Origin of the sequence: Embleya sp. NPDC059213 (assembly GCF_042754445.1) — a bacterium.
GTDB lineage: Bacteria > Actinomycetota > Actinomycetes > Streptomycetales > Streptomycetaceae > Embleya.
In genome coordinates this window covers 1-57,077 of sequence record NZ_JBHZAV010000012.1, presented here as the reverse complement: position 1 = coordinate 57,077, position 57,077 = coordinate 1, and the positions used below count along the sequence as shown (strand labels likewise).

At 70.3% G+C, this 57,077-nt stretch carries 49 protein-coding genes and 5 pseudogenes; 31 read left to right on the top strand and 23 right to left on the bottom strand.

Annotated features, from left to right (window positions below):
- The first annotated feature begins 543 nt into the window (after positions 1-543).
- From ACFXMF_RS07330 to ACFXMF_RS07320, 3 genes are read left to right on the top strand one after another with little or no spacing between them, the layout of a single operon-like run.
- On the top strand, positions 544-732 hold the full coding sequence (locus tag ACFXMF_RS07330) for a hypothetical protein (protein WP_379991359.1): 189 nt from the start codon (positions 544-546) through the stop codon (positions 730-732).
- A complete protein-coding gene (locus tag ACFXMF_RS07325) occupies positions 729-1,829 on the top strand; it encodes an RNA polymerase sigma factor (RefSeq protein WP_360315015.1) in 1,101 nt (366 codons plus the stop codon). Before ACFXMF_RS07330 ends, ACFXMF_RS07325 begins: the two co-directional genes overlap by 4 nt.
- A complete protein-coding gene (locus tag ACFXMF_RS07320) occupies positions 1,826-2,509 on the top strand; it encodes a hypothetical protein (protein WP_360315013.1) in 684 nt (227 codons plus the stop codon). Before ACFXMF_RS07325 ends, ACFXMF_RS07320 begins: the two co-directional genes overlap by 4 nt.
- A gap of 308 nt (positions 2,510-2,817) precedes the next feature.
- On the opposite strand, the gene ACFXMF_RS07315 is transcribed toward ACFXMF_RS07320, so the two are convergent.
- Entirely contained in the window at positions 2,818-3,111 is a 294-nt protein-coding gene (locus ACFXMF_RS07315) for a hypothetical protein (RefSeq protein ID WP_360315011.1), read from the bottom strand.
- 422 nt (positions 3,112-3,533) lie between these two features.
- Here ACFXMF_RS07315 and ACFXMF_RS07310 point away from each other — a divergent pair, with 422 nt between their 5' ends.
- From ACFXMF_RS07310 to ACFXMF_RS07295, 4 genes are all read left to right on the top strand, one after another.
- Positions 3,534-3,872, top strand: a complete 339-nt coding sequence (locus tag ACFXMF_RS07310; protein WP_360315009.1) for a hypothetical protein — start codon at positions 3,534-3,536, stop codon at positions 3,870-3,872.
- Positions 3,873-4,194: 322 nt separating this feature from the next.
- A complete protein-coding gene (locus tag ACFXMF_RS07305; protein WP_360315007.1) occupies positions 4,195-4,323 on the top strand; it encodes a BTAD domain-containing putative transcriptional regulator in 129 nt (42 codons plus the stop codon).
- A gap of 308 nt (positions 4,324-4,631) precedes the next feature.
- The gene (locus tag ACFXMF_RS07300) at positions 4,632-4,964 is read left to right on the top strand and encodes a winged helix-turn-helix domain-containing protein (RefSeq protein ID WP_360315005.1); all 333 of its coding nucleotides are present in this window, start codon (positions 4,632-4,634) and stop codon (positions 4,962-4,964) included.
- A complete protein-coding gene (locus tag ACFXMF_RS07295) occupies positions 4,961-5,251 on the top strand; it encodes a hypothetical protein (RefSeq protein WP_360315003.1) in 291 nt (96 codons plus the stop codon). Before ACFXMF_RS07300 ends, ACFXMF_RS07295 begins: the two co-directional genes overlap by 4 nt.
- A 424-nt stretch (positions 5,252-5,675) precedes the next feature.
- Here the strand turns inward: ACFXMF_RS07295 and ACFXMF_RS07290 are convergent, their stop codons facing one another.
- A complete protein-coding gene (locus ACFXMF_RS07290; protein WP_360315001.1) occupies positions 5,676-6,116 on the bottom strand; it encodes a hypothetical protein in 441 nt (146 codons plus the stop codon).
- A 1,287-nt stretch (positions 6,117-7,403) separates the two neighbouring features.
- Between ACFXMF_RS07290 and ACFXMF_RS07285 the strand changes: the two genes are divergently transcribed.
- Complete coding sequence (locus ACFXMF_RS07285) at positions 7,404-8,243, top strand: helix-turn-helix domain-containing protein (RefSeq protein WP_379990156.1); 840 nt, start codon at positions 7,404-7,406, stop codon at positions 8,241-8,243.
- A gap of 66 nt (positions 8,244-8,309) precedes the next feature.
- Positions 8,310-8,891, top strand: a complete 582-nt coding sequence (locus tag ACFXMF_RS07280; RefSeq protein ID WP_379990157.1) for a dihydrofolate reductase family protein — start codon at positions 8,310-8,312, stop codon at positions 8,889-8,891.
- 693 nt (positions 8,892-9,584) lie between these two features.
- Here the strand turns inward: ACFXMF_RS07280 and ACFXMF_RS07275 are convergent.
- The gene (locus ACFXMF_RS07275; RefSeq protein WP_379990158.1) at positions 9,585-10,091 is read right to left on the bottom strand and encodes a hypothetical protein; all 507 of its coding nucleotides are present in this window, start codon (positions 10,089-10,091) and stop codon (positions 9,585-9,587) included.
- A gap of 347 nt (positions 10,092-10,438) precedes the next feature.
- Complete coding sequence (locus tag ACFXMF_RS07270) at positions 10,439-10,627, bottom strand: hypothetical protein (protein ID WP_379990159.1); 189 nt, start codon at positions 10,625-10,627, stop codon at positions 10,439-10,441.
- An 803-nt stretch (positions 10,628-11,430) separates the two neighbouring features.
- Between ACFXMF_RS07270 and ACFXMF_RS07265 the strand changes: the two genes are divergently transcribed.
- Entirely contained in the window at positions 11,431-11,838 is a 408-nt protein-coding gene (locus ACFXMF_RS07265) for a hypothetical protein (protein WP_379990160.1), read from the top strand.
- Positions 11,839-12,649: 811 nt separating this feature from the next.
- On the opposite strand, the gene ACFXMF_RS07260 is transcribed toward ACFXMF_RS07265, so the two are convergent.
- Positions 12,650-13,387, bottom strand: coding sequence for a TetR/AcrR family transcriptional regulator (locus tag ACFXMF_RS07260; protein ID WP_379990162.1), 738 nt, complete (start codon positions 13,385-13,387; stop codon positions 12,650-12,652).
- A gap of 169 nt (positions 13,388-13,556) precedes the next feature.
- On the opposite strand from ACFXMF_RS07260, the pseudogene ACFXMF_RS07255 reads away from it, so the two are divergent.
- From ACFXMF_RS07255 to ACFXMF_RS07245, 3 genes and pseudogenes are all read left to right on the top strand, one after another.
- Positions 13,557-13,808 (top strand): annotated as a pseudogene (locus ACFXMF_RS07255) (SDR family NAD(P)-dependent oxidoreductase); the annotation flags it as partial.
- 29 nt (positions 13,809-13,837) lie between these two features.
- A complete protein-coding gene (locus tag ACFXMF_RS07250; protein WP_379990171.1) occupies positions 13,838-14,356 on the top strand; it encodes an SDR family oxidoreductase in 519 nt (172 codons plus the stop codon).
- Positions 14,357-14,548: 192 nt separating this feature from the next.
- Positions 14,549-15,973, top strand: a complete 1,425-nt coding sequence (locus ACFXMF_RS07245) for an MFS transporter (protein ID WP_379990163.1) — start codon at positions 14,549-14,551, stop codon at positions 15,971-15,973.
- Between the two features lie 575 nt (positions 15,974-16,548).
- Here ACFXMF_RS07245 and ACFXMF_RS07240 read toward each other — a convergent pair.
- A complete protein-coding gene (locus ACFXMF_RS07240) occupies positions 16,549-16,752 on the bottom strand; it encodes a hypothetical protein (RefSeq protein WP_379990164.1) in 204 nt (67 codons plus the stop codon).
- A 1,617-nt stretch (positions 16,753-18,369) separates the two neighbouring features.
- Between ACFXMF_RS07240 and ACFXMF_RS07235 the strand changes: the two genes are divergently transcribed.
- The gene (locus ACFXMF_RS07235; protein ID WP_379990165.1) at positions 18,370-18,819 is read left to right on the top strand and encodes a hypothetical protein; all 450 of its coding nucleotides are present in this window, start codon (positions 18,370-18,372) and stop codon (positions 18,817-18,819) included.
- A gap of 846 nt (positions 18,820-19,665) precedes the next feature.
- Here the strand turns inward: ACFXMF_RS07235 and ACFXMF_RS07230 are convergent.
- Positions 19,666-22,116 (bottom strand): helix-turn-helix domain-containing protein, encoded by a 2,451-nt coding sequence (locus tag ACFXMF_RS07230; protein WP_379990166.1) that lies wholly within the window; start codon positions 22,114-22,116, stop codon positions 19,666-19,668.
- Positions 22,117-22,427: 311 nt separating this feature from the next.
- On the opposite strand from ACFXMF_RS07230, the gene ACFXMF_RS07225 reads away from it, so the two are divergent.
- The 7 genes and pseudogenes from ACFXMF_RS07225 to ACFXMF_RS07195 form a co-directional block, all read left to right on the top strand.
- Positions 22,428-22,652: a hypothetical protein gene (locus ACFXMF_RS07225; protein WP_360314976.1), complete on the top strand. Its 225-nt coding sequence runs from the start codon at positions 22,428-22,430 to the stop codon at positions 22,650-22,652.
- A gap of 260 nt (positions 22,653-22,912) precedes the next feature.
- Positions 22,913-24,019 carry a serine hydrolase domain-containing protein gene (locus ACFXMF_RS07220; protein ID WP_379990168.1) on the top strand — a complete coding sequence of 369 codons (1,107 nt, stop codon included), beginning with the start codon at positions 22,913-22,915 and terminating at the stop codon, positions 24,017-24,019.
- 170 nt (positions 24,020-24,189) lie between these two features.
- A complete protein-coding gene (locus tag ACFXMF_RS07215; protein WP_360314972.1) occupies positions 24,190-25,155 on the top strand; it encodes an alpha/beta hydrolase-fold protein in 966 nt (321 codons plus the stop codon).
- 66 nt (positions 25,156-25,221) lie between these two features.
- On the top strand, positions 25,222-26,457 hold the full coding sequence (locus tag ACFXMF_RS07210; protein WP_380017664.1) for a transferase: 1,236 nt from the start codon (positions 25,222-25,224) through the stop codon (positions 26,455-26,457).
- Between the two features lie 68 nt (positions 26,458-26,525).
- Complete coding sequence (locus ACFXMF_RS07205) at positions 26,526-27,206, top strand: DUF4328 domain-containing protein (protein ID WP_379989073.1); 681 nt, start codon at positions 26,526-26,528, stop codon at positions 27,204-27,206.
- 463 nt (positions 27,207-27,669) lie between these two features.
- The gene (locus tag ACFXMF_RS07200) at positions 27,670-28,170 is read left to right on the top strand and encodes a hypothetical protein (RefSeq protein WP_379989074.1); all 501 of its coding nucleotides are present in this window, start codon (positions 27,670-27,672) and stop codon (positions 28,168-28,170) included.
- 187 nt (positions 28,171-28,357) lie between these two features.
- Positions 28,358-28,712 (top strand): annotated as a pseudogene (locus tag ACFXMF_RS07195) (IS5/IS1182 family transposase); the annotation flags it as partial.
- Between the two features lie 14 nt (positions 28,713-28,726).
- On the opposite strand, the gene ACFXMF_RS07190 reads toward ACFXMF_RS07195, so the two are convergent.
- Together ACFXMF_RS07190 and ACFXMF_RS07185 are read right to left on the bottom strand one after the other, a co-directional pair.
- Positions 28,727-29,434 carry a hypothetical protein gene (locus ACFXMF_RS07190; RefSeq protein ID WP_379989075.1) on the bottom strand — a complete coding sequence of 236 codons (708 nt, stop codon included), beginning with the start codon at positions 29,432-29,434 and terminating at the stop codon, positions 28,727-28,729.
- A 300-nt stretch (positions 29,435-29,734) separates the two neighbouring features.
- Positions 29,735-29,926, bottom strand: coding sequence for a hypothetical protein (locus tag ACFXMF_RS07185; protein ID WP_360314960.1), 192 nt, complete (start codon positions 29,924-29,926; stop codon positions 29,735-29,737).
- A gap of 1,214 nt (positions 29,927-31,140) precedes the next feature.
- On the opposite strand from ACFXMF_RS07185, the gene ACFXMF_RS07180 reads away from it, so the two are divergent.
- The 3 genes from ACFXMF_RS07180 (at position 31,141) to ACFXMF_RS07170 (ending at position 34,133) form a co-directional block, all read left to right on the top strand.
- Complete coding sequence (locus ACFXMF_RS07180; RefSeq protein WP_379989077.1) at positions 31,141-31,578, top strand: hypothetical protein; 438 nt, start codon at positions 31,141-31,143, stop codon at positions 31,576-31,578.
- 375 nt (positions 31,579-31,953) lie between these two features.
- On the top strand, positions 31,954-32,349 hold the full coding sequence (locus ACFXMF_RS07175) for a hypothetical protein (protein ID WP_360314956.1): 396 nt from the start codon (positions 31,954-31,956) through the stop codon (positions 32,347-32,349).
- Positions 32,350-32,495: 146 nt separating this feature from the next.
- Positions 32,496-34,133 (top strand): MFS transporter, encoded by a 1,638-nt coding sequence (locus tag ACFXMF_RS07170; protein ID WP_379989079.1) that lies wholly within the window; start codon positions 32,496-32,498, stop codon positions 34,131-34,133.
- 226 nt (positions 34,134-34,359) lie between these two features.
- Here ACFXMF_RS07170 and ACFXMF_RS07165 read toward each other — a convergent pair whose 3' ends face one another.
- From ACFXMF_RS07165 to ACFXMF_RS07155, 3 genes are all read right to left on the bottom strand, one after another.
- Positions 34,360-34,953, bottom strand: a complete 594-nt coding sequence (locus tag ACFXMF_RS07165; protein ID WP_379989080.1) for a hypothetical protein — start codon at positions 34,951-34,953, stop codon at positions 34,360-34,362.
- A 680-nt stretch (positions 34,954-35,633) separates the two neighbouring features.
- Entirely contained in the window at positions 35,634-36,140 is a 507-nt protein-coding gene (locus ACFXMF_RS07160) for a DinB family protein (RefSeq protein WP_360314948.1), read from the bottom strand.
- Positions 36,141-36,737: 597 nt separating this feature from the next.
- Positions 36,738-37,331, bottom strand: coding sequence for a hypothetical protein (locus ACFXMF_RS07155; protein WP_379989081.1), 594 nt, complete (start codon positions 37,329-37,331; stop codon positions 36,738-36,740).
- Between ACFXMF_RS07155 and ACFXMF_RS07150 the strand changes: the two genes are divergently transcribed.
- Positions 37,303-37,653 carry a hypothetical protein gene (locus ACFXMF_RS07150; RefSeq protein WP_379989082.1) on the top strand — a complete coding sequence of 117 codons (351 nt, stop codon included), beginning with the start codon at positions 37,303-37,305 and terminating at the stop codon, positions 37,651-37,653. The genes ACFXMF_RS07155 and ACFXMF_RS07150 overlap by 29 nt on opposite strands.
- A 1,097-nt stretch (positions 37,654-38,750) precedes the next feature.
- Here ACFXMF_RS07150 and ACFXMF_RS07145 read toward each other — a convergent pair.
- Positions 38,751-39,482, bottom strand: a complete 732-nt coding sequence (locus tag ACFXMF_RS07145; RefSeq protein ID WP_380020557.1) for a Helicase associated domain protein — start codon at positions 39,480-39,482, stop codon at positions 38,751-38,753.
- A 386-nt stretch (positions 39,483-39,868) separates the two neighbouring features.
- Here ACFXMF_RS07145 and ACFXMF_RS07140 point away from each other — a divergent pair, with 386 nt between their 5' ends.
- Positions 39,869-40,852, top strand: a complete 984-nt coding sequence (locus tag ACFXMF_RS07140; protein ID WP_360314942.1) for an alpha/beta hydrolase — start codon at positions 39,869-39,871, stop codon at positions 40,850-40,852.
- A gap of 573 nt (positions 40,853-41,425) precedes the next feature.
- Here ACFXMF_RS07140 and ACFXMF_RS07135 read toward each other — a convergent pair.
- Positions 41,426-41,671 (bottom strand): annotated as a pseudogene (locus tag ACFXMF_RS07135) (IS3 family transposase); the annotation flags it as partial.
- 114 nt (positions 41,672-41,785) lie between these two features.
- Positions 41,786-42,937 carry an IS30 family transposase gene (locus ACFXMF_RS07130; protein ID WP_379989085.1) on the bottom strand — a complete coding sequence of 384 codons (1,152 nt, stop codon included), beginning with the start codon at positions 42,935-42,937 and terminating at the stop codon, positions 41,786-41,788.
- Positions 42,938-43,071: 134 nt separating this feature from the next.
- Here ACFXMF_RS07130 and ACFXMF_RS07125 point away from each other — a divergent pair.
- Positions 43,072-43,290, top strand: a pseudogene (locus ACFXMF_RS07125) (IS3 family transposase); the annotation flags it as partial.
- A gap of 37 nt (positions 43,291-43,327) precedes the next feature.
- The gene (locus ACFXMF_RS07120) at positions 43,328-43,678 is read left to right on the top strand and encodes a DDE-type integrase/transposase/recombinase (RefSeq protein ID WP_379989086.1); all 351 of its coding nucleotides are present in this window, start codon (positions 43,328-43,330) and stop codon (positions 43,676-43,678) included.
- On the opposite strand, the gene ACFXMF_RS07115 is transcribed toward ACFXMF_RS07120, so the two are convergent.
- Positions 43,623-45,023 carry an IS30 family transposase gene (locus tag ACFXMF_RS07115; protein ID WP_379989087.1) on the bottom strand — a complete coding sequence of 467 codons (1,401 nt, stop codon included), beginning with the start codon at positions 45,021-45,023 and terminating at the stop codon, positions 43,623-43,625. The genes ACFXMF_RS07120 and ACFXMF_RS07115 overlap by 56 nt on opposite strands.
- Between ACFXMF_RS07115 and ACFXMF_RS07110 the strand changes: the two genes are divergently transcribed.
- A complete protein-coding gene (locus ACFXMF_RS07110) occupies positions 45,022-45,342 on the top strand; it encodes an integrase core domain-containing protein (RefSeq protein WP_379989088.1) in 321 nt (106 codons plus the stop codon). The genes ACFXMF_RS07115 and ACFXMF_RS07110 overlap by 2 nt on opposite strands.
- Before the next feature lie 483 nt (positions 45,343-45,825).
- Here ACFXMF_RS07110 and ACFXMF_RS07105 read toward each other — a convergent pair.
- Both ACFXMF_RS07105 and ACFXMF_RS07100 read right to left on the bottom strand, forming a co-directional pair.
- Positions 45,826-47,062: pseudogene (locus ACFXMF_RS07105) on the bottom strand (ISL3 family transposase); the annotation flags it as partial.
- Positions 47,063-47,526: 464 nt separating this feature from the next.
- The gene (locus ACFXMF_RS07100) at positions 47,527-48,480 is read right to left on the bottom strand and encodes a helix-turn-helix domain-containing protein (RefSeq protein ID WP_379989090.1); all 954 of its coding nucleotides are present in this window, start codon (positions 48,478-48,480) and stop codon (positions 47,527-47,529) included.
- A gap of 145 nt (positions 48,481-48,625) precedes the next feature.
- On the opposite strand from ACFXMF_RS07100, the gene ACFXMF_RS07095 reads away from it, so the two are divergent.
- On the top strand, positions 48,626-50,269 hold the full coding sequence (locus ACFXMF_RS07095; RefSeq protein WP_379989091.1) for an MFS transporter: 1,644 nt from the start codon (positions 48,626-48,628) through the stop codon (positions 50,267-50,269).
- A gap of 397 nt (positions 50,270-50,666) precedes the next feature.
- Here the strand turns inward: ACFXMF_RS07095 and ACFXMF_RS07090 are convergent, their stop codons facing one another.
- Positions 50,667-50,798, bottom strand: coding sequence for a hypothetical protein (locus tag ACFXMF_RS07090; RefSeq protein WP_379989092.1), 132 nt, complete (start codon positions 50,796-50,798; stop codon positions 50,667-50,669).
- Positions 50,799-51,188: 390 nt separating this feature from the next.
- Between ACFXMF_RS07090 and ACFXMF_RS07085 the strand changes: the two genes are divergently transcribed.
- Entirely contained in the window at positions 51,189-51,359 is a 171-nt protein-coding gene (locus tag ACFXMF_RS07085) for a hypothetical protein (protein WP_379989093.1), read from the top strand.
- A 1,224-nt stretch (positions 51,360-52,583) separates the two neighbouring features.
- On the opposite strand, the gene ACFXMF_RS07080 is transcribed toward ACFXMF_RS07085, so the two are convergent.
- The 4 genes from ACFXMF_RS07080 to ACFXMF_RS07065 all read right to left on the bottom strand — a co-directional run bounded on the left by ACFXMF_RS07080 (position 52,584) and on the right by ACFXMF_RS07065 (position 56,755).
- The gene (locus ACFXMF_RS07080; protein WP_379989094.1) at positions 52,584-52,847 is read right to left on the bottom strand and encodes a hypothetical protein; all 264 of its coding nucleotides are present in this window, start codon (positions 52,845-52,847) and stop codon (positions 52,584-52,586) included.
- Between the two features lie 48 nt (positions 52,848-52,895).
- The gene (locus ACFXMF_RS07075) at positions 52,896-53,474 is read right to left on the bottom strand and encodes a PASTA domain-containing protein (RefSeq protein ID WP_379989096.1); all 579 of its coding nucleotides are present in this window, start codon (positions 53,472-53,474) and stop codon (positions 52,896-52,898) included.
- Complete coding sequence (locus ACFXMF_RS07070) at positions 53,471-54,019, bottom strand: SigE family RNA polymerase sigma factor (protein WP_379989097.1); 549 nt, start codon at positions 54,017-54,019, stop codon at positions 53,471-53,473. The genes ACFXMF_RS07075 and ACFXMF_RS07070 overlap by 4 nt, the downstream gene beginning before the upstream one ends.
- A gap of 1,134 nt (positions 54,020-55,153) precedes the next feature.
- On the bottom strand, positions 55,154-56,755 hold the full coding sequence (locus ACFXMF_RS07065; protein ID WP_379989098.1) for an ISL3 family transposase: 1,602 nt from the start codon (positions 56,753-56,755) through the stop codon (positions 55,154-55,156).
- Between the last annotated feature and the right edge of the window lie 322 nt (positions 56,756-57,077).

The window sequence follows — 57,077 nt, the reverse complement described above, 5'->3', positions numbered from 1 at the left end:
GGCTGCCGTTCTCGCGGTCCTCGCGGCCATGAACTCTCCTACCTCAGTGAAATGTTCGCTTCAGGTAGCTATGCAATTGTTGTTCTGATATCTGCCGAGGCGTGGCTAAATCATGTCATGAACGCGCCGTTGGAACGTCGGATCCACGTCGCGAATACGCCCGTCCGAAGGATGCAGGACGTCGATTTGCCGCGATCCGAGCACCCTCGGGGCACCCTTCCGAGGACGCGCGGGCGTCCCGTCGCGGTCCTCTTGGCGTCCTGTGGCGGCAGCTCACGCATCACTCGGATGTGTGATTGATGCGATAGGTACGTTTGAGCGAAGCTGGACTGCAACCTCGACACTCGGCCGAACCCCCACCGGAGCCCCCTCCGACGCGCCGGGGTCCGAGCACTTTCCCAAAGATCTTGAAACCCGGAGTGGACGCAACGCGCCGCGCAAACGGGATAACGACGAAGGCATTTCACGCCTCCTGCGCGCCCCGGGCGTACGCCCGGTTTATCCGTAGGTCGCGTGCATCAACCGTTCGGAAGGATCGCCCCCGTGACAGGCACCACCTGGCCCGCCGGAGCCGGGAACCTCCAGCTCCTCATAGGCGTACTCGCCGTCCTCCGCGTCAAGACGGCCGGAGCACCCGCACCGCGCCCGACCGGTGCGTCCCGGCATCGCGGCCGCCCCGGGTGCGGACTGCGCGCCACGCGCTCCGCGCGCGGGAAGGGCGGCGGACGATGAGCGAATCCCCCGAACGGATCGAGGTCTACTGGTTCGACCCCACCGACGCGGAGATCCGCGCGCTGGGCCTGGAACCGATCGACGTCCTCCATGGCCTCGACGACCTCGACGTGTTCGCCGGCATCGACCCGGCCGACCCCTTCGCCATCCCGGACCCCGCGGCCGAACCGCCCGCCCCCGGCGTCGAACCCGACCATGCCCGGCCGGACCCGGACGGATCCCTCGACGTCGACCTGACCGACCTCCTGCGCAACGACTACCACGCGTTCGCCCGGACCCACCTGCCGATCCTGACCCGCCTCGCCTACCGATTCCTGGAATCCGTGGACGACGCCGTCCAGGCCGTCGAGGACGTCATGGTCGTCGTGGACCGCCGCTGGGACGAACTCCTGCGCTCCCCGGGCCCACCCGTCGACGCCGTCGTCAAACTCCTGATGGAGCACCTGGACGACCACGCCGCCCGCTGCGCCCGGGTCAGACACGCCATGGCGCCCCACCGCAACGCCGACGAGGGCCCGCGACTGCCGGTCGAACTGCCCTGGGCCGACGAGTTCGTCGACTTCGCCCGCGCCTACCGGCCCACCCTGACCTCGCTCGCCCGCAGACGGCTGGGCTCGCTGCACCAGGACGCCGAGGACGTCGTCTCCGAGGTGATGCTCGCCATGTGCGTGCGCTGGAACCTTCTGGTCCAACACCCGAGCCCACCCCAGGCCCTGGCCTACCGCATGCTCAAGGGCAAGGCCGTCGACTGGCAGCGCCGCGCCGTCCACCGCCGCGAGGTCAGCGTCGACTTCACCGCCCCCTCGGCTCCCACGGGCGCCCGCGTCGACACCGCAGGCGATCCCGCCACCTTCGTCCCCGACCTGCACACCGTCCACCGCGCGATCTCGCTGATGCCCCGCAAACGCGGAGTCTGCGCCTGGCTGCACCTGGTCGTGGGCGTCCCCACCGCCGAGGTCGCCGACTACCTGGGGATCACCATCTCCACCGTCCGCTCCCACATCCACGCCGCCCGCCGGGAACTCACCGCCGCGCAGCACGGAACCATCCCCTACGACCCCGTCCGACCCAACCCTCCCGAGGGAAAGACGACATGAATCCTCTCGAACACGCACTCCACGAGCAACGCCGAGCACTCGACGAGGCGTTCGCCGACTACGACCCGGCCGCAGCGGTCCAGCGCCTGGCGTCGCGCATCGTGCAGGAACGGCTCGCCGCCGAGCTGATCCGACCGACCCCGCCCCGTGCTCCGTCCGCGGGCGACGCGGGCGTCGACGAGACGGTCCGCACCCGGGCGGCCGTCGAACTGGAGCACCTGTGCCGGCTGGTCGTCGCCCGCCTCGACACCACCGCCCTGTTGAGCGACTTCGTCGACCACCGCACGCCGGCCGGAGCCGTCGTGTTCGGCTGCCTGCTCTACCTGACCGGTCGGACCGAACCGGCCGCGTTCTGGTGGCGCTTCGGCGCGGGCGCCGAGGACGCGGAGGCGATGCGCTTCCTGGTCCTGCACCACTGCGTCGAGAACGATCGCTACGACGCGGCGTGGTGGACCCGGCGCATGCCCGACGCCGACCCCCCTACGCGCCCGGCGTCCGATGATTCGGATCCGGCCGCCGACACCTACGTCGCGCGCGTGGAACCGGGGATAAGAGGCGTGGAGGATCCCGACTACGGGGAGGTCTGCGTGCCGCACGCGTGGCTCAAGTCGCGTGTGCAGGCACCCGTCGAGCACTCGCCGCGGCCGGGGCAGCGCGCGTCCTGCCCGACGCCCAACTGACGGCGGAGCGCGACCGGGGGACGCGCGATGCCGGACGGCGCACCGTCCGGCATCGCCCCTCGGGAGAGCCTGCGGGAGAGTCGGCCGGGGGATCGGCGACGCGGTACGGGACGCGCGATGTCCCCGCCTCGACGGCATCGACCCGCCCCGGCCCGCTCGCGGGGGCGTCATGGAACGCGGTCGCCGGTCGACGGGAATGAACGAGCCCCGCCGGTCCCTCTTCCGGCGGGGCTCGTCCGAACGTTCCACGTGTCGAAGCCCGTCGAGTCGTCGGGCCGTCGACAGTCGTCGTCAAGGTCTTGTCGATGTCACATGATGCGCAGGCGTTCGATGTTGCCGTTCTCGTCGTGCAGGAAGAGGTCGTAGCCCTCTTCCTGCCGTTGCTCCAGGTACGCGTACACCTGGAGGGCGCGGTTGACGATGTCGTTCTTGTTGAGTTCGGTGCGTTGTAGTAGGTATGTCATCGACTTCGCAGCCGCCGAGATCAACGCGACGGAGAACCGCGGTCGCGCCAGCCTCTCGTCCGTGCCCTCCAACGTTTCCACCCCCTGGCTCGGTGGCAGCTCTCGCTGCTCGGCTGTGTGTGTGGACTTCGCGGTCACTTGCTCTCCTCGCCGCCGGTGAGATGCCCGCTATCAACAACCTTGGGTGTCTTGCCCCCATAAAAGGCAAGGCGCCCCTAAATCATGTCACGCCCCGCCTGAGATTGCATCATCAGGACACCAGGTTTACATCATCCAGGCGGCTAGGAATGGCTGAATCGCAGTCCTGACGGTGCTCAGATGCACCAGACACGTGTCAATCAGGTGCGTGTCGGGTGCATCGTCGGCCGTCGGGAAGCTAGACTCCGAAACGGAGGGGTAGCAAAAGGCGAACACAGGGCACTTCTTCGTGATCGATCATGGAGCGGCCAATAGGTCTCCATGTCCGCACCAGAAGGGCCTCTTGCACCCCATCGGTACCTACCTGCAGGTTTCCAACCTTTGCTGCAACTGGTTGACCTAGGAAGGATCGACTCCCGTCGATGGACAGTTCCACTCACTCCGTCCCCTCGGACGGAACCCCGGAAGAACGACCCGCGCTGTCGCCCGAAGTGCACTTCGAGCGCGAGCGGGAGAACTGCCGCATTGTGTACGCCCGCGGAGACCACCAACTCTCCTACGACGGACGCCCCGAGCACTCGGAACAGGCACTGCGCGCCGCCGTGGTGATAACGGCCATGCTGACCACCGTCGGCGGCCCCACCCTGCTCGTAACCCTGCTCGGGGACCACGCGCCCTGGGAGGTGACCGCAACCCTCGCGGTCTGCCTCATGTTGCTGCCGCTGTTCTACGTCCTCCACGGGACGCGACGCCGGCGGTAGACGCGGCACGGAACCCCATGTTCACGACGAGCGAGTAGGAGAACAATCGAAGGCACCGGAAAACCCGACCGGCCCAACACGCGACCTCGATCGCCTCTCTTGCAGCAGGGTGGGCCCGCATAGACGGAACGCCCCGCCGGCCGACCGGCCGACCGGCGGGGCAAGGCGGTCGACACCCGCCTGCTCGGCCTTCGGGATCCCGCCCGACCGCCGACCGCACGAAGATGAAACCCGGCACCGGGGCGGCGCCGGGAGCTGATCGGCGAACTCGCCCAACCGGTGGGCGCGCATCCGCTACGAGAGACCTTCCGGGGCCTGACCGATGGTCGCGTTGTATCCGAGCGACCGGCAGGCCGAGGCATTCGACGCCTTCCGCGCATGGTGCGCGTTGTCGCGGGAGCAACTCGGGGTCGATCTCGCGGCCGGGCAGGGCGACTTCGGGCTCGCGTGAGGAGATCGCAACACGGTGTCCGACGCCCGCCGGTCCGGCCGGCCCTACCTCCGCCCGGGATCCTCGCTCCCCGTGTGCCGACACTGCAAGGCAACTCCCTTTCATTGCAGGCCCTTTTTGGTTCCGGCGACTCTCACCGAGTGGCTATACGAGGGCGGCATCGCGGATCCCGCCCCCGAGCCGGGCGCTCGGCCCGCCCGCTCGGGGCGTTCGCTCGCGCCCCGGAGCGGAACCGGAATCGGCGATGGATGACGAGCGCTTTGGCACGTGCTAACTTTTGTTGGCAGGTGCCTAGGTAAGGAGGGCGCATGACAGCTACCGAGTCAGCGGGAGATCGGCTGCTCCTGGTGTTGGCCACGCTGGCCAACCCGCACCGATTGCGGGTACTTGGAGCCCTCACCGGCCAACGGCAGTACGTGAGCGAACTGGCGCGCGAACTCGGGGTGAGCCGGCCCCTGCTCCAGGTGCATCTGCGCAAACTCGAACACGCCGGGCTCGTCTCGGCCTCGATCGAGGTCTCGGAGGACGGCAAGGCGATGAAGTTCTACGAAGTCGTGCCCTTCGACGTCCGGCTGACGCCGCAGGCGATCGCCGAGGCGGTCGCCACTCTCGACACGACAGTGAAAGGAGCAAACGCATGAGCTCCAGCGACTGGCAGGAGGTCATCGGTGTCATCGGAGTCTTCGCTCTGGTGACCAGCGTGATCACGGTGGGTATCTGGCAGCTCGCCGCGACGTGGCGGGCAAAGGCCCAGCTTGCCCGGGAAGGCGAGTACCGCTCCATTGCCGACCGGGCCGTTCTGGCACAGGAGGGAACGGAGCGTCGACTGACCGCCATCACCGACCAGTTGACGCAGGCCAGGGGCCAACTCGAGACGGTGCAGGACCGACTGGAGTCGGTCGAGCGGATCCTCAAGGAAGTCGAGTAACCAACCTGTTCCAGGTCGCCGAGCGGCAACTCGGCGACCTGGTGCGAACAAGCGTCACCTCGCCCGAGGGCGAAGTTCTGCGGATCACTCCCCCTTCGACCTTGTGGGACGACGCGCCGCTGCCCGTCCGGCTGTTGCGCACGTCGGCGGATGGCGGGGCTGACCATGGAGCGCTACCGCGCGACCGGCGAGACAGCCAAGGTGTCTGCGACCGCACATGTGAGGAAGTGCCGCCCAACTGCTACCGCTTCGGCCCGATCGAGGATCCGATCACCATCGCCTTCTTGCTCCGGAGGGGCCGCGCCCCTCGCAAGACCCTCCGCGCCCGCCCGACGCACCACGACCCGGCCGCAAGTCTTCACGCGGACGACCCGCCGGGCACCGGGGACGCCGTCGCGCCGTGAGCGTGCGGCGCCGTGTGCGATCAGGCGTACACCCGCACGGAGTTCGTCGACGTGAGGCTCGTCCACAGGCCCGAGTTGCAGTTGTTGATGTCGACGTCCCACGCCACGTTCCCCGTGCCGTCCCGCCCCGTGAACCCCTTGACCCCCGCGCCGCCCGTCTGGCAGTTCACCACGGTGTAGTCGCCGATGAGGTTGGCTACGTTGTACGTCCCGTAGCGGTAGAAGCTGTACACCATGGGGTGGTTCGGGCTGTCGTCCCAGATGTCGCCCTTGTAGATGCAGACATAACCCGAGTCACAGCCGGACGTGCGCATCGAGGGCACGACGGTCGCCGCTGCCGCCGAAGCGGACGCGGCGAAAGTCACCGGCACGGCTGACCCGAGACTCGCGAGGAGCATCACCAAGGCACGGTCCCTGAGAGCCTTCCGACGGGATCGAAGAGAAATCCGGTTGACGTTCATGCACGCTCTCCCATTTCTTCCGGCAGGAATCGGCCCGTCCGGCAGCAAGACGGGCATTCACACACTGGATCCTGTGCCCGGCTCGACACCATCCCCCAACCGAGTGGTTCAAAGTCGGTCGGAATACGAGCGAAGCGCGCCACACGCCGGCGACGGATGGCGGACAAGTTCGGGTGATGTGGCTCGTCGCGGCAGCCCCGGGCGACACGAGGAACGCACGCCACTGGCACCCGGCCGCCCGCCCTACCCCCGCGTCGGACGGCTTCCACAAGGTGCCCCGGCCGACCCACCTGCGCCGGGTGCGGTGGTCGGTCGGTGGTCGCCGAGGATCATCAGGGTGCGTACGCCGCCGGCCACGGTGTCGATGGCCGGGGCGCGAATACTCACCAACGCGGCACCGTAGGCGAGGAGTTCGCTCCGGCTGCAGAACAGGGCGCCGAACTCCGGCGGTTCTTGGGAACCGCGCAGTCGAGAAACCCTCCCGGCCCTACCGGGTGGTCTCCGATCGAGGCTGTTGCGTGGTGGCGCCCGCACCGTCGTTCCCGACCTGCTGTCGTTCGAAATCGTGCGGCGCCAGGCCGGCAAGTCGCCCCGACCCGGGACCCGCTGGGGTGGCGGCGCACCCGTGGCCTGCCCCGGAGGGCTTGCCAGGACCGGGAGTACGAGAACGGCGGCTGTGCGGCCCACCCGAAGGCGACCTCCGATGCCGCTGCTGCGCCCGAAACCGGGAGGATGTCCGACCGGACAGCGACGCCGCGCACGGGCCGAAACGCCGGCTGCGCCTACGCCCGGAGCCGTCCTGAGGCCTGCCGCTTCCCCATCCCGGACCGCAGGTGATGGGGACATGCGACGACTGTGACCGTGCGCGGCCCGGAGTTCGCGGCGTCGATCCGTGCCGCGAATGCCACGAGGGCCGACCGGCGATGGCGTCGTGAGCGCGCACCGGAACCACTCCGCGAACCCACCGCAGCAGCCTGCTCGGCCCACCCTCCCGCAGCCGGCAAGCCGGAACGGAACCGCGAGGCGCATCCGTTCCCCAGGATGACCTCGTTCGCCGGATCCCGCGCGCCGCGCCGGCAGCCAACACCGCGACGCACGGGCCATGTTCGCCGTTCGGGACGCTCTTTTGTCCCGTTCCATCCGACCATCCGTGGCCAGGCCATCCCGTACTTCCACGCGCACGGAACCTCGACGGTGTCGGCCGGGGTGTCAGCGGCCTCGCCCCGGGAGCAGAGGCTGGACCATCCCGGCGCGCGATGCCGGCGGGGCGTCGGCCATGCTGTGCGCGTGGAGTACGTGTCCAGAGTGCCGCGACCGCCGCTGGACGGGCTGATCGACGACCTCTACTACCTGGAGGGTGCGTCGCCGTACGCCCGGCTGACGCTGCCGCCGATGCCGTCGGCGTTGCTCATCGTCAACCTCGGGGCGCCGTTCCGCATCCGCGCCGGCACCGACATCGAGACGGCCGAGTACGCCGACGGCTGCGTGGTCACCACGCCCACCCGCGCGTTGGAGTTCGGCTACCCACCCCGGACCCGGTCCGTCGGCGTGCACTTCAAGCCGTGGGGGCCGGCACCGTTCCTGCCGATGCCCGCGGCCGAGCTGTGTGACCGGCCGGTGACGGTGGAGCAGGTTTGGGGCCGGCCCGCCATAGCCGAGCTGCGAGACCGGCTGGCCAGGGCGGACGGACCGCACGAGATGCTGACACTGCTCGAGGAGGAGCTGAGGCGACGGCTGCGCGAGACCGCCGGCCTGGCGCTGGTCCGCCATACGAGCAGCGTCATCGCGGCGACCGGCGGGGCGGTGGCGATCGGCGACCTGAGCGTGGCGGCCGGTGTCAGCAGTACTCATCTGGCACAGCGGTTCAAGGAGCTCGTCGGCGTCACGCCGAAGCGGCTGGCCCGCACTCACCGCTTCGCCGCAACCGTGTTCGCGATCGACCCCGCCGGACCGATCGACTGGGGCGACGTCGCCGGTGGCGCCGGCTACTTCGACCAGGCGCACTTCGGCCACGAGTTCCGGGCGTTCACCGGGCTCACGCCGACCCGGTACATCGAAGTCCGGCGGCGGTTCCTGCGCGAACATCCCGGCCACGCACTGGACCGCTGGCCACTGCCGGCCGATTGATTTCTTACAAGAGCGACAGCTCACGACACGCTAATTTGAGGGCACCCCAAAGCAAGAGGAGGCCCCGTGGGCAAGGTGGTCATGTACGGCTCGGTGTCGGTGGACGGCTTCGTCGCGGACGAGAACGACCAGCCCGGACCGCTGTTCGACTGGTTGTCCGGCGGTGACGTCCCGTTGGACGAGAGCGGCGAGCTGAAGGTGTCGCAGATGTCCTACGACTACACCCGGCCGTACTGGGACGGGATCGGGGCGACGGTCGTCGGCCGCCACGTCTTCGACATGACGGACGGCTGGGACGGGAAGCCTCCGGGCGGGATCGACCACGTGGTCGTCGTGACGCACCGGCCGGAGCCCGAGGGCTGGGACGCCGAGGCGCCGTTTCACTTCGTCGACGGCGTCGAGGCAGCCATGGCCAAGGCACAGGAGCTTGCGGGTGACCGCATGGTCGAGGTCGCCGCCGGCGACGTCGGTGGCCAGGTGCTTGCCGCGGGCCTGGTCGACGAGGTGCGCATGGACGTCGTACCCGTCGTGTTCGGGTCCGGCAAGCGCTACTTCGGGTCGGTCCACGCGCAGCACCTGTTGGAGGATCCCGACGTGGCGATTCAGGGCAACCGGGTGCTTCACCTGCGCTATCGGGTGCGCCGTTGACCGATCCGGAGCGGGTATATGCGAAGAGGTCCACCGCCAACGCCGACACAAGATCGGGCCTCCGGCCGCGTTTGCGCGTCGCCGTCCCCGGTCGGGCAGCCGACGCCGATCCGCCCCGGCACCTCACCTGCCGCAGGTTCGACTCAAGATCCACGACCGCCCGCCGGTTCCTCGGAGTCCTACCCGCAGGTGAACGCGCCGCACCTCTTGCGGAACCACGCGCGTTGGGGATGCTCCGGGACGCGCATCGTTTCCTGACCGAGCCACTGGGCTCGTAACCGGCAACCAATGATCCGAAGCGCCGAGCCGAACCCGCCCGCCTGCGTCGGCGTGGCCTGGCATCGCAGCGTCAACGTCCGCCCGCCGGGACGCGATCGTGCGCGCCTGGGCGACCGGCGACGAACATCGGCTGGACGAGCTGTGGACCGACGAGGCGCCGGCCGATCTCGGCTCGGCCGGGGCGGCTTCGAGTCCGCTTCCGGGGTCGGATTCGCAGGCCGGCCAACTGTGTAGGGTCTCGTTGCGAGGCATGAGTATTTGCGCGCGGATGGCGTCGTCGCGCCGTGTGCCACGGGCTCGCTCGGACGGCCGGGTGCCCGGTGGCGACGGACGCCTTCGGCGACCTTCGCCGTTCGGCGGGCCCAAGCTACGGCCGGCCACTCGGTGCCGGAGACGTTCGCGGTCTCGGAGGCGTCATCGGCGGCTTTGCGGGCAGGCAGCCCGGATCGTGGCGGCGAGGCCGGCCGCGTCCTGGGTGAAGCCCGTCAGCAGCAGCTTCCCGCCGCCTTCGACCCGGATGCTCATATGCACGTCCCGGCCCATGAGCCGTCCCAGGGCGTTGTTCATCCCGTGGTCGGCCGATCGGCGGATGGCAGTCCAGGGGACCACCCGGGTCTCACCGGTCCGCCGGTAGACCAGGCCGTCCTGTCGCAGTACGAAGACCTCCCCGTGCCTGGTCGTGACCCGCAGCCCGTTGGGGAGTCCGAAGCAGATCCCGATGAGGGCACCGCCCCACAGCAGCCCGGCCAGGGTCGAGCCATCCGGCTCGTCGGTGAAGACGGTGATGGTCACCGGAACCGCAATGGCCGCGAGGGCCACGCCGACCAGAATCTCGACGACCGCGACCCACCCGCGACGGCCGTTGTCCGTCGGATGGTTGCGTAAGAAGGTGCCGAGTGCGCGTTCCGCATCCGTTGCCATGAACGTGTCCCCCTGGGATGTCTTCCGTGGCGGTCGAAGTCTGTGGCGGTGGCCGCCCGCGCCACGAAGCGACAACGGCCCCGATTATTCAGGACGCGCATCAACGGGGTTGCCTGTTCGGCGAGTTGCCCCCGATCCGCAATCCCGGACGAAATGGCAAGTTCTCGCGTACTTGGCGATGTCGACAGGTCCTGTACCTCGTACGGCTGATTCGGTCTCATGTCGTGTGCGTGGTCTCACGGTGTCTGTCATGGTCGTTCGCGAGTGAGGGTGACGTGACTCCGGGCGGGGGTGGCCGATGGACTCGGACGATGTCGAATGGGTCCACGGGGATTCGGGTTCCGGGGCTACCGCTTCTGTGCCCTGTAGCGCTTCAACAGCGCCGTGATCGTTTCCGGGGTCGTGGAACCGTTCAAGGCGACCACGAGCTCGTCGGGACACAACTCGTACAAGTCGCCCCACCATCGGCGCGCCCTGTTGTCCCAGATCCGATAGCCGCCGGGCACTCCTCGGGCCACATACCTGCGCCGACTCAACCAAACCTCCGCCCGACCCGCGCTCACGGGAGAATCGCTCCCGGGCATCCGGTGAATGCCGGTCCGGCCGCATCGTAATCCGGTGGTGGACACGACCTCACCCGATTTCTCGTGCCGGACATCTCCACCGCCGTTCCGCGAAGCCATGTCGTTCGAGAAAAGCGGAACGCCGTGTTCTCGAACGACATGGCAACCGTCCGGCCGCGCCCGTCTCACTCGCCATCTACATTGCGACAGGACGCCGACAAGGTGCCTCCGACTACCGTCGAGGCGTCCCGCACCCAAGCGCCGGTGACAGAGTGCAGCAGGTGATGACACGGAACCCGACTGGTGGGACGGGGACTTGCACGACTTCTCGCCGTCCTGACCCGGGTCGGGCGGCACCGGTGTCCCGCCCGGCCGTACTCATGGTGTCGCGCCGTCGCGCCGTCGCGCCGCGATCTCCGCGTCGAAGGCGGCATGTTCGTCCTCGGACAGGGCAGGGCGGATCTCGCTTTCGGGTCGGGAGCCTCCACCCAGCCGGGTCGGCATGCGCGCCGGGGCGATGGGCCGCGCGTCCGCTCCGGCTCGACAGCACGCTGCCGTTGGTAGGATCGCGGGCCTGGACGATGTATCCGCGGGGGAGTGTTGTGGGCGATCAGCCGAGATGGGCGTGGTGGGTCGTGGGGATCGTCATCCCCGTGGCGGGGATCCTGGTGTCGATCCAACTGGCCACGAACTCGGGTTCCGACGACGGTAAGGGGCAGCCGACAGACACCGGCGCGGCCGCGTCGTCGGCGTCGAGTGGTGGGAAGGTGCCGCCCGTGTCCGGCGGCGGGAACGCGCCGACGGCGAACCAGCCCGCGAAGGTGCTGGCCGGACCGGTGCGCGTCATCCTCACCGAGGACGCCAACAACGTCGACCTGGACAGTTCGCCGCCGCTCGCCCAACCCGGGAATAGGGGCGGCGACGCCTGGATCGGGTTCAACCTCCCGGACCTGACACTCGGCCATGCGGGCGATGTCATCGCGATCGTTGCGCCCGAGGGGCCCGACCCGACCCGTGACGACTGTCGGCAGGCCATCGCCAAACGCGGCGCCGAAAGCAGCGGCAAATTGGCCCAGGGCATGCGCATGTGCATCCAGACCGAGGAAGGCCACACCGCCTACCTGCGCATCACCGCCGTCCCCACCCGCAAAGCGGTCACCTTCGAGGCCACCGTCTGGGAGTGACCCGCAAGCCTGCCTCGGCGGCCCAACCAGGCCAAGCGCTCGGGCGGCACGACGCCAACCTGCGAGTTCGCGCGTCCAAGCCGACGACCCGCTGCGGAGTCGCCGCCGCGGGACGAACACCCCGCCGACATGGTGCCCGCCGACACCAGCGCTGCGTGAGGCAGTCGGGTACGAGCAGCCCGCGACGAAGCCGACGGGGTCGAAGGGCCCGGAGACCACGTCGTGCCGGCCGAGCGCGGTCGTGGACGCGACGGCGACACCGGCCCGATCGGACGGCCGCGACGCGGCGCCGTAGTGCTGGCGGTCGGGGCGTTGCCGCCGGCGTTTCGGGAACGCGGTGGCCATAGTGAACGGCCCACTCGCGCACCGCCCGTGCGCGTCGACGACCAGGCGCAGGGCCCAGTCCCCGGTCCCGGTGTCGATCTCCAGCACCCACAAGCCCGGGTGAGCATCGAGGTCGAAGAGCATCCCGGCGACCGTCGAGGGCGTGGACGCCGACAACGTCGCCAACCGTCCCACCCCGTTGCCCTCGTACCGGCCGCCGTCCACCTGAGTCACCAACGCACGATCCCGAATACACCGCCGCCCGCCGCGCGCCCCGATCACGGCGGCGGTACACGACGACATCAGCCCCAGCGGGCCGCCGCAGCCCGGCCGCGAAGTCGAGCAACAGCGGACTGATCACGCCGCCCTGGGGTGTTCCCACGTTGAAGGCCAAGCCCCCGGCGCCGGCCACTCGGCGAGCCGCTCCTCGACCCGTGGGCCTGGTCATGGCTGTGACGGAGCACCGTCGGGTCGTCGACGTGTCCGATCAAAATGCACTCCGGCGGCCGCTTCCGTCCGGTGTCGGTCCACGTTCGTCGGCGCGGGGGAGAAGAACAGGGTCCTGCTGCGCCTCGTGCACGGCGGCCTTGGCCAAGACGCGGGTGACGGCGGCCGCTCGGGCGCCGTACTGCTCGAGGTCGTCGTAACGCCGGTGCATGAACCCGCTCAGGTACAACGCCGCGTAGCCGTGGGCGGCGGCGAAGTGCTGCTCCAGCAGGTCCAGCGCGGCTTTCGCATCCCCAGCCGTCAGCGTGAGCACGAGCGGCAGGAGAAGGTCGGTGAGTTCGCGGCCGGCAGCGCTGAGGTCGGGGTCGTTGCTGCCGGTCAGCTCGCGGGCGAAGATCAGTTCCAGACCCGCGCGGCGGCGGGCCACGAAGCGCACATAGGCGGTCGCGGTGGCGGCGAGCGCCTCGACCGCGTCGTCCCCGTCGGTGGGGCCGACGGGGACGGTCGCAGTCGGGGACGCTCCCCGTCGGGAGGCGTCCGCCGCGGTCAGGGCCGCGCGAATGTCCGCAGTGAGTTCGCGAGCCGCCTCGATCGCCACCGCCATGAGCAGGGCGGTCCGACTCGGAAAATGCCGGTACGGCGCTCCCGGGCTGACCCCGGCGCGCCGTGCCGCCTCCGCCACCGACAGCGCGCCGATGCCGTTGTCGGCGATCGCTTCCAAGCCGGCCCGGATGAGCGCGGCGCGCAGATCGCCGTGATGGTACGTGGATCGAGCCATGCGACCGGTCCTTCCCTCGCAGTCCGCAGCCACCACGGTGACCCGGCCACTCTGCCTTGACTCCTATGTGAGGCTAGCATTACATTAACAATGTAAGACGGTACTTACATTGGCTTTCCAGCTGCACACGCCGTCGACGCCGCACCCCCCGCAGGTCTGCCGGAGGCGGATGTTCGGCACTTGGGAAAGCGAAAAAAGGGGGGAGACTCCAATGACCGACATGACTGGAAAGGTCGCCGTCATTACCGGTGGCACGCAGGGCATCGGCTGCGTCGTCGCGCAGGAGTTCGTCGCGAACGGCGTCACGGTCGTCCTCGCCGGCGCCGACCAGTCCGCGGCGGACGGTGCCGTCGCCTCGATCGGGGCCGGCCGCACCGGGCTGAAGGCGGACGTGATGCGCTCCGCCGAGACGGACGACCTCTACCGGTATGTCACAACGAGCAAGGCTGCCTGGACGCCGTGGTCGCCAACGCCGGCCTCGGCCACCACGCACCACTGCCCGCGATCACGGAGTGGCAGTTCGACCGGACCTTCGACACGAACGTCAAGGGCGTGCTGTTCACGATCCAGAAGGCGCTGCCGCTGCTCGCCGACGGAGCCACCGTCGTGATCATCGGCTACACCGGATCGACCCAGGCCCGGGTCGGCATCAGCCTGTACCGCGCATCCAAGGCAGCGACGGCCCAGGCCGCCCGCGGGTGGATCCAGGACATCAAAGGCTCCGGCGTCCGGATCAACGTCACGAGCCCCGGCGCCGTGAACACCGAGTCACTGCGCAGCACACTCGACCAGGCGCTCGGCGCCGACGGCGTCGCAGGCGCCATCAAGGCGATGGGCAAGGACAAGCCCACGGGCAGGATCGCCGAGCCCCACGAGATCGCCCGGGCCGTCATGTTCCTGTCCGGCGACGAATCCGGCTTCATCACAGGCATGGAACTGTTCGTCGACGGCGGTCCGACCGTGCTGTAGGGCCGACGCCCACCCCCGACCGCGCCGGCCGTGCGGCGCCCGAACCGCTCCGCACGGCCCCGGACGCGCTTTCGCCTGCGCACCGACCCCGACGTCGTCCGCCCAGGTGCCTCCACCCATGCCATCGCCGCCGTCCGCACCCGAGCGACGGACCCCTCAACAAGCGCCCGACCACAAGGCAGGACCACAACCGTGATCATCTCGGCACGCGCCCGCTCAGGCGCACCCGCCACCAAGCCGGCGACCGGCAGACGCACCGCCGTCGGCATCGCCATCGTCCTCGGCGCACAACTGATGCTGACCCTGGACACCACCGTCGTCAACGTGGCGCTTCCCCGGATCGCGACCGGGCTCAACTTCGGCCCCGCCGCGCTGTCGTGGGTGCTGAACGCCTACACCCTGGCCTTCGGCGGCCTACTGCTGCTCGGCGGCCGGCTCGGCGACGTCTACGGCCGGCTCCGCGTCTTCGAGATCGGCCTCGCCGTCTTCACCCTGTCGTCCCTGCTGGGCGGGTTCGCGCAGTCTCCGGGCTGGCTCGTCGCCGCCCGTGCGGCACAAGGAATCGGGGCAGCCCTCGCCGCCCCCGGCGTGCTCGCCCTCGTCGCAACCAGCGCACCCGACCCCGCTGCGCGCAACCGTGCACTCGCGCTCTTCTCCGCCGTCAGCATGGGCGGTGGCACGATCGGCCTACTCCTCGGCGGCCTGGTGACCGAAGCCGGCTCCTGGCGATGGACGCTGCTCATCAACGTGCCAATCGGCATCGCCATCCTCGCCTTCGCCCGGCGCTACGTCACCGAAACCCCCCGGCGCCACGAGCGGTTCGACGTCATCGGCGCCGTCTGCGCCGTCGGTGCCGCGGCCGCCGTGGTGTGGGCCGTGATCGGTGCCCCCGACCACGGCTGGACCTCGGCCCGGACCATCGGCGGGCTCGCCGTCGGCACGATCCTGTCCGCAGCGTTGGCCGTCGCCGAACTGCGCATCCCCCACCCGATGTTGCGCCCGGCGCTGCTGCGCAGCCCACAGCGGCTCGGCGGCCTTGCCGTCATGGCACTCGCCGCCGCCGGACAATTCTCGATGTTCTTCCTGATCGTCCAGTACGTCCAGAAGATCATGAACTTCAACCCGGTCGAATCCGGGGCCGCCTTCCTCCCGACGACGCTCAGCATCTTCGCCGCCTCCCGTGTCGCCCCGCGTCTGGTCGCCCGCTTCGGTCAGGTACCGCTACTGCTCGTCGGCACGCTCGGCCTGAGCATCAGCTTCCTGTGGCTGAGCAACGTCGGCACCTCAAGCAGCTACGTGCTCGACGTCTGCCTTCCCATGACTCTCAACGGGGTCTCCGTCGGCTTGATCTTCATGCCGGTGACGTCGCTGGTCATGCTCGGCGTCGAAGCGCAGCACGCCGGGTCGGCCTCCGGCCTCCTCCAGACCGCGCAGCAACTCGGCGGCTCCATCGGCCTGGCCGTCATCATCTCGGTCTACGCCGCAGGTGCGGTTCCGGGCGCCTTCGTACCGGGCCTCCGCCCGGCGTTCCTCACCGCGGCCGGAATGGCCTGCACCGCCTTCCTGGTGTGCGCCTTGCTGGCGCGGAGCAATCGCCGGCCGCGTCCGGCCGCCTGACCACTCACCCCCGGAGAGCCGGCCCTCGCACCCAACGGAGGTCGGCTCTTCGCGCGGGAGGTGTCCGAACGTCGGCTCTGACCCGTAGTCCGTGGTGACGCCGAGCAGCCATCGAGGATCATGATCTTGTGACGGACGTCAACTCGCTTATGGGAAAGGTGTTTTCCCGGCTTTCCGCGCCGGCCGTCGAGGACGCGACGGACAGCGGTGGCGCGGTGGTGGTCGCGGCCCCCGCCCCGACGAGGAGCACCACGCGACGTACCGCCGCCTCGAACCCCCGCTCCCAGGCCCGCCGGACCCCGTACCGGCACCGATCAACCGCACCCTCGCCCCCTGAACACCAACACGAACGCCCTTCGGGCTCGAACGCCTCGAAGGCATCCCCACCCCGTTCACGGGACCGCTGCCCGGCGGGGTCCGGACCGGAACGCGACCCCGGCGGGGCCGGGGAACCCGGTCACCCCGCGGCCGGTGGCGTCGACGGCGAGGATGAGGTTGCCCATCGCGTACCGGGGGTCGCCGGCGCCCGTGTCGATGTCGGTCTGCACGGGCGTCGGCGAGGTCGGCGGCTCGGGTCACAGGCAGGTGGCGAGGGTGGCCAGGGTGGTGGTGACGGTCGCGGCGAGGGTGACGGTGGTGGTGAACGCGGCGGCGCCGTAGGCGAGGGCCCGGGGGCGGGGGGTTCCGGCGAGGCGGGCGAGTTCGGCGGCGGCTGAGGCGGCGAGCAGGCTCACGACGGCCACCAGGGCGGTGCCGGTGAGGACGAGGGCGAGGATCATGACGGACTCCGGTGTCGTCGGGCGGTGTTGACGACTCCGACGGTGGGTGAAACCGCGTACGGCGGTGTCCGCTCCGGTCGATGATGGTCACCGTCGGACACCGCGACGCGACCTCGGGGGCCATGGACCGGGACGGGGACGGGGATCGCGCGGCCGCTGCGGCGGCCGAGCTGCACCGCCGGTTGCAGGACGCGCTCGCCCGTTCGCGCAGGACCAAGACGCAACTCGCGGGCCTGGCGGGCCTGGCCCGCAGCACGGTCAACGAGGCGCTGCGGCCCGGGGTCGTGCCGTCGGCGGAGACCGTCGCCGCGCTCGCCCGCGCACTCGGCGAGGACGCGCCCGCGCTTCTCGACCTGCGCCGCCGCGCCGCCGTACCGACCGCGCGGCACGACACGGGACCGGGGCGGCCGATCGGGGCGTGGCACCCCCACGACCTGGAGGTCCATCCCGCCGGCGTCGTGCCCGACGCGGACGCGCCCGGGCGCGACGGCGGAACGCTGCCCGGATACGTCGGACGCGCCCACGACCGCGCCTTGGCAGAGACGGTGGCCGCGGCCGCGTCCGGACGCGGCGCGATGGTGGTGTTGGTCGGGTCGTCGTCGACGGGCAAGACCCGGGCGTGCTGGGAGGCGGTGCAGCCGCCGGCCGACGCGGGGTGGCGGTTGTGGCATCCGTGGGATCCGACCCGGGCCGAGGCGGCGCCGGCGGATCTGGTCCGGGTGGGGCCGGAGACGGTGGTGTGGTTGAACGAGGCCCAGCACTACCTCGGCGACCCCCGGGTCGGCGAGCGGGTCGTCGCCGCGCTGCACACCCTGCTCACCGATCCGCGCCGCGCCCCGGTCCTGGTGCTGGGCACGCTGTGGCCGGAGTACGCCCGCGCCTTACACTCGCCTCCCGCCCCCCGGCGGCCCGGACCCGCACAGCCGCGTGCGCGAACTCCTGGCCGGGCGGACCCTCGCCGTTCCCGACACCTTCGACACCGACGCCCTGCGCACGGCCGCCGCCCTGGCCGCAGGCGGCGACCGGCACCTGGCCGACACCCTCACCCGAGCCGGCGACAGCGGCCGGATCACCCAGCACCTGGCCGGCGCCCCGGAACTGTTGCGCCGCTACCACGAGGGCACCGAACCCGAGAAGGCGCTGCTGCGCGCGGCGATGGACGCCCGACGCCTGGGACACCCTCGACGACTGGGCCCAGACGGCACTCGACGAACTCTCCCGCCCGGGCCACGGCACCCACGCACCCCTGCGCCGCACCGGCCGCCCCCGACGACGCCCCACGGGCGACCCGGCGGCGAGAGGGCCGGTGTATCGGCTCGCCGACCACCTCGAACAGCACGGCCGTGCGGAACGCCGCCGGGTGTGCCCGCCCGCCTCCTTCTGGGAGATCGCCGCCGACATCGCCACACCGGACGAACTCGTCCACCTCGTCGACGGGGCGACCAGTCGCGGACGCGACCGTCACGCCGTACTGCTCGCCCGACGCGTTCGCGACACCTTCGCGCTGCGGGACCTCGCGTGGATGCGGGAGCGGGCCGGGGATCGGCAGGGCGCGGAACGCCTGTATCGGCAGGCCCTCGACGCAGGCGACACCGTCGCGCTGGGGGCCTCGCGCGGGTGCGGGAGGAGGCCGGGGATCGCGAGGGCGCGGAACGCCTGTATCGGCGGGCCGCCGACGCCGGCGACACCGCTGTGCTCCGGGACCTCGTGCGGATGCGGGAGCGGGTCGGGGATCGGCAGGGCGCGGAAGACCTGGCCCGGCGGGCCGCCGACACCGCCGTGCTGCGGGACCTCGCACTGAGGTGGGAGGACGCCGGGGACCGGGAAGGCGCGGAGCACCTGCTCCGACGCGCCGCCGACGCCGCCGTGTTGCGGGACCTCGTGCGGATGCGGGAGCGGGTCGGGGATCGGCAGGGCGCGGAAGACCTGGCCCGGCAGGCCGTCGACGCCGGCGACATCGCCGCGCTGGGGCATCTGGCTCGTGTCGTGGCCTCGGACCGGCAGCCCGAGAGCGAGATCCTGCGGTATGGATGGGAGCCCGACGGCAGCGTCTCCGCGCCCTGGTAGGCGTCCGCGCCCACGGCGACCTTGGGCTTGCCGGCCGGCCCGGTCCCCGACGGCGACCCCTCCCACGTCGCCCCGAACGCGCTGCCCGGCGAAGCCCGCGGCAACCTCCTGCGCGCCCACGCCGACGACCGCCCCCACCCCGTACACCTGGCGACCTGTCCTGCCGACGCGCCGGACGTGAACGTGCATGCCGCCGCGACCGCCGCTCTGTGGGGCGCCCGAACGTGTCCCGCCGATGTCGTGCGCCGGTTGGAGAGGCTGATCGACGGTGATCGGCACTACGAGGGATCGATGTCCTGGGCCGGTTCGGGCGCACCCGCGCGGGGCCGTGCCGCTGGGTATGCGAGTCACGCCGCACGACGGCCACGAAGGCCCCGGGTCCACGCCGCGGCGGCGCTGTGAGGGGTCGGAGGGGAGGCCGAGGGCGCCCTCGTCGTGGAGGCGCTGTCGGCCGTCCGGGAGAAGGAAGACGCGACCTCGGTCCGTGTCCCGGCCTGCTCGAACCGGATGGGATCGGCCGCCGCGCCGGTGCTGCCTCGCATCCGGGCGGAGCTCGCGCCGTGCCGCCGCAGCGGTCGCCATCGCAGCCTCGTCGACGACCGGCAGCGCACGTGCCCTGATGTCCTGACGCGCGCTTCCCGGCCGCACCGATCGCACGGTCGAGTGGGCGGAACCGGGCTCGGGTATCGGGCCGGCGTCCGGGGTATGGCAGCGCTTTGCGCGCTTTCCACGACGCGCGACCGGGTGGAGCGCCCCGCCCGGACCACGAAGATCGTCGCCGCGATGTCGGTCGACGAGAACACCGTCGGGCTCATCGCCCGTCTGTGGTCGAAGGCGGGCGTCGGGCTATGCCTTCTGTCCGAATCTGGCCGGTGCGTACTCGGTTTGGCGGCCGCGGAAGGAGTGGCCGAGGTGGTTTTGGAGTCGGATGTGGCGGAACTGGTAGACGGCTCCGGCCTGGCGGAGTACGCCTCGCCGGTAGGCGTCGTCGAGGAAGGCGGTGGTGTCCCAGGGCAGTTTGCCGGTCAGGGGCAGCCAGACGCGGGTCAGGATCACCCACTGGCCCCAGGCGGTGAACAGGAACGCGTACAGGATCGAGCCGGCGAGGCCGCCGACGCCTGCGATGAACAGCGCGTCCGACAGTCCCCACCCCAACGGTCCGAGTAACGGCTGGAGCAGGCGGGTGATCACGCGCCCGCCCAGGGCGATCACGAGGGTGAGCATGGGTGCGAGGACGAGGACCTGCCGGCTCACCGTCGCGCGGTTCGAGGCCAGCAGGGTTACCGGGGTTGCCGCGGAGGTGATGTCCAGGGGTGCTTCGAGCACGGCCATGAGCCCGAAGACGAGCCCGCCGCCGGTTCCGAAGATCAGGCCGAAGACGAGCATGTTGCTGAGTGTGCTCTCGAGGACCGCGCCGTCCGTGAGTTGCCGGCCTCGGTAGAGCGTGGTCTCCAGGGCGAGGACCCAGGCGGTCCCGGAGCCCAGGACGCATCCGCCCAGCAGGACGAGGGCGAAGCGTGCGCTGAACGTGCGGAGCGGTCTTCGGCCGAGGTCGTCGCCGGTGCCGGGCAGGCGTGGCCGTACCCGGGCCGGCTCGAAGACCCCGCCGTCGAATACGATCATGGTCGTGTACAGCGTTCCGCCGGCGATGCCGGCGGTCGACCCGGTCAGGGTCGCCTTGAGGAGGATCCGGCCGAATGTCCTGTCGTGGACGAGGAGATCGGCAACGCATTCGGCCACGGCGGCGCACAGCGTGCAAAAGACCACGACGATCATGACGCGGGTCGAGCGCCGCAGCGATTCCCCGATCTGCCACCATGCAAGGTCCTGGCGGTCGAGGCGGTCCATGTGGTGGGCGAGGTAGCCGAGCCAGCGTTCGGCGTGCTTCGGGCCCCAGTTCCGTTGCCGGCGCGGGCGATCGGCGACGGCTCGCTCGGGGACGCGCCGCCGGTAGACGGTCGGCACGAAGCCCGCCAGCAGGTGGTCCTCAAGGGAGTGCCCCGAGGGGAACCGCTCGGTGTCCAGGAGTTCCGCCGGATCGCGGTCGGGTGATTCGCTGTACATCGTTCGCGCCAGGGTGACCATCAACGGAGTGCTCAGGACCTCGGCAAGGCGCACGCTCGCCTCGGTCTTCTCCCGAACGTGCAGCTGCGCCAGGACGAAATCCCACACCGCCTCGGTCCGGCCTCGGCCGTTGCCGCGGGCGATCGGCCGAGCGGTCCTGGGCAGGTAGGCCAGGAGGTCCTCGCGGGTGAGGTCGGCGAGTTCGATGCCGGCGGCCCAGACCAGCGGCGCGCGTACCGCTTGGACCGCCTCGGTGAACTCGCTGGCCCGACTGGTCAGGACGAGCGGGAGCGAGGTGTCGTTGAGCGTCTCGAGCGCGGCGCACCGCAGGCCTTCGGCGATCTCGTCGAACCCGTCCAGGACCGGCAGTACGAGGTCGGCGTCGACCAGTGCGGCGGCGAGCGTCGATCCGCCGGGGGCCCTGCGGGTCAGGTGCGGATGGTCGCGCACCAGCCGATCGATCAGCCAGTCCCGCAAGGCGACGGCCGTCGGGTCCCAGGACCCGAGGCTGAAGATCACCGGTACCCGATCGAGCGGGGCCGCGGTTTTCAGGTAGTCCAGCACGAACCTGATCGTCAGAATCGACTTGCCCGAGCCGGCCCGGCCCAGCACCACCAGTCGTCCGGAGGAGATGCGCCGGTAGACCTCGGCCACGCTCCGCACATCACCGCTCAGGTCCGTGGCGTGCGACGTCACCCCCGGGGCAAGGCGCTGAATGTTCTCCGCATGGTCGGTCAGGAGCTCGGGTGCCTCCTGCCAGCGCACCGGCAGCGGAAACGGATCGTGCACCCGCCGGTGCTCCTCCTCGCGTTGCCAACGACGCCTGACCTCCTGCGCCAACTCTTCGGCGGCCGCGCCGAGTACACCGTCGATCGGCGGCGCCGCGCGGGCCGGCACGAAAAGCGGTACGACGGATGGCGCGGGCGGCCCACCGACCGGCTCGAGCCCACCGGCGACCCGCTCGGGTGGCACGGTGACCGGCCCCGGTGACGCGGGAGCCGGCTCGGTCTGCATCCGCGCCAGCGTGGCCGCGAGCAGTCGACGGTCCTCGGGGCCGACCTCCAGCGCATCCGCCAACAGGTCCAGCGTCCCCAGCCGATGATCCCTGGACCTGCCGGTCTCCAGCCTGCGGATGGTGCGCACACTCACCCCGGACCGCTCCGCGGCCTGTTCCTGCGTCATCCCCGCCTGTGTTCGTAATCGGCGCAGCAGCGTGCCGAGTTCGTCCGTCACTTCGACACTCCTCCACCACCGAGCGCGGTCGCCGGCGAGCCTACCGTGACGACCGGCCATATGTGGCCGGTGCGATGACCTGTCCCCTGAGCAGCGCGAACGCCACGATCGGAAGTGCCCGGTGGTCACGCCGACACAGCCCGTGGGGCCGCGAACGGCGGGCGCCACGGCCGATCGACAACGAGGTCGTCCGGGCCGCCCGACCGACCGGGGGTACCTCGCAGAGCCCTGCCGACACTCCCGCGCGGCAGTGCGTCGAGGCCGAACACCCCCGCTCGCACGCTTGTTCCGATGACAGACGAGGAGCCGAGATGGCGTACCGCTACTGGTGCGGCGAGTGCGGTTTCAAGACGTCCTGGCTCACCGAGTCCCAGGGCGCGCAGCAGCAGATCGAGCACTACGCCCACAGGCACCCCGGAATTGTCCCCGGTGGCCAGGTGGAGGCCAACGGGAAAAACCCGAACGGCATGGGATGCGCTCAGGTGGTGGGACTCGTCGTCCTGCTGCTGTTCCTCGTGGCCGTGTTCAACCGCTAGCGGGACCCCTTCGTTCGCGCCCGGCCGGCGGGCCGGCCCGTTCGTTCGCGGCCACGATCCTGCCCGCCCGGCGATCCACAGGCGGTCGAAGGACCGAACTTTCGACTGCCCAGACGACATCGGAGTGAAACAGATTGAACATTCTCGACGTTCCCTCGGTCCACATCCCGACAGATACGGCGTGCCCGAGTGTCCGCGGCGCGACCGGACGGCCCACGCCGGCGTCCAGGCGTCGGCGATGGTCGTTGCCGGTCGCCTTCGTGGCCTGCCTCGTCCTCGTCGGTGCCGGCCCGGCCGACGCCACCGTCCAGACCCCGGGTGACATCCTGCAGGCCGGCGCCCGACAGGGCGTCACCAACGGATACCCCGGCGCGATCGGCATGGTTCGCCACGACGACACCGCCCGGTACGTGCAGGCCGGTGTCGGCGATCGTTCCACCAACACGCCCGCCGACCCGAAGGCGCGATTCCGGATCGGCAGCAACACCAAGGCCTTCACTTCCGCCGTACTGCTGCAACTCGAGGGCGAGCAGCGACTGTCCCTCGACGACAACGTCGCCCGGTGGCTGCCGGGAGCGGTCGACGCCAACGGCTACGACGGGGCGAGGATCACCATCCGTCAACTGCTCAACCACACCTCGGGCCTGCCCGAATACGCGGACACTCTGCACGTCTCCGGCCCCTACGTCGTCAACCTCGACCCGCGGCAGACCTGGGCACCCCAGACGCTGGTGGACATCGCACTGTCGCGGCGCGCGCCGAACTCCGCACCGGGCGAGAAGTTCGCCTACGCCAACACCAACTACGTGCTGGCGGGCATGGTGATCAAGGCCGTCACCGGCACCGACGCGGCCACCCAGATCCGGCAGCGCATCATCGAACCGCTCGGCCTGCACGACACCGACTTCCCCACCGCCGACCCCGCGCTGTACGGCAACCACCTTCACGGATACCTCCACCCGCTGGTCGGTTTCCTCACCTTCGACGTCACGGTCTCCAACGTGCAGGTCTACGCCGGTGCCGGTGCCATGGTGTCGACCCTGGACGACCTGGCCACATTCACCCGGGCACTGCTGGCCGGACGACTCCTGGCGCCCGCGCAACTGGCCGAACTCAAGACCACCGTGCCCGTGAACAGCTCCGGCACCGTCACCTACGGGCTGGGCATTCAGCACCTGCAACTGCCCTGCGGACAGTGGGCCTGGGGACACAACGGCGCGGTACTCGGCTACTTCAGCAACTGGCTGACCAGCGACGACGGCAGCAAGCAGGTGACGCAAGCGAACAACGAGCACCACATGGCCGGCAACACTCGGGGCCAACTCGACACCGCCAAGGCCGCATCGGACGCCTTCTGCGCGCTCTAGGGCGCGCATCACCCTGCCCCCGGCCCACCCGTTCTCCGAAAGGACACCCGATGGAAGTACTGCCGACCTGGCGAAGGCACGCGAAAAGGGCAACCGTCGTTGCTGCGGCCACGGCGCTCGCCTTGCTCACGATGCCGCCCGCGCCTGCCGCGGAGCCCGTCCCTCCGACCTTGTCCGACAGCTTCGGCCTGACCCGGGTCGGCGCCCCCGAAGTGCACACCGGCACCGACTTCACGATCACCGTGACCACCCCACAGGTGTCCGGCCCGCACAAGATCCGTATCCTCCTCCCCGGCGGCTACGCGGCCGACCCCGGCAAACGATGGCCCGTGGCGTACTTCCTGCACGGCGGGGGCGGCACCGTGAACGACGCCGCAGCCGCTCCCGCGCTGCACTCGGATTCGATGATCACGGTGGTGCCGGACGGCGGCCTCAAGGGCTGGTACGCCGACTGGGTCATGCAGCACACCGTCGTGGGCGCGGCGAACTGGGAGACGTTCCACCTCACACAGCTCGTCCCCTTCATCGACGCCAATCTGCGCACCATCGCCGACCGGGCCCACCGAGCGGTCGTCGGCCTGTCGATGGGTGGTTCCGGCGCACTGCACTACGCCCAGACCCGTCCAGACCTCTTCGGCCATGTCGCTTCCCTGTCCGGCGGCGTCGACTTCGGCATGACGGAGATCCGCGGAGCAGTCGTGGCCACGGAACTCAACCTCACCGGGGCGTGGTGCGCCGTGAGTACCTCCAGCCCGGCGGGCACCGGCAAGTGCACCAGGTACGGGCCCACCGTGGACAGCGACGCGGTCTTCGGTTCCCCCTATCCGATCTTCAACGCGGATCGCATCTGGAAGGCGGTCGACCCGGCCGCCCCGACCAACCTGGCCAAGCTCGCCGGAGCCGAGATCACGCTCTACAGCGGCAACCAGCTGCCCATCGATCACTTCACCGCGATCGCCGCCGGCACCGTCAAGGCCCGCCTGGACCGACTCGGAATCCCCAGCCGCCTCGTCGACTACGGCAACGGATCGACGCTGGCACCCACCTGCAACGGCGGCCACAACTACGGCTGCTGGGCCCCAGCACTCGCCGACTACATCACCCGCCTCGAAATCTTGTTCACCGCCACGAATTGACCCCCGGTCGCGTGCCGGCCGGGCACCACCCGCCCGTCACGCGACCCGCCCCCAAACGAGGACCACATGACCTCCGGCCAATCGGTGCCCGCTCGGCTGACGACGGCGACCGCGGTTGTCACCGCCTACATCGCGCTGCACTTGACGATCACCGCAGGAATGGACCTGCGAGCCCACCGGGACCTCGGCTCGTCCGGCTCGGTCGCGCTGTGGTGGGCGGTGGCCGCCGGGGTGTTCGTCGTGCCGGCGCTGCGGCTGCAGCGTCGTCGCCCGACGAGCACCGCGGAACTCGTCGAGTTGGTCGACCGGTTCGCCCCACGACAGCCACGGTGGCGGCGACCGACGTTCCTGGCGGCCGGCGGAGCCGGGTACGCCCTGTTCGCGGCGGGTTGCTTCGTCGCGAACACGGCCCAGCGACAGGGCTACACGATGCCTGTGATGACCCAAGTGCTCCTACTGCCAACCGGGTTGGCCGCGCTCGGGGCCGGCTTCCTGATACTGCGCTACTCCCGCCCGCGCTCGGCGCGCGACGCGGCCCGCGCCCTGCTGGCCGACGGCCGCGCACCCGTGCTCTACCTGCGCAGCTTCGCCGCCGACCACGCTTCGGCACAGGTCGACGACATGGCGCCCCTCAATATTCATTCGCGAGAGGAACAACTCGCGAGTGTGTTGGGTGCCTTCGGCCCCGTGATCGCGGTGGGCAGGCCCGGGGAACCGCTGCCGCAGCTGGGGGCGGCGCGGTTCTACCTACCTCTCGACGACTGGCAACCGACGATCCTGCGCCTGATGGAACTGTCCCGGCTCATCGTGTTGCGTGTGGGCGTGGGCGAGGGGCTGTGGTGGGAGCTCGACCAGGCCCTCGCCACCCAACCGGCCCGCAAACTGCTCCTGTTGACGTCGGACCGGTTGGCAGACGTGGCCGAACTCCTGGACGAGCGCCTGCCGGTGCCGCCTCGGCTGGAGGAGCTGTGCTCGGACGGCCCCTGGATTTCCGCCGCCATCACGTTCGGCCCCGGGTGGGTGCCGCACGTATGCCCGGTGGAGCCTGCTCCCGGCACCACGACCCCGCGACGCGGTCTCGTGGGCCGTGCCGGCCGGGCCCTGGCGTCCTTGTCGGGGCTCTCGCCCGCACGTCGCGCGGCCCGTGTCATGAAGGCCGCACTGGCGTACGTGGGAGTTCGCAAACGATTCGTCGTCACACGGGCCGACGGCGGCATGTTGGTCACGCTGGGCAAAGGGACCCTGGTGCTTGCCGCCCTGGCCCTGCCGTACCGGGCGCTGCAACTCGCCGGCGTCTGGTAGCTCCCTGCGGCCGGGGCCGAACCGTGAGCCCCAATCCACTTCGAAGATCAGACTCTCTTGGGGGATCCATGGACACTTCACAACAGGGCACGCCCGCCGGCCGGACGGGCGCGGAACGGCGCAGGTCGCCGGCCGGTCCGGCCGACGTCGCGACGATACTGATCCTGTTGGTGCTCGCGCGTGAGGTACTGGTCTCGGCACACAACTGGCGCGAATACTTCGTCGTCCACGACTACCTGGCCGGGACGGCGACGGACGAGGACCTCGAGGCCGTCGACTCCGGTGCCCTGGCGACGGCGGCGTCGTCATTCTCGTTGATGTTCCTGGTGGGCGCGGCGGCCGGCGTGGCATTCGTTGCCTGGCTGTGGCGGGCGCGGGTCAACGCCGAATCGACGAGCGGTGCCGACGCGCATCGCCGGACCCGCATTTGGGTGATCGCTTCCTGGTTCACCCCGGTGATCAACCTGTGGTACCCGCACCAGATCGTGTCGGACGTTTGGCGGACCAGCGCCCCCCGACGGCCTGTTCCCCTGGCCCTCGTCAACGTCTGGTGGGCGTCGTTCCTGCTCGCCGGCCTCGTAAGGCCGATCCAATGGCGAACGGCCTCGGAGGAGGAGATGAACACCGAGCACGACGTGCTGGTCAACGCGAACGTGAGCACCCTCCTCACGGGGCTCTTCCTGGTGGCCGGCGTGCTGATCATCGTCATCATCAGGCGGATCACCGCATGGCAGACCCGAACGGTTTGAGCGGAGAACCATCCCCAGGGGCCCGGAAGCCCCCCACCCCTGCCCTGTCGTTCCCAGGAGCGCGAACCGACGGAAGCGACCCGAGGACTTACCGCGCTGCACCACGTTTGGCGAGCCGGATCCGGCGAACCGCAGCTGTCGACCCTGTAATCCTCCGATCCACTTCCGGTGCCCGAGCCACCTGCCCACCATCCGACGGCTTGCAGGACACCAGGAGCGGGCCGACCGACGGCGCACGCGCCGAATGCTGTCGGTCGCCCCGTTCCGGAACCTCGTGAACGTCCGAACACCGAGCCGGACACCCGGCACGTGGTCGCCCCTGCCCACCTGCCGGCATTCCCGCCCTCCCGTCCGAAGCACTCACGCCGGGAGGCGGGACGGAACGATGGCGGGCCCGACAGAGCCGGGACTTCCCGCTGAACCGCCTCATCACCTTCACCCCGATTGGCGAGCTATGGCCGGCATGGACGACGCGCTCTGGAACGATCATGTGAGCCCGGCGGACTACTCGTCCGCGAAGGACCAGTACCAGGGCGCGATCCTGGAGCAGTACAAACTGTGCGTCGAGATGGCCGACCGGGTCAGCTCCCGACGAAATCTCACCAACACCTTCTTCCTGGCGCTCAACACCACGGTCGTCGCCGGCCTCGTCACTGGGGGCAAGGAGACTTGGCGTGGTTCCTCGGTGTGGGTCCTGACGGCAGGGCTGATGATTCTGCTGACGCAGTGCCTGACCTGGTTCGTCATCATGCGCTCCTATCGTCAGCTCAACGGCGTCAAATACGCGGTGATCGGGGCGCTGGAACGCAGGCTGCCGGCCTTTGCGTATTCAGACGCGGAATGGGGCGCTCTGGGTGAGGGCCGCGAATGGCGCCGGTACCTGCCGCTCACCCGCGTGGAACAGTGGGTTCCCCTCATGTTCGGCGCCGCCTACGCCGTGGGCTTCCTCGCCGCCGTGCTCTGAGCGAGCGCGCAGGTTGCCCCGTCCCTCCGAGCAGACGCGGTGGGACACGGGTCGCTCAGCGGGAACAGGCGTACCGGTGAGATGTGATCCGAACGGTCGCAGCAACCGGCCACATGGAGCCGGCCGAGGGCACGGACACTCTCCTGGAAAACGCGCTGCGAAGGCCGCTCCACGAACCGGCGGAGGACTCGAAGCGGCGCCGCCGGCACGCGGCGAGCACGGCCGCCCCCGGCGCCGCCCCGACCTCGTTCTCGCCGACCGCGGCTAACGACCACGACAAGTACCGCCGCCTTGTTCGGGACCTCGGCGTGAAGCGCGTGATCGCACGACGTGGCACCGAGCATGGCTCCGGGCCAGGCACCCAACGCCGGGTCGTCGAGCGCGCCTTCGCCCACCCGCACTGGTTCCGCCGCCTGCGGATCCGCTGGGAGATCCGCGACGACATCCACGAAGCCTTCCGCACCCTCGGATGCGCCCTGATCTGCCGGCGGCGTCTTGCCACGGCACTGCAGGGGCCGGTCCCTGCACCAGAAGATCGTTGAAGCACTGGAGCGAGTCAGTGCACGCGATCCCCGCACTCCGCCGGAAACAACAGGGCACCTGGCGGCAGTTCGCCCGGATCCCGGGCGATCACCCGCAGGCATGCTTCGTGAGAGCCTTCCTCGGGCGGGTATTCGAGGGTGAGTTCGCTCAGCACGGTAATGGCGCCGGCGAGATGCATTTCCGCCGCATGCACGCCGCCGGGGAGACAGCCGGCCAAGATGCCGAAGGCCGCCGTGTCACCGCCGTCGGCCACGCACTCGCGGATCTCGAAGCGCCAGTGCGTGCCCGCGTCGGCCGGCAACGACCGGCCCCTCTTGCCCAGCCCGACAAGGAAATCGGTGCGGGCTCGCAGATGGTGGGCGATGGCACAGCAGATGGGGACCGCGGTGCCGTCGGCAGCCACTACCCGCGTGTACCCGGCATGCGGATAGCACGACAGGGCCTCGTCAAGCAGCCCCAACGCGGTGTCCCTTGCCCTCGGATGACCCTGCTGGGCGATGTCCAGAAGCAGTGGAGCCGCAACCACGGCCGCTGGGAACACGGCGGCACTGTGACCATGAACAATCCCACCGTTGGCGAGGCACGAGCCGGCCCCCGCCGCCTGTACCAGGTTCGTTGCCTCGGCCAGGTCATGTAGACCACGGACGGCACGATCCGGGTCATACCAGTTGAGAGGGCCCGGTATGGAAGCCCAGTCCACCGCGTCGATCTCATCCAGCACGGCAGCATCCTCGCACGCAGTCGCTACCCACCGTGCGGCTCCAACGAGGCTTGAAGGTCATTCCGTTGGTGGTTCCAAGTCGTTTCCGAGGGGGCGTCGTCTCCGGGACCCGGCTGTGGTGATCGACTGCTGTGGTTGATCGACCTGCTGTGTGCTGTGGTTGATCGACCTGCTGTGGTTGATCGACTTCGCACGCGCGCAAGGCCCGGCCAAGCACACCGGTCTCCCGGCCGCGCAGGCTCTCCCGAAGGCCGTGCTTCGGCCTGCTGCCGATTCGGCCGGGCCCGCCGATTCCAATGGTCAGTCGTCTTCGTCCTCGGCGCGGTCACCCTCGGCCTGCGACGTCTCGTAGGCGTGGGCGGTCTGCTCCGATGTGGCGTCTTCGTCGGACGGGCGCATGTCGCTTCCCCGTACCATCGCGCGCGGGGGCGAGTGCATTCCGTGGTGGTCGTCGTGAAGCCGGTGCTCGCCGCGCACCTCGGTGTCAGGCATGAAAACCTCCTGCGGCCCACCCGTGCCCGGCGGCGCCGGGCACGGTGCCGCTACTCCTCCAGTGTCCCTCTTGCGCGGGTCGCCCGCCCCGTGCGCGGCGCGTAACCGGCTGCCACGCCCTGCGCAATACCGACCCGGGCTTCGGGGTGAACGCGGTGGGACCTTCGGCTGGCAACCCACCACCGATGAGACGCGTATTCGGTACGTCATTCATGCCGCACATCCACGACGACGGCACCGCCGGCCGGCACCGGCACGACGAGCCCTTCGGCACGGTGGGCCGGTGACGCGTTGGGTTCGTGCTTCCGGGACGAGGAGGCCGTCCGTTTCCACTTCGAGCCGGCCACCGATGGGAACGTGGTCCCGCACGTCGAGTCCGGGACGTAGTCGGCAAGGGACAGGTACCCCGCGTATGGCTGTGCCCGGCGACCGCGTAGCCGCGCTCTCCTCCGAAGTACGACTCCTGGTCGAACCGGACTTCCCGGCACGGGCCCGCTACCCCCGCACCGGACCGGACGCCTGCTCGCGATCGACGACACCGGACGCGTCGAGTTCGCCGAGACGACCGACACCCGGTAGAAGCCGCGGCCTCCCGCAGATCGCGGCATGAAGGTTCGCTGGGCTGCCCGCATGCCCTCGGCACGAGCCGTTCGGCGTGATCGCCACCGTGGCCGAAGCGGAACCCGACAGGTCGTGGCACAACCGGGAGCGCCGGAGGGACGGTGAAGTCCCGGATGCGCAGCGGCCTTCGACGTCCGGCGAGAGTGCTCGCCGACGAACCCGAAACGGACACGGAGGCCCGGCGACGACCAACGGCTCCGAGGCGGCGCACGCCGACGTGGCCGCGCTGCTCGGAGCCCGGGTGCCCGAAAAGCGCGTCCCGGGGCCGGACTTGCGGCCCCGAGCCCCGCACGCGGCGCCGCCGGCACGGGCTCCCGCGCCGCGCGTGGCCGACCACGCGGAGTGCTTCGCGGCGGTCTTTGCGCCGGACCCCCGGTGGACGCGCTGTGCGCGGACGCCGCAAGCTTCACCCGACCCACGATCGGCGACACGGCCGGCCACGGCTGGAACCTCGCGGACCTGCCGGCACACCTGATCGCGACCGATGCCGTGGTGAGCGGCCCGTTGGGCGCTCGGGCGGCGTTGCCGGGCGGGGCAGGGACGCCGGGGACGCCGGATCCGAGACGCTCGGGGAGAAGGAGCTCGCGCCGCTCGTGGGCCTCGGCGACCCGGACGGCACCCTCACCGTCGAGGTGGCGACCCGGCTGGAGGGCCTGTCCATGGCCCGGGTGCGGGCGATCCGGCGCGACCGGGCCCACGGCACCCCGGACGCGGCGGGCGAGGCCGCACGCGGAGGCGAACGAGTGACCGCGCCCGGCGTCTGCCCGACCCGCGTCCGGGCGTTCGCCGACCGAGCGTTCGAGACGTGGATCCACACGGGCGACCCGGCCCGCCGCCACCACCTGTCGAACGCGGATCCGACGCGCATGGACCAGCTCCCGGCCTACCCGGTGCCGGTCCCGCGGCACGCGCTGGACGCCGACGGCCCGCCCGTCCGTCCGACCCTGACGGCAAAGGGACTGCGGCGCAGGGCAGTTGCCGGACCGACGGCCGGAGGACGGACAAGAGCAGGGTCGGAGCCAGGGGCGTGAGCCGGTCGCGGAGATCGTTACCGACCCGGTCGAACCCTGTCCGCCGATGAGCGGTCGCCGCACCCTCGAAACGCCACACGTCCAGACGCCGGGCGACCCGAACGCCGCAGGAGCCGTAACGCCGCAGGAGCCGTACCGCGCACGACCGCCTCGTTCGTCCGGCTGTAGGTGATTGACCGGATTTGGAGTTCCGGTCGGCCCGCTCCCACACGAACATGGCATGCGCGAGCTCTGTCCACCGGCGCCGGGCTCACTGCTCGTCGCCTGACGATCGGGGGTCACTTGACCACATCGATGCACGAGACAGCGCAAACCGAAGAAGCCGCACGGGCGATCTCACCCTCGCGCTGTAACCGCTACGCGTGGACGCCCGAGGTGCACGAGCTCTACGGCGATCCCGAAGCGATCCTGGCCAAGATGGACACCTTGGACATGGACCTGTCGAGCCGCCGGATCTTCGCCCTCCTCGTGGAGAGCGAAGGGGCCGCCGACGTCCGCTTGTTCGAGCGGACCGGAACGGACGAGTACACGATCTCGACCTGGACCGGCGAAGCTCTCGACGGGCTCGGCGGACGGATCGCCGACACGATTCTGGCCAACCGGGGAGTCCACTGCGTCGGCGAGCAGACGCGCGCCGTCCTCGCCCCGCTCGGCCTCACCGAACACGCCGGCGTACCGGCCCCGGCCAACCCCAGGGCCGCCTTCGCACACACCGTGCGCGGCCACGGCACGGGGACGTTCACCCGCGCCACGTGCGCGCTGCTCTGCTGAAAGCGCCCACGAAATGCCGGCGACAGCCGGACGACGACGACCGCCCCCGGAGCGTCGGAGGCGGTCGTCGCATGCGGCCGAGACGCGGGAGCGACGGTGCGAGGGGCGAGTGGTGTGAGAGGCGTATGGCATGTGGAGCGAATGGGATGAGGGAGCGACGAGGCGAGTTCGTCGGCCTGTGGACGGCCTACGCCCTGAGCAACCTGGCGGACGGCCTGGTCGTGATCACACTCCCGCTGATCGCGCTCACCCTGACGTCCGAACCCGGGCTGGTGGCCGGGGTGACCTGGGCACAGACCATGCCCTACGTGCTGTGCACGCTTGCCGTCGGCGTCCTCGTCGACCGGGTCGAGCGCGGCCGACTGGTCCGCGTCGCACACCTGTTGCGGGTCGCCGCCCTGGGCCTGCTGGCCCTCGCCCTGGCCGGCGACGTGGCCCCACTCGCGATGATCTACACGATGGCCTTCCTGCTCGGGACCGCCGAACTCGTGGGCGACCTCGCCAGTTCGGCGATGCTGCCCGCCGTGGTACCGAAGGATCGCCTGGGCGCCGCCAACTCCCGTATGGAAAGCACCCGTTCGGCGCTCAACGAGTTCGTGGGCCCGCCCCTCGGCGGCCTGCTGGTCGCGGCCGGCACGGTGACCGCCGTGCTGGGAACGGCGGGTGTGTACCTGGCCGCGGCGGGGGCACTGCTGCTGGTCCGGGGCCGATACGCCCCACGGCCGGCCATTCCCCGCCCGGCCACCCCTCGGCCGCAGCCGAGCCCACCCGATCGGGCCTCGTGGCGCGCCGAGCTCACCGAAGGGCTGACGTTCCTGCGCCGCCACCCGCTGCTCCGGAACCTGGCCGTGATGGTCTGCGTGATGGCCGGAGCGTGGAGCGCGTGGAGCGCGGTCCTCGTGCTGTACGCGGTCGCCCCCGGGCCGATGGGCCTGAGCGGCGCCGAATACGGCCTGCTCCTGACCACGCTCGCGCTCGGCGGCGTCCTCGGCTCGCTTGCCGCCGGTTGGGTGCAGCGAACCCTGGGAGCACGCGACACGCTGGTCGTCGACGTGATCACAAGCGTGCTCATGCTCGGCGCCCCGGCACTCACCGACCGGGTGTGGATCATCGGCATCACCACGTTCGTGGGCGGGTTCGGCAGCGGCCTGTGGAACGTGACGGTGGTGACCCTGCGGCACCGACTGATCCCGGACGAACTGCTGGGCCGAGTGTCGAGCGCGGCCCGCCTGATCGGATGGGGCGGCATGCCGGTGGGCGCCGTCCTGGCCGGCGTCCTGGCCCAGACCTCCGGCCCGCGCGTGGTCTTCGCCCTCGCGGCGGCGGTGTGCGCCTTGCTGTTCCTCCCGTTCGTGCGGGTGATCCGGGAGGACACGATTCGCGCTGCGGTCGAAGCCGTTGTCGAGGGCGGGACGGATGGTGCGGTGCGTGGTGACATGGATGGCGCCGGCGCGCGCGAACTCCCCCACGACGTCCCGCCCCAGGACCAGGACCGGCCCGAGCAGGCGCCGCCCGTCGACCCGCCGACCACCATCGACATGCCCGGCCTGCTCGCCGAACACCTGTGGAACACCTCGGACGACGCGATCCGCGACGCGCTGAACGCGGCATGGAACATCCGCTGCGGACACGGCTATTCGCTACGAGTCACCGCCCCGATCACCCTCCACCGGGCCGCACTCCGGCAATGCGCCGCACTCCTCGGGGACGGATCCACAGCGGCCGTCCGCAAGGCACACCGCACGTACGCCGACCGGATCGCGGCGGCCGAACAGCCGTCCTGACGGGCACATGATCGTGCAGAAGCACCGAAGTTGTCCCCAGTCGGGCAGTCCGAGCTGGGGATCGGTGCTTCACAAAGCAAGCTTGTCGTCACCGAGGAAACAAGCCTCTTGTCACTGCCGGCGGCTTTGCATCGGTGTCGTCACCCACCCACCCACCCACCCACCCACCCACCCACCCACCCACCCACCGCCCGGCCCGGCCTCGTCGACCTCGCGCGGGCACGATTCAACTGCCTGTGACCGATGGGTCAAGGGGCGCGCCGCCGTCGAATCGGAAGCCCAACGCCTGCGTGAGGTCGAAGACCAGGGCCTCGGCCAGTGGATCGCCCTCTGCCACCAGAGCGGCTCTCAACGCCGACGGGTCCGGCCGGAGGCCGGCCTCCCGGGCCCACAGGCAGGCCTGTCGGAATACGGTGTCCGCATCGCCGATCCACTTCTCGGGAAAGCCGTAGTCGCGCGCCATCACGGGGGACAAGGCACATTGCCAGAACAGGCCGCTCGGACCGGCGGCTTGAACAGTCACGAAGTCGCTGTGGAGCACGTGCGCAACGAGAACCGGGGCTTGCGTCTCGCTCACGATCGAAGACCGGGGATCTCCCCCGAGCGAAGCCTGCAGGATCTGCCAAGCCCCGTCTCGCGCCCACCATTCGGGCACGCAGCCCGACCCTTGCATCGATGCCAGATCCGTCAGCGGTCGATCGGCCCGCGCCACGATGAAAGTACCCGAGAATCCCACAGCCGGGACCATAGTTCGGACCGCCGACATGCGTTCCGGTTCCGGCGCCGGGACGTCCTCTTCGACGATGGCGTGGTCGGGCATGAGGTCGGCGACGGCCGTACCTATCGCGCCGCGGCCGGCGCCGTGGCCGCGCGCGAGCCGTACAGCAACGCGAAGCCGTCTGGCGAACCGGGGTGATGGGGCACACCCACGCCCGGGGCGCCGAGACACCGGCGTCCCGAAAGGGACCGTCGCCTCTCGTGTGCGTCGTGCCCACCACCGTTTCGTGCCGATACCGGCCGCTCCGGTGATCAACCGGGCGGGAAACGCGATGATCGCCGTCGGCGCCGCGCGGACGTCACCGGAGCGAGTGCCGCCGGGTGTCACTCCCGAGGCTTCGGGCGTTGAACGGCCATGGACGACGCGGAGGACACGACGGCGGCGTAGAAGGCGAAGATGAGGACGCGGGGCGGCTGGGATCGTCCACAACCGGTTCAAGCGCGGGCTGATCGGGCACGGACGCGGCGGCCATCGCGGGGTACGGGCGAACCAATGGACGGTGGACACGGCGCTGGGGCGTCCAGGACGCGAACGCGCTGATCTTGCCGGAGGAACCGGCCGTGCAGCTCCTGCACGGGAACCCGGACGCCGACGCGGCCGGCCGGTGACGAACCGAGGTTGTCACCGGCCGATCGGCGGCTCCGCGCTGTGGGTGATCGCGCCTCTCGGATCGCCCGCCGGGCCCGGCGCGGGCGCAGGGGTGGGCGCCGCCGCCGGGGGCGTCAGGAGCCGGTCGTGCCGTCGAGCAGTTCGCGCAGGATGTCCAAGTGGCCGTTGTGGCGGGCCGTCTCCTCGGTGAGGTGGTGCAGGATCCAGCGCAGGTCGACGTGGACGCCGTTGCGGACGGCTCGCCGGGCCTGCTCGTCCAGGCTGTTCCCGGCGACCAGTTCGCGGTAGCGGGCGCTCTGTCCGGCGTATTCGTCGAGCAACTGCGCGAGCGGGAAGTCGACGGCGATACGCATCTCGCGGTCGGGGTCCTCCTCGGTCCACGGGCCCCGGTCCTCCTCGCCGAGGAAGACCACCTGGAACCAGTAGTACTCGACCCAGCGAAGGTGGTTGATCAGTCCGCTCATGGTCGTCAGCGGGGAACCCGGCAGCAGCGCCCTACGTGCGTTCTCCTCGGAGACGCCGTCGCACTTGGCGCGGGCGGTGCCGCGTACGTAGTCGAGAAACGTGGTGAGCTGAGTGCGTTCGTCCCACGCGGGAGGTGTGTCGTTGATTCTTGTCATCACGCGAAGCATCCCCGATCACCACGACCGGTGTCGCGGCATTTAATGACGGTCCCGGCTGGTACGCCACCCCCACCGTCGCCTACGCCCGGGACTTTGAATCTTGACTGCGTGACCTGGGTTTCCAGTCCTACTGGACTTTGTCCGGCCTGTGGCCTGTGGCTTTGCGGAATCCCGGACGGATGTTCGGTTCCGCTGGGAAATCCCGTGGACGGAGGAGGACGGGGTCGCCTCAAGGATGCCGATCTCGATGTGATGCGGCCGGCGTGCGATCGCGGCGTCGGTCAGCCCGTCGACCGCAGCGAGAACGATCCGCGCCGGCAGAACCTGTCGGACTTGCGCGGTCATGGATGCCACCAGAAGCCGCAGGCGGGCACGCCCCGACTCGGCAAGGTTCACCACAACCGGCCGTTGGGATCGCCTTGATTGCGCGGGGGCGCGACATGCTCCTGGCGGCTTGGGGGTCTGTGTGGGCTGTGCGAGGACTGCGAGGCGCGCGGAGTCGTGTGCGCGGCCCGGCAGTTGGTGCGGCTCGCCGCCGGTGCGGGACGCGAGGCCCGGCAGCAGTGGTGGCGAGCGACATGTCGCGGCGCCGGATCAGGTGGTTGCCGCCGGTGCCTTGCCCGTCACGGCGTCCTTCTGGGCGCCGGCGGGTGGTCCTGCCTTGCGGAGGGGCGTTTCGATGACGTACAGCGCCGCGATGAACGCGGCCGCGCACAGGATCGCCGCGGTGAGGAAGATCTGGTGGGTGGCGCTGGTGATCGCGTTCAGGTAGGCGTCCTTGGCCCCGGCGGGCAGGTGAGCCGGTGCGTGCGCGTCGCTCTCGGTGCCGTCGGTGCCGGGCACGTGGGGCTGGACGGCGCGGGTGAACAGGGAACCGTAGACCGCGACGCCGAGGGATCCGCCCAGGGTGCGGAAGAGGGTGACCGAGCTCATGGCGGCGCCCATGTCGCGCAGGGCGACGCTGTTTTGGGCGATGGTACCGGCCATCTGCTGGGTGAGTCCGAGCCCGAGACCGACGAGAACCATGTACGTGCAGGTCTGGATTCGGGACGTGCCGGTCCCCATGGTCGCGAGCAGCCCCAGGCCGACGGTGAGGAGGGCGGCGCCCAGGACCGGGAAGACCTTGTACTTGCCGGTGGCGGACATGACCTTGCCCGCGATGGTGGAGACGACCACGACGGGGATCATCAGGGGCAGCATCAACTACGTGCTGGCCGGCGCGCACCTCTCCCAGGATGCGGAAATGGCACAGTTCCTCGAACTCATCCGCTCAACCCCGGCATTGAGCGAGTACGCCCACCGCATGTGGATGCGGCACGAGAGTGCGCTCACCCAGGCCATCGCCGAGGCAAGCGGCGCACCACAAGGAAATCCCACCTGCCGGGCACTGGCCCACTTCGCCCTCGAGACCACCGCCCTCGCCCGCGCGAGCGACGATCCACGAACGGCCGTCGAGAGCGCCTTCGAGCTCCTGGAACACGGCTGGAACACCACCAGGCCAAACGTCTGAGACCAGCAGCGCATCCACGTCCGCGGACAACACGAGAACAGTTCGATCAACCCCTCAGCGAACTTCTGCGGGTGTGATTTCGCAGTGGTGGTTGGTGTGTGGGTGGTGGTGTGGGCTGGGGTGTTGCTGCAGGTTGGATGAGAACGTTTCGGCGCCGTCCAGGCCGGGGTTGTGTGGTCTGGCCTGGGATTATTGCGGTTTCGTCGAGAACACCCGGGTGTGTTGCACATGGCCTGTGCGTTTAAAGGCCCGGGCCGTGTTTGTGCAGGTCACAGGGCTTTGCATGGTTGCAGGGCCAGGGTGTGTCTACCGCCGGGGTGTGCGGGACCCGGTGGTGGTGCCGGGGTGGTGCGGGGTTTCGGCGTGGTGGTCGAGGCGGATCCGGTCGAGGCCGGTTGGTGATGTGTTCGGTGCCGTCCACGATCGCGGTGATGGCGGCTTGGCGGATCAGGCGGGAGGGGGCTGCCGATTCGGCCGGCGGTGCGTTGGCGGAGGTAGGCGGCGAGGCGGGGGAGTGCCCCGGCCCGGTGCGTGTTTCGGGTCCAGGGCGGCTTCCACTCCGGTGATCATCTTTGAACCGTTGGCATGTGCCGAGCCGTGCCGGGAACGCGCCGCACTCGACCAACGAGGCCCGTCCGGCGACCTGCGCCCCCCGTACCCCACCGAACAACGGTGTGGCGGTCCTGGGGAACACCGCGTTGGTGACCGAGTGGGACGACGGCGGCCACGACGGCCCCGCGCCGGACCTGGTGGCGTCATCGTCGGCGTCGATGCCTTCCGCGGTCGCCGACATGCTCCCGGACCTCGACATCCGCGGCGGGGATCGTGTCCTGGACATTGGTCGATGCGGATCCCGCGTTCGCCGACCGCCTGCCACCGCACCGGCAGCAACTCGAGGTAGTCGCTGCCGCTCACCGGACCACCCGCGCCGCAGTTCCCCGACATTGCGGACCGCCCTGCCGCGCCGGGTTCCGCCAGGGCGGACCGACTCCGAGGCGATCGCCCACACCCCGCGCTGCCCCGAGTCCCCGCCCAAGGCACGGTCGATGCGGATCAGCCCGCCGGATCACACGGATCCGACGCAGACCACACATCCGTCACGTCCAGCGCATGTCGAGCGCGTCGAGCACCGCGATCCGCTCGGCCGACAGCTTCGCCCGCCTGCTCCTGGTGGTGGTGATCCACACCCTCGACCCGACGTCCTCGGGCCATCCGTCGAACGCCACCACCGACTCGACATGCCTGCACGGTACTTCCCGGTGCCCGACCCGGGCCCGGTATGCCGCCGCCGCGCTCACCGCGATCGCCCACGCCTGCTCGCGCGTCGCTTCGGCCGAGGCCCGTCCGGCACGGACACCACCGCCCCGGCCTCGGCCGCCGCGTCGACCATCGCGGGCGCAGTCGACCCGGGCGCCACCCCAGCTGCTCGCGCTGCGCCGCGTTCGGCCCGTCCCACCCGGACCGCCGCCGAGGCACCCACCGCCCGATCGACGTCCCGCGACGCACCACGTCCGGACCCACGTCGTCCAGCCGGGCCCGTCGCCGCGTTCGGCCGGGTACTCGGCCGTGTGGGTCGGATGCCGCCGCCACGCCACCGGCCGATGCGTCGGATGCCACGGCTCACCCTCGACCAGGGCGCCGGCGCCGCGCTGCGTCCGGCGGGAAGCTCGCCCCGCCGGTCCTGGACACGCCTGTTGGCGAGCCGGCTCCCGATGCTCGGCCACACCACCCGACCACCGCCGGGCGCCTGCAAGTAACCAGCCGAACGACCAACCCCGCACCGCGAACCGCGCGCCCCGACCGTCCCGGGCCACGGGGCGCTTCGGCATGCCCACACCCCCAGAACACACACCCCGGAACTCCACCGGCCACCGCTCGAACCCGCATACCGGCGCGAATACACCCGGAAATGCCAAGATCCCGCCCGGCTTCGACGGTCGAAACGGGATCTCGTCGATTGATCTCAGGCCGTTCCAAGAACGGCCCTGTCGCTGTCCGGTGTGGTAATCGGTCCGACGTGCTGCGCCGTGGTGAGCGCTGTCGAGGTCCGCGATCTTCATGCCGGAACGGCAAGATCCCGTGCCAGGTCGTGGTGGGCCTGGCAAGACTGAGCGCGTTCCGACGGCGGCCGGACGCCGACCTCACCATCGTCTCCAGGACAGGACCATCCATGATCCCCGCGCCACGGCCCTCCTCGGGCCACGCTCCCCGACTCGTGAGGACGTCGGCGACTGCCGTGCTCGCCTTCCTCCTGACGATCGGTGCCGTCGCGTGCGGCACGCAAGCCGACGACGACGTTCCCGCCTACGCCGCCGCCACCCGGGACGCCCCGGGGTTCAAGGGCACGTTCCGGCACGAGTTCGCCGACGTCGACGGCGTCCGGATGCACTACGTGACCGGCGGAAGCGGTCCGCCGGTGGTGCTGATCCACGGCTGGCCGCAGACCTGGTTCGGCTGGTGGCCGGTCATGCCGGCGCTCGCCGAGCACCACACCGTCTACGCCGTCGACCTACCCGGCCTCGGCGACAGCTCCGGCTCCCCGACCGGCTACGACAAGGCCACCCTGGCGCGGTACGTGCACACCCTGATTGCCGATCGGCTCGGACTGCGCGACGCCCGCGTCGTCGGGCACGACTTCGGCGCCGCGGTGGCGTTCCAGTACGCCGCCCGGTTCCCCGCCGACACCGCACGCCTGGGCTACCTCGACCTGCCGCTGCCCGGGCCCGCGATCGATGCGCCCACCTACCGCTCACTGAGCTGGCACATCGCCTTCCACTCCCAGCGGCGGGTCCCCGAGGCGGTCGTCGGTGACGACGTCCGCGAGTACCTGGCACTGTTCTACCCCCAGGTCTCGTTCGGCGGAACGGCGTTCGGCGGCACCTCGGAGCGATCCCCGTTCACCGACGCCGAGATCGACGAGTACGCCCGAACCTACCGTCGGCCCGAGGTCCTGTCGGGCGGCTTCGAGCTCTACCGCGCACTGGACCAGGACGTCCGCGATGCCAAGGCGGCAACGCCCGTTCGTGTTCCGACCCTGCTCATGACCGCCCAGGGGCAGCTCGACGCGACCCGGGGCACCGCGGCCCCGCTCATGACCAACATCGTGCGGGCGGTGGACGTGCCGAACGCGGGGCACTGGCTCGTCGAGGAGAACCCCCGGTTCGTCACCGCGGAGTTGCTGCGCTTCCTCGATTCCTGATCCCGCCCCGGCCGCCGCGCATCGCGATCCGCGTTGCGCGGCGTCGGTCGGGAGCGGTGTCCGACACGCGTGCCCGGGCTGCTGTGGGTGGTCGTTGGTGGTGGGTTTTGGTGGGGTGTGTGGGCTGGGGTTTCGTGGTTGTGTCGGGATGGTTGTTCCGGGCGCGGTGTTGGCGGGCCTGGTTTTCGGGTGTGGGGTGGGGCGTTCGGGTATGGCCCGGCGGTATGTCTGAGCTGGGGTTTTCGCACTTGTAGTGGGTTTCGCGGGTGTTGTGGGATGCGTTGAGATTTTGTGCAGTTCTGATGGGAATGCCATTGGCACTGGTTGCCCCCGGTTTGCCGGCGGTCGGGGATCGGCCCCGGCGCGGGGTTTTCGGGGTCGGGTGTGGTGGCGGGTCCAGGACCGCAAGAGGTGGTCGGGGCCGGGCGTGAGGCGTGTGAGTCCGAGTGTGTGGGCGACGTGTTCGAGTACCCACACGCGGTTGGGCGCCGTCGGGACGAAGTCGCGTCGCAACAGGTCCGACGCTCGCGTGGCGCTCGGGTCCGCCTGGGTCGTGCGGACCTTGCGGCCGCGGACGGCGCCGGAGAGCCCGGCGTCCTTCATCAGCCGGGCGACGGTGCATCGGGCGACGTCGGTGTGGCCGCGGCGCTTCGACTCGGCCCATACCTTGCGAACGCCGTAGACGCCGTAGTTGCCTTCGTGGACGTTCCGGATCAGGGCGGTCAGCTCCGCATCGCGAACGGAGCGCGCCGAGGCACCGCGCTTCTTGTACGCGTAGCAAGTGGACGGGTGGATGCTGCAGCCGTGTGCGGTGAGCACGGTGCAGATCGGCTCGACTCCGCCGAAGCGGTCCCGGTGCTCGTCGATGAACGCTACGAGTGTGTGTGGCCGGTCGAGCTCGGCCGCGAAGAAAGACGCGGTGCAGTCAACCCGTCAACGCAACAGGGGCTCCAGCCTATCGGCCGGAGTGTCGAAGTCGAGGGTCTTCCGGGGACGTGTGTTCAGCTTCAATGCGATCTTGTCGAGGTCGCCCCGGGTGAGGTGTTCCATGCTCGTGCCCTTGGGCATGTACTGACGCAGCAGGCGGTTGGTGTTCTCGTTCGTGCCGCGCCGCCAGGGGCTTCGCGGGTCGGCGAAGTACACGCTCAGGCCGGTCGCGGCGGTGACGTCCTTGTGGCCGGCCGGTTCCATGCCGCGGTCCCGGGTGAGGGACTTTCCGAGGTCGGCGGGCAGCTCCGGCATCTTTGCGGACAGCCTCGCGGTGACAGTTGCCATGTCCCGCCCGTCGACCCGGACGAGGACAGTGAAGCGGGTGGAGCGTTCGACGACTGTAGCGATCCGGGTCAGGCCTCGGCCGAGGGGAAGGTCGCCTTCCCGGTGGCCCGGAACCGCGCGATCGTCCGCCTCGGCGGGCCGCTCGCTGATCGAGACCGCTTCCTTGATCTGCGAACGCCATTGCCCGGTAACCGTGTTGTGGATGTTTCGGCGCGTCGGACGGCCGGACCTCGGATGCTTCCGGAGCTTCTTGGCAAGCACGCCGCGGGCCTGGACGAACAGGGACTTGTAGATCGTCTCGTGGCTCACCCGCATCTCCGATCCAGGAGCGCAGACCTTGGCCAGACGGCCGGAGATCCGCCCCGGTGACCAGTCGTCGGCCGGCTTCTCGGCCACGAAGTCTCGAAGCCGTGCATTCGTCGCGAGCCGGCACGGCTGTCGGCGCCGGGCGCGGTCCCGGGCGCGGTCCTCGGCATCCACGGCCCGGTAGTGGGCGGGGCCCTTGTTGCGGGCGATCTCCCGGCCGACGGTCGAGGCAGCGCGACCCAGGACGCGAGCTATCGAGCGGATCGAGTCACCCCGGGCAAGGCCCCGCGAGATCGACTCCCGCTCGGCGAGCTTCAGTTGCCCCGATCGCCGCTGCCGGACCGGTGGAACGTAGCCGCCGTTGGACTTGATGATCGTGAAGATCGACCCCGGCGGCCTGGCCAGTGCCCGTGAGATCTCGCTGATCGACTCGCCGGCCTTCCAGCGGTCCCACAACTCACGCTTCTGTGTGTCCGACATACCCGGACGACCCAACCCTGCCATGCGCCACATCCTCTATGACCTGGGATGTTGCGCTGACGGGTTGACTGCACCTCCGCCTTCTTCGCGCGCGAACAGGGGTGAGCGCGCGATACGCGCTCGTCGAAGCGGAGAAGGCCAAATTTCGCATCGCCGACATGTGCCGATGGTTGGGGGTCTCCCGATCCGGATTCTACGAATGGCGCGACCGACCCGTCTCCGCCACCGCCGACCGACGAACACGCCTCAAGACGATGATCCGCGAGATCTTCGCGGCGAACCACGAAACGTACGGATATCGCCGTGTGCACGCCGTCCTGGCGCGCTCGGGCGAGGCCGTATCGCCCGAGTCGGTGCGGACCCTGATGCGCGAACTGGGCCCGGTGGCCTGCCAACCGCGACCCTGGCGGCCGGATGACCACACTCGGCGACGGAAGCCACCCGCGGATCCCGGACCTGATCCGACGCGACTTCGAGGCCGATCGGATCGGCACCAAACTCGTCGGCGACATCACCTACATCCCCACGTGGGAAGGATTTCTCTACCTGGCCACGGTCATCGACCGCCACAGCAAAGCGGTTGTCGGTTGGGCCGTGGCCGACCACTTCAAGACCTCCCTGATATCGTCGGCCCTGGACATGGCCGCGAAACGGATACGCATCGAACCGGATGCCGTCATTCACTCCGATCGAGGTGGCAACCCTGGATTCAAGGGGTCGTCGCAACAACACCGCCTTGTTGGATCAATAGTAGTTGTTCGTTGAGGACTTCGGCTGGTGTCTTCCAGTCGAGGGTTTTGCGGGGTCTGCCGTTGAGTGCGGCGGCGACGGCTTGGAGTTCGTCGGCGTTCCACCGTGACAGGTCGGTGCCTTTCGGGAAGTACTGACGCAGCAGGCCGTTGGTGTTCTCGTTGGTGCCGCGCTGCCAGGGTGAGTGCGGGTCGGCGAAGTACACCTGCAGGCCGGTGTCGATGCGCAGTTGGGTGTGCCGGGCCATTTCCGTGCCGCGGTCCCAGGTCAGCGATCGGCGTAGTTGTTCGGGCAGTGTGGTGATGGTGGTGGCGATGGCGTCCTTGACGGCTTCGGCGCCGCGGCCGGCGAGCGCCGGGCCGTTCTTCACCCGCGCTTCGATGCCGAACCCCTCCATCCGCGGCAGGTGCAGCAGCATGGTGAACCTGGTGGTGCGTTCCACCAGGGTCCCGATCGCGGACCGGCCGGTACCGATGATCAGGTCGCCCTCCCAGTGGCCGGGCACCGCCCGGTCGGCCGCCTCCGAGGGCCGCTCACTGATCACCACGTCCGGCGTGACGTGGCCACGGACGCGGTGACGCGCCCGTTCCCGCGGGACACGCAGCGCGCGCCCGGTCCGCAGACACGCGACCAACTCACGCTTGAGCGCTCCGCGTCCTTGGACGAACAGGGCCTGGTAGATCGCCTCGTGCGAGATCCGCATGGAGTCATCATCGGTGAAGTCCACCGTCAGCCGGCGTGAGATCTGCTCCGGACTCCACGACGTGGCCCACCGACGGTCCTGACGGCGGGGCTTGTTCCGCCCCTTCCAGCGCGACGCCTGCGGCCCTGCCGCGGGCGTGCCGTCCGGGAACCGGACCTCGCCCGCGAGGCGGTCCTGCACATACGTGCGCAGCCGCTCGTCGCCCGCCAGTTTCGTGATCTTGGGCCGCCGCGCCGCCAACTCGGCCTTCCACTGCGCGGTTGACGCCCGGTACTCCAGCCGGCCGCCGCGCGTGGCCGCGTTGCGCCGCAGCTCCCGGGAGACCGTGGCGGGATCCCTGCCCAGGCGGCGCGCGATCTCGCGGACCCCCACGTCCTGGATTGTGAGCAGCGCGATCTCCTCACGCTCGGCGAACGACAGGTATCTACCCGACGGCGGATCCAACTGCATCGGCGGCATGCCGCCACCCTTGCGGAACCACCGCGAACCGACCGGACCCGACACACCGCACGCGATCGCGGCGTCCTCGCTCGTCAAGCCCTCGGCGATCCTCGCCCAGAAGGCCCGCTCCGCCTCCCGCCGGGGAGGCGGACGACCCGGCGAACGCATCGCCGGACGCCCGGCGAACTGCGTGATCCACCCGACCGGTCTTCCCATGCAACACCTCCACATCCAGGTGTTGCGACGACCGGTTGAATCCACCAATTACACGTCCGAAGAGTTCGCGAAGTCGCTCGCCGGTCACGGGATGAGGCAGTCCGTCGGCCGCACCGGTGTTTGTTGGGACAATGCCCTGGCGGAGTCATTCTTCGGGGCTTTGAAGAACGAATGGCTCCACCGCTACGTCTTCACCACGCACGCGAAGGCACGGGGTGAAGTCGTTCGATACATCGAGGGCTTCTACAACCGCCGACGCCTGCACTCCGGACTCGGCTATCGCACACCCCACGAAGTCCTGCACCCAGAGCGGGATTGAACCTCGTGGCATAGAACAACAGCAATCAACCCGTCCGGAAAACGCGGGGCTCCTCAGTCCCCGTCGCCCTGGATGGAACAGGTCGACGACATCGGCGCCGAAGGGTTGTCCCACCCCCTGTGGCAGATGCTCGACCCCGATACCTGGCCCGGCCCCCCGCCGGAGCCCGTCTTCTGACGTCATATGCCCATGCTTGCGGTAATTCGAGGCCAAGTGGAGTCGTGCCGCGGTCGCAGCCGCGTACGGCTTCGGTCGACACGGCGACTCACGAGCCGCCCCGGTCCGGTCCGGTTCGGTGGGTGCCGGTGTCCGATGGCAGGCAGGGGTCCTTCGCTCGGTGACATCCGTGGGACGAGGTCGTGACGTCCGAGGAACTCGTGCGCGACAAGGCCTACTACAGCAACCCCAATCGCCAAGCTGTGCGCCGAGGGACTGTAGAAAGTTCGGCTCTGTCTCACATCCGGTGGTAGCTCTTTGTGAGCGTCACGGGAGAAGGATGCGGTGACGAAGGAGGTGGCATCCGGCTCGTCCGTGCATTTGCCTCATGATGCGTTTGGTTCGGGTGTTGACGCCTTCGGCGCGTCCGTTGTGGTGGGGCATGGTGAGGGCCGCGTCGACTGCCGCGCGGTCGAGTTCGAGGCCGTTGGTGAAGGCGTGCAGGTGTGGGAGGTCGGATGCGCGGACGGCTGCGATCCATGCCGTGAGTCCGGCGTCGTTCCCTGCCGCGGGGGCCAGTAGCGAGGCGAACTCGCTGATAAGGGATCCGAGTTGCGTCATCTCGGGACAAGCGGCGGTGAGATCTCGGATGAGTTCGGTGTCCTTGTCCCGGCGGTTGTCCGGGTGGGCGAGGAGGAGGCGGGCGAAGCGGCTGGGAGTGGTCACGGGCCGGTCGCCCTCGGCACGTCCCTGGGTGATGTAGCGGTAGAGGAGGTTGAAGCTGCCGGTGCAGCCGAGTTCCTTGATCTCGCGGAAGAGCTGGGGCACGGGGACCGAAGGGTCGGTCGCCCGGCGTATGCGGAGGTGCTCGCGATACGGGTCGACGAGGGTGGGCCGGTAGCGCGGGGCGCGCCGCAGGGCATCGGGCTCTCGGGCGCGTGCGTACCGTTTGACGGTGTTCGGGGACACGTCCAGTCGACGGGCGCATTCGAGCAGGCCGACGCCCTTGCCGATCAGGTCGTGGATCTGGTGCCAACGCTCGCGTGTGGTCTGCTCGTGGACGCCACCCGGCCGGGGCGGGTTGACGATGGCCCGGCACGAGCTGTGCGAGCGGACCTCGGCAAGCGTTTGTCACACAGGTTGCGCCATAAATGCCACCGATCGCCGACCTGCACCGCGTCGGGCAGGGCGCGGCGTATCGCCTCGGCGTAGGCGCCCGAGCCGTCCCGGCACACGATCTCGACACCCGGATGTCGACGAAGCCAAGCCTCGAGTGCGTCGACGCCGCGGCCAGGCAGGACGTCGGTGCGTTCGCCGGTCTCGGCGTCGGTCAGCACCGTCGCGTAGCGGTGGCGGCGCTTGAGCGCGAAGTCGTCGACGCCCAGGACCCGCGGCACCCGGCGGACCGGCAGCGGGATGTCTGCCCGACACGCAGCGCGGTGCATCGCGACAGCCCGGCCCCGAGCGCCTTCAGTGTCCGTGCGCCTGCACGACCTGCGAGGTCCCGCACCACGGCACGGACTTGGGCGAGCAGCCGCACCGTCCGCCGCTGGTAGCGCTCCATCCCCAACCTCGGCAAGGCGCCCGGCCCGGCACGGTGACCGGCGGGTGCGACGGCCGTTGTCGCCTCGGGTCTGTCGTCCGGGCGCGTCGGCGCCGGCCGTGCCCAAGGAATCGGTCGGGTACGTCACCCGCACCGCGTGCGGGCGCCGGACGCGATGTTCACCGTCGACGAAGTGCTAGGCGGCAGCCGCCAGTTCGGAGCCACTGCGGATTCGGACCGGATTGAACCGACGATGCGACCAGTGTGTGGGGGCGAGCTCGTCATCGGCTGCCGGGAGTCCGCTCGGCTGCGACGCTCACGCGTCGGGCAAGGCGCTTGTAACTCCGCTTGGCGACAACATCGACACCTTGCCGGCTCGATGCCGCGGCCTTCCGGGTCTCCGAGCCGACACCGATGGAATGGTATTCCGCGTACTCGTCGCCGCCGGCCACGCACGAGCCCGACGTTCGGACACGAGCCACGTGCTACGGGCAGGCCGGCTTCATGGACCCGCACGTCACGGCGCCGGCTCGTGTACGCCCTTCGAGGAACGCGGCATCAGCGCGCGCTTGTGCGGGCGAGGGCGGGGGCGAGGGCGAGTCCCGCTCGCGGGACAGGTCGGCCAGGCGGCGCAGTGCCCGCTCGGACGGGGACCCCGGCTCGGCGGCGAACAGGTCGAGACCGCTGTATTCGAGGTCGACGGGCAGGGTCACGAGTTCGCCGTACAGGTCCAGGTCGCCGACGACGGGGTGGTGCAGCCGGTAGAACCGGCCGCCCGCGCGGGCGACGGGATGGGAGGACCACATCCGGTCGAACTCGGGGCTGGCCGCGCGCAGTCGTTCGATGTGTGCCATGAGGCGCCGGTCGCCGCGGTAGCAGGCGGACAACACCCGCAGGTGCGCAACGTGTTCGACCGCCGTGCGCTCCCAGCCGGCGCCGTGCAGGTCGCGGACGTCCGAGCGGCGGAAGATCAGGTCGGAGATGCTGCGCTCGCCCTCGGGCATCGCCGCGAAGTCGCCGAAGAGCGCGGTCGCGACCGGGTTCCACGCCACGATCTCGGTGTGTCGCCCGACCAGGATCGCCGGGGTCGCGTCGAAGGACGCCACCAGGTGCCGCAGGCCCGCGCGGGGCGGGGCGGCGGTCTCGGGACATGTGCGGGCGTCGGGCCGGGTGAGTTGGTTCAGGTACGTCCGCTCGTCCTCGTCCAGGCGCAACGCCCTCCCGATCGCGGCCAGGGCCTCCGCCGAGACGCTGTCGGACCTGCCCTGTTCGAGCCGCGTGTAGTGCGCGACGCTGATGCCGGCGAGACCCGCCAGTTCCTCGCGGCGCAGTCCCGCGACGCGGCGGCGGCCGCCGTACGCCCGCAGTCCGACGTCCTCCGGGCTCAGGCGGGCCCGGCGGGATTTCAGGAACTCGCTCAGTTCGACACGTGCGTCCACACCGCGACCATAACCGGCCGCGCGAAGGTGATCACGTGGTGCGTAGGCAAAGCCGGGACCTGGGTAGCGCGCGGCGGCCCGTCCAGGCTGGGAAACGACCCAGCCGCCCGCCTCACTCCCGAGGCCGTTTCCGGAGGTCGGCCCCATGCCGTCGCCTGCCAATCCCGCACGCCCTGCCAACGTCGAACGCCCCGGACACCCCACCCGCCCCACCCGCCCCGCCTGGACACTCGGCCTCCTTGCCCTCGCGGGCCTGATCACCGCACTCGACTTCACGATCGTGTACGTCGCGCTGCCCGGGATCGCCGCCGATGTCGGCTTCTCCGACCACGGGCTGCAATGGGTCGTCAGCTCGTACGCCGTCGTGTACGGAGGACTCCTCCTCCTTGGCGGCCGCCTCGCGGACCTGCTCGGCAGACGCCGCATGTTCGTGCTCGGCATGGCGCTGTACGGCGTCGGCTCGCTCCTGGGCGGCCTCGCCACCGCGCCGGGCGCGCTGATCGGCGCGCGGGCCGTGCAGGGCGTGGGCGGGGCGGTTCTGTTCCCCGCGACACTGTCGCTCGTCAACACGCTGTTCGCGGAGGGGCGTTCGCGGACCCGGGCGCTGACGGTGTGGGCGGTGTCGGGAGCGGGCGGGCTGAGCCTGGGGGCGCTGCTCGGCGGCGTACTGACAAGTGCGTGCGGCTGGCAGGCGGTGTTCTACGTCAATGTCCCGCTGGTCGTGGGCGCCGGGCTCGCCGCCTTCGCGCTGCTGCCCGCGGACGCGGCGTGGCGCGGTGGGCGCGAGAGGTGTGAGGGGCGTGAGGGGTGTGAGCGACAGGACGGAGGCAGGGAGTACGACGAACTCAAGGCGTGCCAGGGGCAGGCCGGACGCAAGGAGCACGACGGGCGCGACGGCGCGGGCGCGGCGCGGCCCGGCTTCGACTTCCCGGGCGCGTTGACCGGCACGGTCGGGCTCACGCTGCTGGTGTTCGCGATTGCGCAGGGACCGGAGTGGGGGTGGACGGATCCTCGGGTTGCGGGTGCGGCGGGAGTGGCGCTGTTGCTGCTCGCGGGATTCGTCGCGGTGGAGTCGCGGACGGCCGATCCGCTGCTGCCGCTGCGCCTGTTCACGCATCGCGGGCTGACGGCCGCGACCGGGGTGATTCTGGTGTTCGGGCTGACCTTGCAGGCCGTGCCGTTCTTCCTGACGTTGTGGTTCCAGGATGAGATGGGCTTTTCGGCGCTGCGCACAGGAGTCGCGTTCCTGGGGCCGACGCTGTCGATCACGGTGGGCAATCTCGCGGGTGAGCGCCTCGCGGGTCGTCTGGGTGTGCGTCGGACACTGATGGTCGGGTTCGCGGTCGCCGGGCTGGGGGCCGCAGTGCTGGCGGCGGGAATGACGGACGGGTCGTCGTACGCCGCGCTGCTGCCCGGCATCGTCGCCTTCGGGCTGGGCACCGGCGTTGTGTTCACCACGATGTGGGTTGCCGCAGCGTCGGGCGTCGCGGATGCCGAGCAGGGCGCCGCCTCCGGACTGGCTTCCACCGCACTCCAGTTCGGCTCCGGGGCCGGCCTGGCGGTGCTGGTCTCGGTGGGCGGGATCCGGACCGCCGTGGCGGTGGTCGCGGTGGGCGCCCTCATCGGCCTTCCGGCCGCGCTGGCCCTCCCGAAGGCCGTGCAGCCTCCCGCCGATTCAGCCGGGCCTGCCGGTCCGGCCGATCCAGACGCGCCTGCCGGTCCAGCCGGATCTGCCGGGTCTGTCGATTCGATCGGTCAGTCGTCCTCGTCCTCCGTGCGGGCACTGTGAGTGTGTGGGGGTGGTGTCAGCGGGTTGGTGACAGCGGTTCCGAGCCCGGTTTCTCCTTGTTGAGCTGGGCTTTGTCGGTCTGATCGCGGGATTCATGGCTGCCACGGGGTGACCGAATTGCTGTCGTGGGCTGCCCGACAGCGGCCGGCACATGCGTGTCCTGGCTGTCGTGGGGATGCACATTCCTGTGTCGCTCGGCCCGAGGGCGGGGTGTGCTTGCGGGTATGAGCGTGAAGTCGTCTCCACTGCCGGTGTCTTCGGCCCCGGACGAGTCCCGCACCCCGCCACCGTCCGCTGCTGCCGCGCAAGCGTGGTCGGCTGCGTGCGTGTCCCGGGACCGGGCTTTGACGCGCCGGTTGGTGGTGGGCCGTCTTCTCGCGCTGGACGAGGCCGGGTCTTAGGAGACGGTCCACGTGCGGATCGCCGCCGAGGCGGCCTCGGTGGCGCCGCGCACGGTGTGGCGTTGGTTGGCGATCGCCCGCGAGTCCGGACGGGCGGAACCCGCCCGGCGGCATTCCTTCACCGTCACGGACGCGTTGTGGGCGCGCTTGTCGGATGTGGGCGGGAACGTGAAGGCCCTGCACGACTGGATGCGGGAACACCCGAACCACGCCCTGCCGTCATCGAACGCGAACCCGCTTCCGTCGTTGACGATGCTCTACCGCGCCGTGCAGGAAGAGCAACGTGCGGGCCGTGTCCCGGGGGATCTCCCGACCCGCGCGTTGCCCGACGCGACGGAGACCGCTACGACCGCGCCCTGGCCGAACTCGCGCTCCCGGGCACGGCCTGCGAGGCCGGCCGGATCACCTCGCCGCCCACCGGCGAGCACACCCCGGCCGCGGCCGGGACCGAACCCACCGCGAGCCGGCCGTCGCCGTTCGCCGGCGGCGCGCGCCTGTACACACCCGGCGCGCACGTCGTGTCGACGCGCCAACTCGGCGCGGTGACCGAGGCACTCGTCCACACGGTCGCCGCCCACGGGATCCTGTGGGTGTACGGCGACCCCGGCCACGGCAGGACGATCGCGCTCCACCAGGCCCCGCGCCTGCTCCCGCGCCGCGTCCCGGTTGCTCCGTCCCGGCTGTTTTGAAAGTTCTTGTCGATTGATCATGTGTTGACCAGTGCGTTTGCAGGATCTGGGATTTTGGATCTTGGGTGCGTGGCCTGGGTTTTGCGTCTTGCTCGGCTTTGGTCTGGCTTGTGGCCTGTGGTTTTGCAGGATTTGGGACGGATGGTCGGTTCCGTTGGGAAAACCTGTGGACGGGGGGCGGGCTGTTTCGGCGGGTGAGGTCTGGGACGTCCGGTGACCTGCGGTGCTGCAGGGTGTGAGGGGGTCGGGCAACGCGGTTGAGAATTCCCTTTGGCGTCCCCTTCCGTCGGGCGCATGTGCGAATCGGGTCCGGGTCTTCGACACGCTCGACCGTGAGACCTCGTCGTTCTCCGTCGGGAACGCCATCGAGTATCTGCTCGTGGACGAGGCCGGCCACGCCCGGGTCGGGCACTTCGACGAGAACCCGGCCGGAACCCGCCGCCGGAGCGCCATGGAAGTCCGTGTACGGGCACGCCCGGGCAGCGGCGTCCGACATCTTCGGGGCGTGGGAGTCGAACGAACGGACCGGGGATGCGGGTGCCGTTCGACGTCCGGGCGAGCCGGCCCCTCCGGACGAAGACCCACGTCCGACACGTCCTCGTCGCCGCCGGAACCAACCTCGTCCGTCTCAGCGAATGCATACCGCCCGGCACCGTCCCGGCCCGAACTCCCGAGTTGACAGGTACGCCGTGCCAGGCTCGCCCGAGATGCGGGCGCCAACGCCCCGTTGCGGTTCGGTGGGTTCGGTTCCCGGGTTCGAGAGGACGACCGGACGCGGGGTGCGCGCAGCGGTGCCTCTTCTCAACGGCGGGTTCGGGGTGCGGTGCTCTGACCTGGGGTGCGGCACCGATCGAGAAGATCGGCCTGTGCTTGGTGACATGGGGCTTCGGTCTGTGGTGGTGGGTGTGCCTTTCGGCGATGGGTCGGTTGACCTGCGGTGTCGCAGGGTTTGGGAAGGCCGCGCAACGCGATGGGGAATTCCTTGTGGCGGGCGGTGTGTTCACGCGTCGGAACCGTGCTCGCTGCGCCGCGTGTACCGGGTCCGAGAGGTCGGGACATCCCTGGCCGGGTGGGGGTGGGGCGGGCGGACGCCGCGACTGCTCTCGCGCCGACCCGGGTTTGCTCTGCCGGGACGCCCTGCGGACCCTGCAGTACGGGGCCGCCGTGGAGCTGAACGGTCTTGTGCGGGTGCCCACGGTCGCCGAGACCCGCATCGCCGCCGATCTACCGGCCCGCACGGACCGCCGGCCGGACGGCGGCAGCAGCGCCGACGAGACCACCACCGAGGCGGCCCGCCTGGCCCGGCTCCACGCAGTGCGGGCCGGCCATGCCCATGCCCAGGACGCCGGCGAGCGTGTCGATCGCGGTGTTCGCCGCGCCGCGCCGATCGTCCGGGGACATCGCGGTGACCGTCGCGAACATCACGTCGTTCGCGCCGTCGAGTCCGGCGCGGGCGGCCGAGTACCGAGTCGACGGACTGCCCGGCACCGGCCCCTGGGTCACTCGGCCGGTGCGCGGGCCGAAGAGCCCGGTCGCTCAGGTTCTGCCGGGTTTGCCCGTCGAGACCAGCAGGAGGACGGACGAGCCCGGTGCCACCGGTTCTGCGCCGCCCCGGGGGTGACTGCCGATCACCTGCCCGGCGGGAGCGTTCCAGTCCGTGTGCCGCATGATCGTGCAGCTCAGTCCGAGTCCGCGCAGCAGGCTTTCGGCCTGTTCGACCGGCATGCCGGCCAGGTCCGGCAGCGCGATGCCCGCTCCCGCGGTCTGCTCCTGCTCCCGTGTCGGAGTCGCATCGGCGCTTCCGCTCTTGGGGGTGCCGGTGGCGAGCGGGGTGCACGCCCCGTTCGCCGGTGGGGACAGGGACGGGGAGGCGCCGGGCGCGGGCGGCACGGGCTCCAGCGCGAAGAACCCCACCGTGGCGCACGCCAGCACGCAGCACGCCGCAGCGGTGCCGAGGAGCGCCCGGCGGGTGCGGCTGCGGCCGACGGCCCGCTCGATCGCGGCCGCGTCGACGACCGGCGCCGTCGGCCCGTCGGCGAAGGAGGCCACCGCGGCACGCAGCTCGGCTTCGAGGCCCGGCTCGAACGGGGCCGGTCCGGACGACGTGTTCCTCACTTCGTACCTCCGAAAGCGGCCGACGGCGTGTGCGGCGCCTGGGCGCCCGATACGGAATCGCGCAGCTTGGCCAAGCCGCGGGCGAGCTGGGACCTCACCGCACTCGAAGAGATGTCCAGGACGTCGGCGACCTGCCGGGCGTCCAGATCGTGCAGGTAGTACAGGACCACCACGCTGCGCATGCCCATCGGCAGCCCGAGCAGTGCCTCGATCAGTTCCGCGCGCAGATCCACCTGCCCGAACCCGTCCCGGGGGTCGGCCGTCTCGGGCACCCCCGACAGCCCGGGGCGCTCGCCCCGGCGCGACAGCCGCCGCCAGCGGTCGTTGGCCAGGTTGACCAGCACTTTGCGCACGTACGCCTCCGGCGAGTCCGCCACCGCGACCTTCCGCCACTGTCGGCACGCCCGCTCCAGCGTCTCCTGCACCAGATCCTCGGCCACGTGCACGTCACCGGTCAGCGCATACGCGGTGCGGAACAACGCTCCCGACCGCTGTGCGACGAACTCCGTGAATCCGTCGCCCGGACCGCTCCTGCGAAACCTCACCCGCCGACCTCCTCTCCTCGTCCCGTCCCGATCACTGCCCCCATGACGGCGGAACGGGGCCGGGTGCTGCACCGAGCCGCCGGCAGTGACGTGAATCACAGCCGGGACGGAAGGGTGTCCCAGGACCTCGCGCCGCTGCCGCCCGGGGTGCGGGCGGGGCCCGGCAAAACGGAGGGCCGCCGGGCGGGCGGCCCGCAGTCGGCCACCGATCTGCGTCCCCGCTCGCGGCGCGCACCGCACGCGCGAGTTCGTCCGGGCCGGCGGGGCGGGGCGCCCCGTCGTCGGGGTCGGCGCCCAGGATCCACCGGCCGTCGGCGACCTCGGCCGCGATCCGCTCGGCGGCCCGCGCCACCGTCGCGGTGTCGTCGGCGGACCCGTGCGACGAGATCCCGTGCCACTCCCCGGGATCCCACACGACCAGGACCTCGCCGAGGTGCACCGCGCATCCGAGCGGGCAGTCCTCGGCCCCGCCGCACGCCGCCACCCACCCCAGCAGTACCGCGTCGGGTGCTCCGTCCCGGCTGTTTTGAAAGTTCTTGTCGATTGATCATGTGTTGACCAGTGCGTTTGCAGGATCTGGGACGGATGGTCGGTTCCGTTGGGAAAACCTGTGGACGGGGGCGGGCTGTTTCGGCGGGTGAGGTCTGGGACGTCCGGTTGGCGGGTCCTGGCCGGGGTTGAGGTGAACCGGTGTCGCTGGCGTGGCGGTTCCTGTGGGGCGTCTTTCGGTTTCCTGTCTGGTTTTCCTTACGACTTTCGGGTGGGGTTGTCGATCTGAGGCCTGAGCCTGTCGATTGCTTCGTCCCGGCTGCTTTGAAGGGTCTTGTCGGTCGATCATGTGTTGACCAGTGGATTTGCAGGATCTGGGATTTTGGATCTTGGTGTGTGACCTGTGGTTTTGGTGATTTGTTCGACTTCGTCCGGCTTGTGGCCTGTGGTTTTGCAGGATCTGGGACGGATGGTCGGTTCCGTTGGGAAGACCGGTGGGCGGAGGATGAGGCCGCCTCGGCTTGGAACGCCCGGTCGGTGGTTCCTGGCGTGGTTGTGCCGAACCGATGTTGCGGGCGTGACAGCGGTCAGTGGATACGGGTCTGCGTCACATTCCGGGGACCGGCAACTCTCCGTGAGAGTCGATTAGTTGGGGTTGAGGATCCGAAGTCGCAGGAGGTCGAAGTTGGCCCGTCCGAACATTTGCCTCTTGAGATACTTGATGCGTGTCACGGCGCCTTCGACCGGGCCACTGTTCCAGGGCAGGGACGGGCCGGCGACCACGGCGTCGAGGTCGCGGCGGAGGTTCACGGCGAACCCGCGCAGGGGCGGACTGCCGTCGGCAGCGACGCGGTCGATCCAGTCGGGGAGTTCGCGTCCCCGACGGTCCCGCATCATCTCGACGAACTCGCGGACCGCCTCGGACACGTACCGGAGCTCGGGGCTTCGGGCCAGGACACGCTTGAGCTGCAGCGTCTCCTCGGCGGCCAGCGAGTCGGGATGGCGAGTGAGCCATCGGGTGACCTGGCGCACCGTCGGCGCTTCGACCACTCGCGGTGCCGGGCGGCCGGCCGCCCGCAGGGGCTGCAGCCAGCGCCGGACGGTGCGTCGGCCGCCCCGGAAGCCGAGGTCGCGGATCTCGGCGTGCAGCACGGCGCCGTCGGTGCAGCCCTCGTTCCACCGCTGGTGGAGGTGGCCGAGATAGGGCCGGAGCGTGCCGCGACTGCGGGCGGCATGCACGGTGAGGACATCCTCGACGCAGGCCGCGTGCGCGAACCGCCGCACCGTCTTGCGGTCCAAGCCCAGGGCCTCACCGATCGCCGAGATCCCCACGCCTTTGGCGACCAGGTCCTGCACGGCCGTGTACCGCTCCCGGCTGCGAACCCACAACGCGCCCTCGACAACACCCGGCACCGGCCTGCCGACCTCGGGCTCGCGCTCCGACGACTCGGCATCCACCGGTTCGACGAGGTGGTCGCGGTGCGCGAGGACGCACTTCTCCACGACTTCCCACAGGTTGTGCCACAAATGCCATCTATCAGCAACTTGTTGGGCATCGGGCGCGGCGGTGCGGACCGCCTCGGCATACGCGCCGGCCCTGTCGCGGCACGCGATCTCGACGCCCGGATGGGCGTCGAGCCAGGCAGCGAGGGTGTCCGCGGTCCTGTCCGGCAGCACGTCGATGACGCGGTGCGCCTCGATGTCGACAAGAACTGTGGCATACACGTGTCCGCGCCTGGTGGCGAAATCATCGATGCCCAGCACCCTGGGCGCATGGTCGAGTTCCGGCTCGGGCAGCGCACGGATCAGCCTCAGCAGGGTCGCCGCGCCGACCAACACGCCCAGTCCGACCGCCAATCGGGCGCCGGCGCGGCCCGCCAAGGCGAGTGCGATCCGCTCCAGCACCGTCCGCAGAGCGCGGCTTCGTCGGCCGTAGCGCCAGGTCAGTCCGTCGATCTGCTCGACGAACGTCCGTCGCGGGCACCCCCGGTCGGCGCAGACGAAGCGGCGCACGGCCAGGTGGACTCCGACCGCGCGGCCGGCCACCGTGCTGTGGGCCAGCCGCCGGACATAGCGGTCGTGCACCCGCGCCGACGAAGCACCGCGGCCCGGACACGCGGCGTATTCGGCGTTGCTCGCCGCGCGGACGCGGACGCGGACTTCGTCGACGTCGACCTCGACACTCTCGACACGCACCCCGGCCGTCGGAAACAGCAGCCCGGCCCACCATGACATCGACATCTCCATGGACCGACCGTGCGGACCACACGCCGCTCGATCCATCCTTCAGGAACATGCTGACGGAGCATCAGTTCCGTGCGTGGGACTCCGGCGCGTGCAACCGCGCCCTTCGAACGACGCGCGCCCCCAGGCTCCATCGTCACCGACCGTAGGCGCTTCCCGGAATGTGACGCAGACCCGGGCATATCGGCCGCCAGCGCGTTGATTATCTGGCCGCCAGCAGGGAGGACTCAGACTCTGTCGCGAGTTTGGTGAAACACGAGATGTGGATCTTCAGTGGCAGAGAAGAATGCGCTTGCGAAGGAGGTCGGGCTTGGCCCGGCCGTAC

What these genes read in the sequence shown, in the direction of transcription:
- ACFXMF_RS07325 (WP_360315015.1), top strand. Translation starts at nt 729, where the DNA reads ATGAGCGAATCCCCCGAACGGATCGAGGTCTACTGGTTCGACCCCACC.
- ACFXMF_RS07320 (WP_360315013.1), top strand. Translation starts at nt 1,826, where the DNA reads ATGAATCCTCTCGAACACGCACTCCACGAGCAACGCCGAGCACTCGAC.
- ACFXMF_RS07310 (WP_360315009.1), top strand. Translation starts at nt 3,534, where the DNA reads ATGGACAGTTCCACTCACTCCGTCCCCTCGGACGGAACCCCGGAAGAA.
- ACFXMF_RS07305 (WP_360315007.1), top strand. Translation starts at nt 4,195, where the DNA reads ATGGTCGCGTTGTATCCGAGCGACCGGCAGGCCGAGGCATTCGACGCC.
- ACFXMF_RS07300 (WP_360315005.1), top strand. Translation starts at nt 4,632, where the DNA reads ATGACAGCTACCGAGTCAGCGGGAGATCGGCTGCTCCTGGTGTTGGCC.
- ACFXMF_RS07295 (WP_360315003.1), top strand. Translation starts at nt 4,961, where the DNA reads ATGAGCTCCAGCGACTGGCAGGAGGTCATCGGTGTCATCGGAGTCTTC.
- ACFXMF_RS07290 (WP_360315001.1), bottom strand. Translation starts at nt 6,116, where the DNA reads ATGAACGTCAACCGGATTTCTCTTCGATCCCGTCGGAAGGCTCTCAGG.
- ACFXMF_RS07275 (WP_379990158.1), bottom strand. Translation starts at nt 10,091, where the DNA reads ATGGCAACGGATGCGGAACGCGCACTCGGCACCTTCTTACGCAACCAT.
- ACFXMF_RS07260 (WP_379990162.1), bottom strand. Translation starts at nt 13,387, where the DNA reads ATGGCTCGATCCACGTACCATCACGGCGATCTGCGCGCCGCGCTCATC.
- ACFXMF_RS07240 (WP_379990164.1), bottom strand. Translation starts at nt 16,752, where the DNA reads ATGATCCTCGCCCTCGTCCTCACCGGCACCGCCCTGGTGGCCGTCGTG.
- ACFXMF_RS07225 (WP_360314976.1), top strand. Translation starts at nt 22,428, where the DNA reads ATGGCGTACCGCTACTGGTGCGGCGAGTGCGGTTTCAAGACGTCCTGG.
- ACFXMF_RS07210 (WP_380017664.1), top strand. Translation starts at nt 25,222, where the DNA reads ATGACCTCCGGCCAATCGGTGCCCGCTCGGCTGACGACGGCGACCGCG.
- ACFXMF_RS07205 (WP_379989073.1), top strand. Translation starts at nt 26,526, where the DNA reads ATGGACACTTCACAACAGGGCACGCCCGCCGGCCGGACGGGCGCGGAA.
- ACFXMF_RS07200 (WP_379989074.1), top strand. Translation starts at nt 27,670, where the DNA reads ATGGACGACGCGCTCTGGAACGATCATGTGAGCCCGGCGGACTACTCG.
- ACFXMF_RS07185 (WP_360314960.1), bottom strand. Translation starts at nt 29,926, where the DNA reads ATGCCTGACACCGAGGTGCGCGGCGAGCACCGGCTTCACGACGACCAC.
- ACFXMF_RS07170 (WP_379989079.1), top strand. Translation starts at nt 32,496, where the DNA reads ATGAGGGAGCGACGAGGCGAGTTCGTCGGCCTGTGGACGGCCTACGCC.
- ACFXMF_RS07165 (WP_379989080.1), bottom strand. Translation starts at nt 34,953, where the DNA reads ATGCCCGACCACGCCATCGTCGAAGAGGACGTCCCGGCGCCGGAACCG.
- ACFXMF_RS07160 (WP_360314948.1), bottom strand. Translation starts at nt 36,140, where the DNA reads ATGACAAGAATCAACGACACACCTCCCGCGTGGGACGAACGCACTCAG.
- ACFXMF_RS07150 (WP_379989082.1), top strand. Translation starts at nt 37,303, where the DNA reads ATGGTGGAGACGACCACGACGGGGATCATCAGGGGCAGCATCAACTAC.
- ACFXMF_RS07155 (WP_379989081.1), bottom strand. Translation starts at nt 37,331, where the DNA reads ATGATCCCCGTCGTGGTCGTCTCCACCATCGCGGGCAAGGTCATGTCC.
- ACFXMF_RS07145 (WP_380020557.1), bottom strand. Translation starts at nt 39,482, where the DNA reads ATGCCGAAGCGCCCCGTGGCCCGGGACGGTCGGGGCGCGCGGTTCGCG.
- ACFXMF_RS07130 (WP_379989085.1), bottom strand. Translation starts at nt 42,937, where the DNA reads ATGGCAGGGTTGGGTCGTCCGGGTATGTCGGACACACAGAAGCGTGAG.
- ACFXMF_RS07120 (WP_379989086.1), top strand. Translation starts at nt 43,328, where the DNA reads ATGACCACACTCGGCGACGGAAGCCACCCGCGGATCCCGGACCTGATC.
- ACFXMF_RS07110 (WP_379989088.1), top strand. Translation starts at nt 45,022, where the DNA reads ATGCAACACCTCCACATCCAGGTGTTGCGACGACCGGTTGAATCCACC.
- ACFXMF_RS07115 (WP_379989087.1), bottom strand. Translation starts at nt 45,023, where the DNA reads ATGGGAAGACCGGTCGGGTGGATCACGCAGTTCGCCGGGCGTCCGGCG.
- ACFXMF_RS07095 (WP_379989091.1), top strand. Translation starts at nt 48,626, where the DNA reads ATGCCGTCGCCTGCCAATCCCGCACGCCCTGCCAACGTCGAACGCCCC.
- ACFXMF_RS07065 (WP_379989098.1), bottom strand. Translation starts at nt 56,755, where the DNA reads ATGGAGATGTCGATGTCATGGTGGGCCGGGCTGCTGTTTCCGACGGCC.